The 55,461-nt window shown below is 70.4% G+C and carries 55 protein-coding genes and 3 pseudogenes (1 of these 58 only partly in view); 30 read left to right on the forward strand and 28 right to left on the reverse strand.

Features of this window, described 5'->3' with window-relative positions; genetic code table 11:
- Positions 1-530: 530 nt before the first annotated feature.
- From ADL29_RS27810 to ADL29_RS27815, 4 genes and pseudogenes are all read left to right on the forward strand, one after another.
- Positions 531-707 carry a hypothetical protein gene (locus ADL29_RS27810; RefSeq protein ID WP_053926334.1) on the forward strand — a complete coding sequence of 59 codons (177 nt, stop codon included), beginning with the start codon at positions 531-533 and terminating at the stop codon, positions 705-707.
- 252 nt (positions 708-959) lie between these two features.
- Positions 960-1,144, forward strand: a pseudogene (locus ADL29_RS41760) (transposase); the annotation flags it as partial.
- A 167-nt stretch (positions 1,145-1,311) separates the two neighbouring features.
- On the forward strand, positions 1,312-1,566 hold the full coding sequence (locus ADL29_RS41765; RefSeq protein ID WP_073893750.1) for a hypothetical protein: 255 nt from the start codon (positions 1,312-1,314) through the stop codon (positions 1,564-1,566).
- Positions 1,563-2,510, forward strand: coding sequence for an ATP-grasp domain-containing protein (locus ADL29_RS27815; protein ID WP_053926335.1), 948 nt, complete (start codon positions 1,563-1,565; stop codon positions 2,508-2,510). Before ADL29_RS41765 ends, ADL29_RS27815 begins: the two co-directional genes overlap by 4 nt.
- A gap of 8 nt (positions 2,511-2,518) precedes the next feature.
- Here the strand turns inward: ADL29_RS27815 and ADL29_RS42950 are convergent.
- Together ADL29_RS42950 and ADL29_RS27830 are read right to left on the reverse strand one after the other, a co-directional pair.
- Positions 2,519-3,223, reverse strand: a pseudogene (locus ADL29_RS42950) (IS5 family transposase).
- A gap of 390 nt (positions 3,224-3,613) precedes the next feature.
- On the reverse strand, positions 3,614-4,540 hold the full coding sequence (locus ADL29_RS27830) for a hypothetical protein (RefSeq protein WP_157878590.1): 927 nt from the start codon (positions 4,538-4,540) through the stop codon (positions 3,614-3,616).
- A gap of 346 nt (positions 4,541-4,886) precedes the next feature.
- Here ADL29_RS27830 and ADL29_RS27835 point away from each other — a divergent pair, with 346 nt between their 5' ends.
- From ADL29_RS27835 to ADL29_RS27860, 6 genes are all read left to right on the forward strand, one after another.
- A complete protein-coding gene (locus ADL29_RS27835) occupies positions 4,887-5,741 on the forward strand; it encodes an SGNH/GDSL hydrolase family protein (protein WP_053926338.1) in 855 nt (284 codons plus the stop codon).
- Between the two features lie 25 nt (positions 5,742-5,766).
- Positions 5,767-7,017, forward strand: coding sequence for an acyltransferase family protein (locus ADL29_RS27840; RefSeq protein ID WP_245689660.1), 1,251 nt, complete (start codon positions 5,767-5,769; stop codon positions 7,015-7,017).
- 46 nt (positions 7,018-7,063) lie between these two features.
- Positions 7,064-7,657 carry a GerMN domain-containing protein gene (locus tag ADL29_RS27845; RefSeq protein WP_245689661.1) on the forward strand — a complete coding sequence of 198 codons (594 nt, stop codon included), beginning with the start codon at positions 7,064-7,066 and terminating at the stop codon, positions 7,655-7,657.
- Positions 7,658-7,759: 102 nt separating this feature from the next.
- Positions 7,760-8,452 (forward strand): response regulator transcription factor, encoded by a 693-nt coding sequence (locus tag ADL29_RS27850; protein ID WP_053926339.1) that lies wholly within the window; start codon positions 7,760-7,762, stop codon positions 8,450-8,452.
- Positions 8,449-9,885, forward strand: a complete 1,437-nt coding sequence (locus ADL29_RS27855) for a sensor histidine kinase (RefSeq protein ID WP_053926340.1) — start codon at positions 8,449-8,451, stop codon at positions 9,883-9,885. The genes ADL29_RS27850 and ADL29_RS27855 overlap by 4 nt, the downstream gene beginning before the upstream one ends.
- Positions 9,882-10,394, forward strand: a complete 513-nt coding sequence (locus tag ADL29_RS27860) for a GerMN domain-containing protein (RefSeq protein ID WP_053926341.1) — start codon at positions 9,882-9,884, stop codon at positions 10,392-10,394. The genes ADL29_RS27855 and ADL29_RS27860 overlap by 4 nt, the downstream gene beginning before the upstream one ends.
- Positions 10,395-10,427: 33 nt before the next feature.
- Here the strand turns inward: ADL29_RS27860 and ADL29_RS27865 are convergent, their stop codons facing one another.
- The 7 genes and pseudogenes from ADL29_RS27865 to ADL29_RS27895 all read right to left on the reverse strand — a co-directional run bounded on the left by ADL29_RS27865 (position 10,428) and on the right by ADL29_RS27895 (position 15,875).
- Positions 10,428-10,682 carry a PLD nuclease N-terminal domain-containing protein gene (locus ADL29_RS27865; RefSeq protein WP_053926342.1) on the reverse strand — a complete coding sequence of 85 codons (255 nt, stop codon included), beginning with the start codon at positions 10,680-10,682 and terminating at the stop codon, positions 10,428-10,430.
- A gap of 119 nt (positions 10,683-10,801) precedes the next feature.
- On the reverse strand, positions 10,802-12,106 hold the full coding sequence (locus ADL29_RS46120) for a VanZ family protein (protein ID WP_053926343.1): 1,305 nt from the start codon (positions 12,104-12,106) through the stop codon (positions 10,802-10,804).
- Positions 12,103-12,678: an HAAS signaling domain-containing protein gene (locus tag ADL29_RS27875; protein WP_053926344.1), complete on the reverse strand. Its 576-nt coding sequence runs from the start codon at positions 12,676-12,678 to the stop codon at positions 12,103-12,105. The genes ADL29_RS46120 and ADL29_RS27875 overlap by 4 nt, the downstream gene beginning before the upstream one ends.
- Before the next feature lie 21 nt (positions 12,679-12,699).
- The gene (locus ADL29_RS27880) at positions 12,700-13,053 is read right to left on the reverse strand and encodes a PadR family transcriptional regulator (protein WP_053926345.1); all 354 of its coding nucleotides are present in this window, start codon (positions 13,051-13,053) and stop codon (positions 12,700-12,702) included.
- A 78-nt stretch (positions 13,054-13,131) separates the two neighbouring features.
- A complete protein-coding gene (locus ADL29_RS27885) occupies positions 13,132-14,223 on the reverse strand; it encodes a hypothetical protein (protein WP_245689662.1) in 1,092 nt (363 codons plus the stop codon).
- Positions 14,220-15,172 (reverse strand): annotated as a pseudogene (locus tag ADL29_RS27890) (ABC transporter ATP-binding protein). The gene ADL29_RS27885 and the pseudogene ADL29_RS27890 overlap by 4 nt, the downstream one beginning before the upstream one ends.
- Positions 15,173-15,521: 349 nt before the next feature.
- Complete coding sequence (locus ADL29_RS27895; protein ID WP_053926346.1) at positions 15,522-15,875, reverse strand: PadR family transcriptional regulator; 354 nt, start codon at positions 15,873-15,875, stop codon at positions 15,522-15,524.
- Positions 15,876-16,075: 200 nt separating this feature from the next.
- Here ADL29_RS27895 and ADL29_RS27900 point away from each other — a divergent pair, with 200 nt between their 5' ends.
- The 3 genes from ADL29_RS27900 to ADL29_RS27910 are packed head-to-tail and all read left to right on the forward strand — an operon-like array spanning position 16,076 to position 19,880.
- Positions 16,076-16,309 (forward strand): hypothetical protein, encoded by a 234-nt coding sequence (locus ADL29_RS27900; protein WP_053926347.1) that lies wholly within the window; start codon positions 16,076-16,078, stop codon positions 16,307-16,309.
- Positions 16,306-18,774 (forward strand): SpoIIE family protein phosphatase, encoded by a 2,469-nt coding sequence (locus ADL29_RS27905; RefSeq protein ID WP_053926348.1) that lies wholly within the window; start codon positions 16,306-16,308, stop codon positions 18,772-18,774. Before ADL29_RS27900 ends, ADL29_RS27905 begins: the two co-directional genes overlap by 4 nt.
- A 47-nt stretch (positions 18,775-18,821) precedes the next feature.
- Complete coding sequence (locus tag ADL29_RS27910; RefSeq protein WP_053926349.1) at positions 18,822-19,880, forward strand: aldo/keto reductase; 1,059 nt, start codon at positions 18,822-18,824, stop codon at positions 19,878-19,880.
- Positions 19,881-19,965: 85 nt separating this feature from the next.
- Here ADL29_RS27910 and ADL29_RS27915 read toward each other — a convergent pair whose 3' ends face one another.
- Complete coding sequence (locus ADL29_RS27915; protein ID WP_053926350.1) at positions 19,966-20,193, reverse strand: hypothetical protein; 228 nt, start codon at positions 20,191-20,193, stop codon at positions 19,966-19,968.
- A gap of 6 nt (positions 20,194-20,199) precedes the next feature.
- Entirely contained in the window at positions 20,200-20,394 is a 195-nt protein-coding gene (locus tag ADL29_RS27920; RefSeq protein ID WP_053926351.1) for a hypothetical protein, read from the reverse strand.
- Between the two features lie 443 nt (positions 20,395-20,837).
- Here ADL29_RS27920 and ADL29_RS27925 point away from each other — a divergent pair, with 443 nt between their 5' ends.
- The gene (locus ADL29_RS27925) at positions 20,838-21,419 is read left to right on the forward strand and encodes a site-specific integrase (RefSeq protein ID WP_245689663.1); all 582 of its coding nucleotides are present in this window, start codon (positions 20,838-20,840) and stop codon (positions 21,417-21,419) included.
- A gap of 162 nt (positions 21,420-21,581) precedes the next feature.
- Here the strand turns inward: ADL29_RS27925 and exaC are convergent, their stop codons facing one another.
- From exaC to ADL29_RS27950, 5 genes are all read right to left on the reverse strand, one after another.
- The gene (gene exaC / locus ADL29_RS27930) at positions 21,582-23,105 is read right to left on the reverse strand and encodes an acetaldehyde dehydrogenase ExaC (RefSeq protein ID WP_053926353.1); all 1,524 of its coding nucleotides are present in this window, start codon (positions 23,103-23,105) and stop codon (positions 21,582-21,584) included.
- Positions 23,106-23,204: 99 nt separating this feature from the next.
- Positions 23,205-23,522: a cupin domain-containing protein gene (locus ADL29_RS27935; RefSeq protein ID WP_053926354.1), complete on the reverse strand. Its 318-nt coding sequence runs from the start codon at positions 23,520-23,522 to the stop codon at positions 23,205-23,207.
- Between the two features lie 189 nt (positions 23,523-23,711).
- A complete protein-coding gene (locus ADL29_RS27940; RefSeq protein ID WP_053926355.1) occupies positions 23,712-24,992 on the reverse strand; it encodes a GAF domain-containing protein in 1,281 nt (426 codons plus the stop codon).
- A gap of 88 nt (positions 24,993-25,080) precedes the next feature.
- Entirely contained in the window at positions 25,081-26,073 is a 993-nt protein-coding gene (locus ADL29_RS27945) for a DUF6114 domain-containing protein (protein ID WP_211274401.1), read from the reverse strand.
- Positions 26,064-26,705, reverse strand: coding sequence for a DUF6230 family protein (locus tag ADL29_RS27950; RefSeq protein ID WP_053926356.1), 642 nt, complete (start codon positions 26,703-26,705; stop codon positions 26,064-26,066). Before ADL29_RS27950 ends, ADL29_RS27945 begins: the two co-directional genes overlap by 10 nt.
- 120 nt (positions 26,706-26,825) lie before the next feature.
- Here ADL29_RS27950 and ADL29_RS27955 point away from each other — a divergent pair, with 120 nt between their 5' ends.
- Positions 26,826-27,485 carry a TetR/AcrR family transcriptional regulator gene (locus ADL29_RS27955; RefSeq protein WP_046924454.1) on the forward strand — a complete coding sequence of 220 codons (660 nt, stop codon included), beginning with the start codon at positions 26,826-26,828 and terminating at the stop codon, positions 27,483-27,485.
- A gap of 82 nt (positions 27,486-27,567) precedes the next feature.
- Here ADL29_RS27955 and ADL29_RS27960 read toward each other — a convergent pair whose 3' ends face one another.
- Complete coding sequence (locus ADL29_RS27960) at positions 27,568-28,836, reverse strand: glycoside hydrolase family 18 protein (RefSeq protein ID WP_046924453.1); 1,269 nt, start codon at positions 28,834-28,836, stop codon at positions 27,568-27,570.
- A 368-nt stretch (positions 28,837-29,204) separates the two neighbouring features.
- Here ADL29_RS27960 and ADL29_RS27965 point away from each other — a divergent pair, with 368 nt between their 5' ends.
- From ADL29_RS27965 to ADL29_RS27975, 3 genes are all read left to right on the forward strand, one after another.
- Positions 29,205-30,377, forward strand: coding sequence for an acyl-CoA dehydrogenase family protein (locus tag ADL29_RS27965; RefSeq protein ID WP_053926357.1), 1,173 nt, complete (start codon positions 29,205-29,207; stop codon positions 30,375-30,377).
- Between the two features lie 144 nt (positions 30,378-30,521).
- A complete protein-coding gene (locus ADL29_RS27970; RefSeq protein ID WP_053926358.1) occupies positions 30,522-31,643 on the forward strand; it encodes an Rv3169 family protein in 1,122 nt (373 codons plus the stop codon).
- A complete protein-coding gene (locus ADL29_RS27975; RefSeq protein ID WP_053926359.1) occupies positions 31,640-32,791 on the forward strand; it encodes a phosphotransferase family protein in 1,152 nt (383 codons plus the stop codon). The genes ADL29_RS27970 and ADL29_RS27975 overlap by 4 nt, the downstream gene beginning before the upstream one ends.
- A gap of 22 nt (positions 32,792-32,813) precedes the next feature.
- Here the strand turns inward: ADL29_RS27975 and ADL29_RS27980 are convergent, their stop codons facing one another.
- On the reverse strand, positions 32,814-33,248 hold the full coding sequence (locus ADL29_RS27980; RefSeq protein WP_107095105.1) for a hypothetical protein: 435 nt from the start codon (positions 33,246-33,248) through the stop codon (positions 32,814-32,816).
- 213 nt (positions 33,249-33,461) lie between these two features.
- Between ADL29_RS27980 and ADL29_RS27985 the strand changes: the two genes are divergently transcribed.
- From ADL29_RS27985 to fxsA, 5 genes are all read left to right on the forward strand, one after another.
- Entirely contained in the window at positions 33,462-33,902 is a 441-nt protein-coding gene (locus ADL29_RS27985) for an Lrp/AsnC family transcriptional regulator (protein WP_046924450.1), read from the forward strand.
- Positions 33,903-33,963: 61 nt separating this feature from the next.
- Positions 33,964-35,610: an amidohydrolase gene (locus ADL29_RS27990; RefSeq protein ID WP_053926360.1), complete on the forward strand. Its 1,647-nt coding sequence runs from the start codon at positions 33,964-33,966 to the stop codon at positions 35,608-35,610.
- A 555-nt stretch (positions 35,611-36,165) separates the two neighbouring features.
- Positions 36,166-37,803: an apolipoprotein N-acyltransferase gene (gene lnt, locus ADL29_RS27995; RefSeq protein WP_053926361.1), complete on the forward strand. Its 1,638-nt coding sequence runs from the start codon at positions 36,166-36,168 to the stop codon at positions 37,801-37,803.
- Positions 37,800-38,558 carry a polyprenol monophosphomannose synthase gene (locus tag ADL29_RS28000; RefSeq protein ID WP_046924447.1) on the forward strand — a complete coding sequence of 253 codons (759 nt, stop codon included), beginning with the start codon at positions 37,800-37,802 and terminating at the stop codon, positions 38,556-38,558. The genes lnt and ADL29_RS28000 overlap by 4 nt, the downstream gene beginning before the upstream one ends.
- A gap of 34 nt (positions 38,559-38,592) precedes the next feature.
- Positions 38,593-39,186, forward strand: coding sequence for an FxsA family membrane protein (fxsA, locus tag ADL29_RS28005; RefSeq protein WP_053926362.1), 594 nt, complete (start codon positions 38,593-38,595; stop codon positions 39,184-39,186).
- Positions 39,187-39,299: 113 nt separating this feature from the next.
- On the opposite strand, the gene ADL29_RS28010 is transcribed toward fxsA, so the two are convergent.
- The 4 genes from ADL29_RS28010 to yczE all read right to left on the reverse strand — a co-directional run bounded on the left by ADL29_RS28010 (position 39,300) and on the right by yczE (position 42,848).
- On the reverse strand, positions 39,300-39,677 hold the full coding sequence (locus tag ADL29_RS28010) for an RNA polymerase-binding protein RbpA (RefSeq protein WP_026170122.1): 378 nt from the start codon (positions 39,675-39,677) through the stop codon (positions 39,300-39,302).
- A 251-nt stretch (positions 39,678-39,928) separates the two neighbouring features.
- On the reverse strand, positions 39,929-41,293 hold the full coding sequence (locus ADL29_RS28015; RefSeq protein WP_053926363.1) for an MFS transporter: 1,365 nt from the start codon (positions 41,291-41,293) through the stop codon (positions 39,929-39,931).
- A 56-nt stretch (positions 41,294-41,349) separates the two neighbouring features.
- A complete protein-coding gene (locus ADL29_RS28020) occupies positions 41,350-42,150 on the reverse strand; it encodes a glycerophosphodiester phosphodiesterase family protein (protein WP_046924444.1) in 801 nt (266 codons plus the stop codon).
- The gene (gene yczE / locus ADL29_RS28025; RefSeq protein WP_053926364.1) at positions 42,147-42,848 is read right to left on the reverse strand and encodes a membrane protein YczE; all 702 of its coding nucleotides are present in this window, start codon (positions 42,846-42,848) and stop codon (positions 42,147-42,149) included. Before yczE ends, ADL29_RS28020 begins: the two co-directional genes overlap by 4 nt.
- A 101-nt stretch (positions 42,849-42,949) precedes the next feature.
- Here yczE and ADL29_RS28030 point away from each other — a divergent pair, with 101 nt between their 5' ends.
- On the forward strand, positions 42,950-44,455 hold the full coding sequence (locus ADL29_RS28030) for an SCO1417 family PLP biosynthesis transcription factor (RefSeq protein WP_053926365.1): 1,506 nt from the start codon (positions 42,950-42,952) through the stop codon (positions 44,453-44,455).
- 30 nt (positions 44,456-44,485) lie between these two features.
- On the opposite strand, the gene ADL29_RS28035 is transcribed toward ADL29_RS28030, so the two are convergent.
- Both ADL29_RS28035 and ADL29_RS28040 read right to left on the reverse strand, forming a co-directional pair.
- Positions 44,486-46,138, reverse strand: coding sequence for a P-loop NTPase family protein (locus ADL29_RS28035; RefSeq protein ID WP_053926366.1), 1,653 nt, complete (start codon positions 46,136-46,138; stop codon positions 44,486-44,488).
- Between the two features lie 72 nt (positions 46,139-46,210).
- Entirely contained in the window at positions 46,211-46,405 is a 195-nt protein-coding gene (locus ADL29_RS28040; RefSeq protein WP_046930414.1) for a hypothetical protein, read from the reverse strand.
- Between the two features lie 213 nt (positions 46,406-46,618).
- On the opposite strand from ADL29_RS28040, the gene ADL29_RS28045 reads away from it, so the two are divergent.
- A complete protein-coding gene (locus ADL29_RS28045; protein WP_053926408.1) occupies positions 46,619-47,080 on the forward strand; it encodes a YchJ family protein in 462 nt (153 codons plus the stop codon).
- A gap of 35 nt (positions 47,081-47,115) precedes the next feature.
- Here the strand turns inward: ADL29_RS28045 and ADL29_RS28050 are convergent, their stop codons facing one another.
- Together ADL29_RS28050 and ku are read right to left on the reverse strand one after the other, a co-directional pair.
- Positions 47,116-47,499 (reverse strand): RNA-binding S4 domain-containing protein, encoded by a 384-nt coding sequence (locus tag ADL29_RS28050; RefSeq protein ID WP_053926367.1) that lies wholly within the window; start codon positions 47,497-47,499, stop codon positions 47,116-47,118.
- A gap of 39 nt (positions 47,500-47,538) precedes the next feature.
- Positions 47,539-48,639, reverse strand: coding sequence for a non-homologous end joining protein Ku (gene ku, locus ADL29_RS28055; protein ID WP_053926368.1), 1,101 nt, complete (start codon positions 48,637-48,639; stop codon positions 47,539-47,541).
- Between the two features lie 40 nt (positions 48,640-48,679).
- Between ku and ligD the strand changes: the two genes are divergently transcribed.
- The 4 genes from ligD to ADL29_RS28075 all read left to right on the forward strand — a co-directional run bounded on the left by ligD (position 48,680) and on the right by ADL29_RS28075 (position 53,016).
- Entirely contained in the window at positions 48,680-49,576 is an 897-nt protein-coding gene (gene ligD, locus ADL29_RS28060) for a non-homologous end-joining DNA ligase (RefSeq protein WP_053926369.1), read from the forward strand.
- Between the two features lie 32 nt (positions 49,577-49,608).
- Positions 49,609-51,285, forward strand: a complete 1,677-nt coding sequence (gene murJ, locus ADL29_RS28065; RefSeq protein WP_078971349.1) for a murein biosynthesis integral membrane protein MurJ — start codon at positions 49,609-49,611, stop codon at positions 51,283-51,285.
- Between the two features lie 420 nt (positions 51,286-51,705).
- Positions 51,706-52,566 carry an endonuclease I family protein gene (locus tag ADL29_RS28070; protein ID WP_053926371.1) on the forward strand — a complete coding sequence of 287 codons (861 nt, stop codon included), beginning with the start codon at positions 51,706-51,708 and terminating at the stop codon, positions 52,564-52,566.
- Positions 52,567-52,812: 246 nt separating this feature from the next.
- Entirely contained in the window at positions 52,813-53,016 is a 204-nt protein-coding gene (locus tag ADL29_RS28075) for a cold-shock protein (RefSeq protein ID WP_046924436.1), read from the forward strand.
- Between the two features lie 74 nt (positions 53,017-53,090).
- On the opposite strand, the gene ADL29_RS28080 is transcribed toward ADL29_RS28075, so the two are convergent.
- The gene (locus ADL29_RS28080) at positions 53,091-53,291 is read right to left on the reverse strand and encodes an antitoxin (protein WP_053926372.1); all 201 of its coding nucleotides are present in this window, start codon (positions 53,289-53,291) and stop codon (positions 53,091-53,093) included.
- A gap of 189 nt (positions 53,292-53,480) precedes the next feature.
- On the opposite strand from ADL29_RS28080, the gene ADL29_RS28085 reads away from it, so the two are divergent.
- Entirely contained in the window at positions 53,481-53,690 is a 210-nt protein-coding gene (locus ADL29_RS28085; RefSeq protein ID WP_046924434.1) for a hypothetical protein, read from the forward strand.
- Here the strand turns inward: ADL29_RS28085 and ADL29_RS28090 are convergent.
- Positions 53,687-55,461: the 3' portion of an alpha-mannosidase gene (locus ADL29_RS28090; protein WP_053926373.1), read on the reverse strand. Its footprint extends 1,312 nt past the window's final position; 1,775 of the gene's 3,087 nt are visible here — the last part of the coding sequence; its start codon lies beyond the right edge, outside the window — the gene reads right to left on this strand; the stop codon is at positions 53,687-53,689. The two genes, ADL29_RS28085 and ADL29_RS28090, sit on opposite strands and share 4 nt — an antisense overlap.

The raw sequence follows: 55,461 nt of genomic DNA on the forward strand, positions 1-55,461 counted from the left end.
CTCGATGGGAGACCCGTGACGACATCCACGAAGCCTTCCTCGCACTCGCATGCTCACTCATCTGCTGGCGCCGCCTGCAACCAGCATTGCGTTAGGAGCCCTTAAGAACCCTACGTGGGGGAGGGGATGGACGTGCGAGGGATCCGGAGAAGCGTGTGGCTTGTTTGGAGGGGCTGGCTGAGCTGGGGCTTTGTCAAGTCGATCCCGCGATGCAGATGCCCTCGGGCGAACGTCGCGGGAGGATCGGAGGAATCACCTGCGAGCTGCCGATCGGCAGGACTGCGCACGTGACCTTGCACCTCCAAAGGAGCCACCTCCGTCGCAGCTTCGTGGTCGACTGGCCATCGATTAGGTGTGGTTCGGAGATCCGGTCACGGGATTTGAGATCCCACACTTCACCTTTGTCCGTTGTCATCCAACCCAGTCGTTTTGCCACCGAGGTTAGGCCAACGCCGGTTGTGGGGCGGCGGATCACGACTGGGCCAGGGCCCTGGCCAAACGACCTTCGGCACGCCGGGATCTCGTTCTGGATGTACTCCGGTGTGGACCCGGCCGAATGCGCTCGCCGCGCAGGCCAGAGCATCGAGGTCCTCTTCCGCCACTACGCCAAGTTCCTGGACGGCGTCAGGGAGCAGGCCAACCGCCTCATCGAGCAGTCCATGCAGGAGTGGGACTGCGTCAGCCAGGGCGCGGCGCCTGCGGGGTGAGTCGGGATTTGGACCGGAAATAGACCGGAAGAGCTGGTCAGGAGCGGGATAGCGGTGGGAGGAACTGGTAGTTTCGGCGTAAAGCGGGCCCCGCTCCGAGCGGGCCGAGCGGAAGGCGCCTGACGGGCGAAAGACCAGGTCAGGCGCCTTTTTCGTGCCCTTTAGACGTCATCTCATTTGGCTGGCTCGGTAGGGTGTCGGTCGTGGTGGGGATCGTTGAGCGGCTGGTGCCGGACGAGTTGTGGGAGCTGCGGTCTGCCCCTGTCCGTCGGGACCTCGGGGGCGAACCTGCACGACAGCCAGGCTCTGATCCCCCTGGTCAAAGGCTTACCCCGATCCGGTCCCGCCGAGGACCCCGACGACGCAGGCCGGACAAGCTGCACGGCGACAAGGGCTACGACTACTCCCACCTGCGACGATGGTTACGCAAGGCCGGAAGGCATGGGGAAATGTAGCTCTGGGTGACGTGCGTGACGTTCCGCCGCGATAGCGGCTCCCTCATCACGTCGCCATCGCCGCGGCCCGGCTGCACCAACGGCGTATCGGTGGTTCAGTGGAATCAGGGGAACCTGTATCCACTACCGCAAGCCGAGGAGGTCGGGCCATGTCTGAATTCAGGCTGGGCGATCGAATTGATGAGAGCACGGAATTCGTCAACACTCCACCCCCTGTGGTCTTCAAGACCCAGCCGACCGGTTACGTTCGGCTGAAGAGTCCCGAGGAACTCCGGGCGTGGGAAGAGGCAGTGCGCCTGACCACGGGCCTTGAGATAGACGCCGACAGTCTCGCAGGCCACGTCTGCGAATCTGGCTGCGAAGTCAACCTCACAAGTCGCAGCGATAGGTGTGACTTGGCATGATTCTGGCCGTCTCCTACCGTGAGGACTTGCATGCGGTCGCGGTACAGCACGCGGTGCGCAGTCGAGGTCATGACTTTCACATCGTGGAGTGCGACACCATCGGTGGACGAGCGGCTCTCTCGTGGCATTCGCACGGAGCCGGAAAGAGCCATGCCCCGGGAAGGGCAACCCTGGTGACGTCCGAAGGCGCGACCGTGGATCCGGAGGAGGCGAGCCGTCTGTGGTGGCGGCGAGCCAGGGCTGATCAGGAGATCAGCGAGCGGGTGCGCAGTGACCACCAGCGCAGTCTGATCAACAACGACTGCCGCGGCGCGCTCGCCGGCGTCCTCGCCGCCGCCTTCCACGGGGATTGGATTTCATCCCCTGAAGCAACCCACCGGTCCTCGGACAAGGTGTATCAACTGGCGGCAGCGAGGCAGGCAGGGTTCCGGGTGCCGCAGACCCTGGTCTCGCAGTCACGTGAGGATGTCATCGCCTTTGTCAAGGAAGTCGGACGAGCCATTGTCAAACCCGTGGTCGGCGCCGTTGGACCTTCGCTCTACACAAGCTGGGTTGATGGACCGGAGTCGATCCCTGAAGGGTCGTTCGAAGTCTGCCCCGCCACCTACCAGGAGTACATCGAGGGCAATCGACACGTCAGGCTCAACTGTTTCGGCGACCACATGTACGGGGCGCTCATCGCGACAGAAGCACTTGACTGGCGCCCCGACCTCAATGTGCCCATTTCGGCTTGGCCCGTTCCCGAGTACGTGAGCAGGCAGGTCGAAGAAGTGCTGCGCCGCCTGGGGCTTCGCATGGGTGTGGTGGATCTGAAACTCACACCGGAGGGCGAGCCGGTATGGCTTGAAGTGAACCCACAGGGCCAGTTCCTGTTCCTGGAACCACTAACCGGCCAGCCACTGACCGAGCTCTTCGCCGATTTCCTGCTGTCCGCGGCGGCTTAGATGTCATCTCATTTGGCGAGTCTGCGGTAGCAGATGAGTGTGCAGGCGATGCCGGTGAAGGCGAGGAAGTGCTCGGCTTTGCGTTCGTAGCGTCGATGGAGGCGACGGCAGCCGGCGAGCCAGGACATGGTGCGTTCGATGGTCCAGCGGTGCCGGCCCAGCCGCTGGGAGGTCTCAATGCCCTTGCGGGCTATGCGGTGGGTGATGCCGCGCTTGCGTAACCATCGTCGCAGGTGGGAGTAGTCGTAGCCCTTGTCGCCCGACGGACAGGGGCAGACCGGTCCGCTCGGTGATCAAGTGGATCTTCGAGCCGTATTTGCCCCGGTCGACAGGATTCGGACCCGTCAGGTCCCCCTTTTCAGGGCCCGCATGTTCACCGAGTCGATCGCACAGCGGGACCAGTCCAACTCGCCACGGGCGCCGAGCTCGTCGAGGACCAGGCGGTGGAGCTTGGCCCACACCCTGGCTTTCGTCCACTCGGAGAAACGCCGGTGGGCCGTCGCGCCCGACGGCCCGAACGACGCTGACGGCAACTGCTGCCACGTGCAGCCTGACGTGGCCACGAACACGATCGCAGCCAACACCTCCCGGTCACCATGCCGGCGTCGGCCGCCGCCCTGAGGCCGCGACGGGGCCTCAGGTACCACCCGCTGGAACAGCTCCCACAACTCGTCCGGCACCAGCCGCTCAACGATCCCCACCACGACCGACACCCTACCGAGCCAGCCAAATGAGATGACGTCTTAGAAGAAGCCCAGCTTCTTCGCCGAATACGACACCAACAAGTTCTTCGTCTGCTGGTGGTACAGCCATTACTTGGTCGTTGACCTGCTGAAACGGCGGTCCCCTCGTGTGGTTGACGGTGTGCTGGTCCGCAAATGGTCCGGATCTTGGTCCTGGATGGACGCGTGTCACCGTGGGGCGCTGGCCTGTAGAGAGAACGTGACGCCACACCGGAGACACTGCACGGCACCGGGTTCAGGGCTGTCCTGCTACCGCCGTCACGGCTGCGCGAGACAGCTCCTGCCCGATGAACGCTGCCCCGGCGGCGTGCGGGCTGCACGCCGCCGGGGGCCCAGGTGGTGAGAGGGGACGGTGCGCTGCTAGTTCTGGCGCTTGACCCACGTAAGGGGAGCGGAGTCCGTCGGCGCCTGGATGAGCACGCGTGCGGGAATCGCGACGATCTTCTGCGCCTTGCCGTCGGTGTTGTCGATCTTTTGAAGGATGTATCCGGTGTACCACCCGCCGTTCGCGCGCCCTTCGAGCCATCCCGTTGTCTTGTCCGGGATGTCGACGTCCCTGCGCTCCTCGGCCATGCTCTCCCACTTGTTCGTCACCGAGGTCGACTGGTTGTACTCGAAGCTGGTCTCGGCGCCCCCCCCTTTGTTCTCTGGCGAGGCAGAGATGGTGACCTTGCCGCCCGCCTTCCAGCCACTGGTCGTGGTGTCTTCCTTGGCGACTTTGGCCTGGGTCACGTAGGTGAGTTTCGCCTTACCGATGGTCTTCGACGTGGTCCGCATCGTCGGGTACTTCGTGTCGAGCTTTCCCACAAAGCCACACGTCAGTGTGCGATTTGGCACGCTTTCCTTGCCGCACACGGTCTTCGCATCCAAGTTGCCCAGCCAGCCAGGATCCTTGTCCTCCTTGCTGCTCGTGCGTTCCTCCGTGCCGTAATCTTCGTAACCAGAGGTGGAGCCGAAGCCCGTCAGCCACTTCTGGGCATCCTTGACCGCCTGGGCGGGTGAATAGACCTTCTTCGCCTGTTCGAGTGTGATCTTCTGGGTGTCCTGACCGGTGACCGGGTAGCCCTGGATGGCTTCGTGCTCATAGAGGGGCGAGTTCTTGCTGAGTTGGTCGATGACCTCCTTCTCACTCTTGAGGTAGGTGTTGCCGTCCTCGGCCATGGCAGGCGTAGCCGCGCCGGCCAGCATCGGCGCGGCGATGAGGGCGACGGATGCCGCAAGTACGGCGGCACGCCTCCCCGTTCGGCGCGGTGCTTTGTGTGCGGGGGTGGTGACGGGTGTGGTCATGTTCGTCTTCGCTTTCTCTCAGGGGGAGTTGTGTGGGGGAGGCGGCGCCCCATCCGCCTTTCGGACGGGCGGGAGCCCGGCCACTGCAGACGCGGGGAGCCGATGACGGCAGGCTGAATCGCACCCCGCTTCGTTCCCCCGGATGTGCGCCGGCTGTCTGGAACGCCTCGGCAGTGGGTGCGGCCGTGGTGGAAAACTAGCCGCCGGGCGCCGTCGCCGTGTGACCGCCTGTGGCTCATCGTGTGACCGGTAGATGACCGCCCGGCCGGTGACGGCCGGTGGCTCATCCTGTGACCGCTGGATGACCGCCCGGCCGATCGGCTCGGTGCTCTGTTTGCCTGGGGGCATGGACAAGAACTTCACCTCACCTCACGCGCACCAGCCCCCTCACCGCCGGCGTCGCGGCCGGCGGGCCGCGCTTGCCGCCGTCCTCGCTGCCACGGCTGTGACCGGCGCCGTGCTGACCGGTTGCGGGGCGGGGGGCGGCGGGGACGGTGCCTCGAAGACGGACCCCGGCACGCCGGCGCAGCAGGGGCCACAGGGCAAGGGCAAGAGAGTCCTGTGGATGGGCGACTCCATAGCCGGTGCTGAGGCGCCGCCCCTGGCGGCGGCGTTGAAGGCGAGCGGCGTGGGGTTCAAGAACGCGGCGTCCGACGGCGGCGGCACGGTCGTCGAGGGGGACAAGATGGCCGGTGAGATCGCTGAGGGGACGTGGAAGGACCTCTCGAAGAACATCGGGTCCTTCCGTCCGGATGTGATCGCCTATCAGGTCACCACCTACGACTGGGGCACCGCCGACCAGCAGCGGGCCTCGTACGAGAAGCTCGCGAAGACCGCACAGAAGGCCGGTGCCGAGCTGGTGATCGTCTCGGCCCCGCCGTTCAAGATCGACGACTTCTACAAGAAGTACGAGAGCGCGATCGCGAGCGCGCCGAAGGCGGCCAAGCAGGTTGCCGACCGCAGTGGCGGCAAGGTCCGGTTCGTCGACGCCTCCGCGCTGTGGGGCACCGACCCCGAGGCCGGGAAGGCCCAGCGCGCGTCCGACGGCATCCACTCCTGCCAGCAGGGTTCGGCTGCCTTCGCCAAGTGGTTCACGGAACAGCTCGGCAAGACCTACGGCTTCACTCCGGCTGCCCCGAAGCAGTGGGCGACCGGCTCGTGGACCGGAGACGAGCGGTACGGCAAGCTCGGCTGCCGCTGAGCCGCTCTGTGCAGAAAGGCTCGCCGTGTCTTCGTCTCTGCCCCTGCCCGGAACGCGTTCCCACCGCCGGCCGCGCCGCGGGCCTGTTCCCGGCGGTCCCCCTGGCACCCACATCGCCCCGCTCGACGGGCTGCGCGGACTGGCTGTCCTCGCCGTCCTGCTCTTCCACGCCGGGCATCTGAGCGGCGGCTTTCTCGGTGTCGACCTCTTCTTCGTGCTGTCCGGCTTCTTGATCACCGGCCTGCTCCTGCGGGAGGCCGCGGACCGCGGCCGGATCGGCCTGACGGCGTTCTGGGGCCGGCGGGCGCGCCGCCTGCTGCCGGCGCTGACCGTTGTGGGCGTCGGCACCATCCTGCTCACCTGGGCGTTCGGGGCGGCGTCCGTCCTGCTCTTCGCGCTCGAGGACGCGCCATGGGTCGCGGCGCAGGCGGTGAACTGGCACTTCGTCGCCGAGCAGATCGGGTACTGGAACGCCTCCGGCTCCCGCGTCTTCGCACATCTGTGGAGCATCGCTGTCGAGTGGCAGTTCTACCTGGCCTGGCCACTGGTGGTGGCGCTCGCCGGGCGGGGCCGGGGCGGGCAGCGGCGGATCGCCGTGCTCGCCGGTGCGGGGGCGCTGGTCTCGCTCGTGCTGATGCTCCACTACGGCGATGCCGTGGACACGACGCGTGTGTACGAGGGCACCGATACCCGGGCGTTCTCCCTGCTGCTCGGTGCACTGGCGGCCACGGCGCCGGTCCGGCGTCTGATCGCCCGCGTACCGGGGCGCGTTGCGGACGTGGTGTGCGCTGTGCTGGCGTGCGGCATCGGCGCCGCCTGGGGTCTGACGGATGGTCAGAACGCGCCCGGCCTTTTCCGGGGCGGGCTGTTCGCGCACTCCTTGGCCGCCGCCGTACTGATCGCCCTGCTCGCCCATGCGCCGGACACCCGCGCCGGCCGGCTCGTCGGCAGCGCCGTCCCCCGCCGGCTCGGGGAACTGTCCTACAGCCTGTACCTGTGGCACTGGCCGATCTACCTGCTGCTGCCGCAGACGGTGTTCGGGTTCGGCGGGTGGTGGCGCACCGCCGTGGCCATCGGGGTGTCGCTGCCGGCCGCCTGGTTGACGAAGGTGTGCGTGGAGGACCCGGTGCGGTTCCGGGCGAGGTGGGCGACCGGGCGCCGGGGCCTGCCGGTGCTCGCCGCCGCCCTCGCCGTGGCGGCGGGCGTGTGGGCGGCCGTACCGCAACCGCAGCCCGGTGCGGGGACGGTGGACATCGGGCGGCTGACGGCGCCGTGAGACGGGGGTGCGGGGCGTCCGGCCGGCGTGCGGGGAGACTGGGCGCATGCCGATGAAGGGTGCACACGGGCCGGGAAGGGTGCGGTGGGGCGTGGTGCGCACGGCGCGACCCGTGGCCGTGCTGGTCGTCTCCTGGGCGCTCGCTTGCTGCGGTGTTCCTGATACCCGGCCGGAGGCGGCCGGGGCGCCGGCTGGGGGAGGGCGCACGGTCGGCGCCGCCGGCTGGGTGCGGGTGTACTTCGTCGCCCCTAACGGAGCCTGGCCCGTCGCCCGCGCCGCGTCGGCCGGAGCCGGGCCGCAGACGGCGCTGGACGAGCTGTTGGCCGGACCGACCCGCGGCGAGCGGGACCGAGGGCTCGTCACCGCGCTGCCGGCCGGGAGGCACAAGGTCCGGGCCGCGGCGGCGGGGCCCGGAACGGTGGACCTGTACCTGCCGTGGCTCGTGGCGGAGCTGGACGGCGTGGCGGTCAACCAGATGGTGTGCACGGCCGCCGTGGCACCGGGGATCCCGGGCGGAAGACGGCCTGCCGATGTTGTTGTGCGCGTGTACGAGTCGGGCGAGCCCGGGGAGCCATGGAGCGTCAGGTGCGACGAGACCGGAACGGCCATCCCGGTGGCGGCGCCGCCGACCGCCCGCTGACGCACCGCCTGCATGCGTATGTTCAGCCGTTACAACCCATTTACGGTGCTATACGGGGTGGGTGTATCGACGAGCGAGAAGAGCGAGAGGAAAGGCCGGTCCATGACACGCGTCCTGCTGATCGAGGACGATCCCGGCGTGCGCCGCGGCGTCACGCTGGGACTGCAGCACTACGGTCACGAGACGGAGGCGGTCGCCACGGGCGAGGACGGCCTGGCATCGCTCGTTCCGTTCGCGCCGGACATCGTGCTGCTCGATCTGATGCTGCCCGGAATGAGCGGCCTGGAGGTGTGCCGGCGCATCCGCGTGAGCAGCCAGGTGCCCATCGTGATCCTCTCCGCCCGCGGTGACGACATCGACGTCGTGATCGGCCTGGAGGCGGGCGCCGACGACTACATCGTCAAACCCGCGAGCAGCGAGGTCATCGAAGCACGGATGCGCGCGGTGATGCGCCGCCTGGCCCCCTCGCAGCCCCGCTCCGGCCAGGGCGACCAGCCCCTGGCCTACGGCGACCTGGAGATCGACGGGGCCGCGGTGCGGGTGTGCAAGCACGGTCGGGCACTCACCCTCGCCCCCTCCGAGCTGAAGCTCCTGCTCTTCCTGTCGGCCTCCCCAGGGCAGACCTACAGCCGCCAGCAGCTCCTCGAACAGGTCTGGGAACACAGCTACTACGGCGACGCGCGACTCGTCGACGCATGCGTGAAACGGCTGCGCTCCAAGATCGAGGACGACCAGCGCAATCCGCGCTACATCCAGACCGTGCGCGGCTTCGGCTACCGCTTCGGGCCGCTGTGAGACGCCTCCTCCCGCGGGGCCTGCGCACCCGCCTCGTCGTCGCCTTCCTCCTGGTGTCGGCCCTCAGCGCCCTCATCGCCGCCGCCCTCACCTTCCGCCAGGGACGGGCCGCCATCCTGGACCGCGTCCGGGACGGCGCCGTGCACGAACTGCGCGCCCAGATCGGCTCCCTGGCCCCCGACCTGCCGTACGCGCCCGCCGGGACGGACCTGCGCACCCTTGCGCTCCAGCTCGACCGGGCCGGCGGCTCCCGGGACGGCTGGCGCACCGCGGCCGCCTACCGCGGCGGCGCCCTCGTCTCCGCCGCGGGCCCCGCACCCGCCCTGCCCGCCCCCTTGCGCCACGCCGCCTCCTCTGCGCACACCGCCGTCGTCCAGCGTTTCCACCATGCCGGGGAACCCTGGCTGGCCGTCGCCCTGCCGGTCGCCCGCGAGAACCGCCCCTCCGAGCCCTCCGGACTGGTCGTCTACGCGTCCTTCTCGCTCATCGAAGAGGAACGGGACGTCGCCACCCTCCTCTCCGCCGCACGTGCCGGCGCACTGCCCGTCATACTGCTGTCCCTCGTCCCGGCGCTGCTCGCGGCCCGCCGCGTCCTGCGCCCGGTACGACAGCTGCGATCGGCCGCCGAGAAGATGACCGCCGGCGCCCTCGACACCAGGATCCGCGTCACCGGCGACGACGAACTCGCCGACCTCGGCCGTACGTTCAACACGATGGCCGCCACGCTCCAGGCCGATGCGGCCGCACTGCGTGCCATGGAGAGCCGAGCCCGCCGTTTCGCCGCGGACGTCTCCCACGAACTGCGCACCCCCCTCGCCGCGATGACCGCCGTCACCGGCGTCCTGAGCGAGGACGCCGGCTCGGGGCGGCTGGCCCCGGAGACCGCCGAGGCGCTGGAGCTGGTCGCCGACGAGACGAACAAGCTCGGCCGTATGGTCGAGGACCTGATGGAGATCTCCCGGTTCGACGCGGGTGCCGCCGCCCTGGACCTCGACGAGATCGACATCGGCGAACTCGTCCGCAAGACGCTCGGCCTGCGGCACTGGCAGGACCGGGTCGGCGTCGACGTGCCGCAGGGTTTGCGCGCCCGTCTCGATCCCCGGCGCATCGATGTCGTCCTCGCCAACCTCATCGGCAACGCCCTGCGTCACGGCGGCCCGTCCGTACCGGTGGACGTCCGGGCCCGGACCGAGGACGACCTGCTCATCGTCACCGTCACCGACGGCGGCCCCGGCATCCCGGAGGACACCCTGCCGCACGTCTTCGACCGCTTCACCAAAGGCGACGCGGCCCGCCCCCGCAGCGAGGGCAGCGGCCTGGGCCTCGCCATTGCCGCAGAGAACGCGCGCCTGCACGGCGGCACCCTCACCGCCGCCAACGCGCCCGGCGGGGGAGCGGTCTTCACCCTCACACTGCCCCAGGAGCCGACGTGAGACCGCGCGCGGCGTCCGCGCCGCTCCTCGCCCTGTGCCTGGCGTCCCTGACCGCCTGCGGCATCGACGACACGGGCCCCGCCGGAGCGGGAGCTCCCGCCTCCGGCCTGCCCCGGGCACACGGCCGCCCGGCCGCCGCCGTGCACGTCTACTTCTCGTCGCCCCGCGGCCTCGAACGCGTCTCCCGCCTCGACGATCGCCCCGACATTCTCCGGGCGGCCATGCGCCAGCTCGTGGCCGGCCCCGACCCGGCCGAACGGGCCCGCGGCCTGGTCAGCCTCATCCCACCCGGCACACCTGTACCCACGGCCGTCACACCGCGACCTGGCATGGCCGACGTGCGCCTGCCGCCCCGCTGGACAGCCAACCGCACCGCCCTCCACCAGCTCGTCTGCACAGTCGCCGACGCCGCCGCCACCACACACGGCACCGAGCCGCAGGACACCCGCGTCAGACTGCACCGCCCGGGAGGCGGAGAACCCACCACGGAAGGGTGCGCGCGCCCCTGACGTACGGCGCTCTGCGGCCGCACGCTCGGGGAATCAGGCGATGCCCGCCCGGCGCTGGGCGTCGCGGCGGCCGATGAAGAACCAGAGCAGGCTCCCGAGGAAGGGGGCCATCAAGGCGAAGACGAGCCAGACCAGCTTCATCCCGCCGGTGAGGTCGGACCGGACGATGCTGAGCAGACCGCCGAAGTACAACGCGAGAACGCAGAGGACCGCGGCAGCTCCTGCGCAGGCGATCACGATGTCGCCCGTAGGGGCGAGGGCCATCTGCTGTGCGAGCTGTGCGTGCATGGTGCTCTCCTCTTGCGGGTGGGGGCTCTCGGAGCTCGTCGGTGGGGCTGGACTGTGCTGGTCAACGGCGCTCACGGCGGGTGGCGCGGCACGGCGGGTGGTGCGTCAGGGAGCGGCGGCTACCCACCCTGACGGGAGCCGTCGGCCGCGGCCACCGTCGCCGGCGTCTGTGGATCGGCCTGCGCGGGTGCGTCCGGCCTGATGCGTGCTCGGGTGGGCGGCAGAGCGTGGTTGCGGATGCCAGAGCGGGTTTCGTGCGGGCCCAGGCCCTGGGGGTGGCGGCGGATGACCCGCCCGAAAAAGCCGATCAGGGCCAGGCAGAGGGCCGGGGGCAGCAGCAGGACGAGTCCGGTGACCGGGTCGGCCGCGAGGCGGTACGCCACCTCCTGCGCCTGGCTCGCGACCTCGTTCAGGATGGAGGGGTCGGTGGAGGCCGTGGCGCCGAAGAAGACCGCACTCGCGGCGAGGGAGAGGGCCGTACCCCCGCCGAGGCAGGTGAGCAGCAGGACAGGGCTCAGTATCAGGGCCCGCAGGGCGAGTCGGGCGGGGCTCGGTCGTCCGCCGTCCGGCGTGACCAGCCGCAGCCGCAGGATGTGCTTGCCGGGTGTGGTGCCCGTCAGCCATGGGAGGAGGACGAACCAGAGGGCGAAGGCGATCGGCGGCGCCAAGAGCGCCGTCTCCGCGCCGAGGACGGAATATCCGGCGACCGCGATGAACGGGGTCAGCAGCGCGACGCCCGTCACATCCAGCAGCAGCGCCATGAGACGGCGGCCGAAGGGGACCTTGCCGTCGGCGAGCGGGGCGAGGGCGCGGTCGTCCAGCGCGTCCAGGGCGGGCAGTGCGCGGGCCAGTGGTCCGGCGGCTGCCCAGCCGAGAGCGGCGCCCGCTGTGTTGACGATGAGGTCGTCGACGGCGAAGAGGCGGTAGGGGCACGCGTACAGGCCCCAGAGTCCGGTGTACTGGGTCAGTTCGAAGAACAGCGAACCGGCGAATCCGGCCACCGTGGCCGCGACGAGGCCGCGCCGGAAGTGGATCCGTACGAACACCCCGAGCGGCAGCAGCAGGATCAGGTTGAAGACGGTCTGCCAGAAGGCGGAGTTGTGCAGGATCAGCGCGTCGAGGGTGACGTGATGGTGTGCCTCCTTCCAGATGTCGGAGAAGGCGACGCCCGGTGTGAGCTGGGGTTTGGCGAAGGTCGGGTAGTTCGTGCAGACGTCCACCGAGGGCTTCGGCAGCGGCACTATGACCATGCAGAAGGCGGTGAGTGCGTAGTAGACGCCGCCGTAGAGCGACAGCAGGCGCCAGCGGGTCATGACGCCGTGCCGCCGGTAGAGGACGATCGCCGTCGGCACGAACATTACGAAGGCCAGCGCGGGGAAGAGCAGCGCGGCCGTACCGATCGGCAGCAGGTAGACGTCGGTCATGCCGGGCGCCTGACTGCGCGCGCCAGCAGGTAGACGCCGGCGGCGACCGGGAGCACCAGGGCGAGCAGGCCGACCGGGAGGAACAGCGCTCCGAAGCCGAGGTGCACATCGCCCATGACGGCCACGGACTCCGCCACCGCGAACAGCAGCGGCACGACGGCGGCCACCGTCCCGATCACCTTGTCCCGCCTGCTCCACTGCCGCGAGGTCCACAGCCACCAGATCGCGCCGGCCACGGGAATGCAGCCGAGCAGAGGGTAGGGGGTGAGCATCGACAGGGGGGCGGTCATCGCCAGCAGCACCAGCAGGGCCAGGGCGCGCGCCAGGCTTGGCCGCGGGGCAGCGGCCTCCTCACCCAGGGCGGTCGCCGCGATCGTGCGCGGGTCGCCGAGGCGGGCGAGCACGGCGCGGATCTCGTCGTCACCGGAGGCGGACTCCTCGACGAGGGCCACGGCTATGTGTTCCTCCAGGTCGGCCAGCAGCTCGTTGCGGCGTTCCGGGCTGAGTGCGGCCGTCTCCCGCGCCACGGCGGCCAGGTACTTCTTCGCCAGGGGGTGCTCGGTGATCGTCATGGTGGTCTCCCGTCAGTCGGTTCAGTCGGTGATGAAGTGGTCGACCGCTTCACGGAAGTGCGGCCAGATGGCGGTGAACTCCTTCAGCGCCGTATGTCCCGACGGCGTCAGCTCGTAATAGCGCCGCGGGGGCCCGCTGGGGGACTCCTGCCAGCGGGTCTCCACCAGTCCGTCACGACGCAGCCGCGACAGCAAGGGGTAGATCGTCCCTTGGCTCGTGACCATGACATTGACCGCGCCGAGCGTTTCGAGCAGCTCCACGCCGTAGCGCGGACCCTCCCGCAGGAGCGCAAGCACGCAGTACTCCAGCACCCCCTTGCGGAGCTGGCTCTCGGCCTTGCCCGCAGCGGGCTTGCCTGCGATGTCAGGTACCATGCATGGCACAGTACCCGGCTATCCCTGGAAGTCCAAAGTGATGCCGGTCGGGCCTGTGGTGCAACGTCCGGACCGCACTCAAGCCCCGCTTTGAGGGGCCCTGACCTCGATGGATGTGGCGCGGCTCATATCATCCGTCTCGCGATTCGAGACGAAGGTCAGGCCAGTCGTTTGCGTGCCCGGAGGAGGACGAACGCCGCGAGGGCGAGGGTGAGGGCAAACAGGATTGCGGCGCCGAGCCACTGCATGCCGCTCATCTGCGAGGCGGGAAGGTAGTCCACCGACCAGCCGACGACGTGTTCCTTGGCCAGGCAGGCGGCTTGGCCCCGCTCTGTCGTTTCGTTGCTGCAGGTGCCCCAGTCGATGAGTTTGCCGGCGCTGGTGAGGTAGGACTGGTCCAACTGGAAGGCTCCGGCCCGGCAGTTCGGGGGAGGCCGCCTCGCCCACACCCTGGTGGGTCGTCATGGTGACCACGCTCCCGAGGTCCATCCGGAGGTACGACCCCACCAACGGCACCGCGACGGCGAAGCCGAAGGTGACCGCCATGGCCGCCAGGACGCGGCGCAGGAGCATGCCGATCGCCACACCGCCAAGGATGGTGAACAGGGTGAGCGCCACGGGCACCGGGCCGGTGTTGTCGAAAAAGACCCCGGAGATCCAGCCCTGTGGGGGCATGTCGATCGCCTTCAGCGGTTCGTACCACCAGCTGAATGCGGCGGACGCCGCGACGGCGCAGACCGTCACCACGAGAGCGGTCATGCCCGGCTTCATGGCGAGCCGGCGGACACGGGTGACGGACTGCGAGGTGATCGGCTTGGCGGTGCCGTGCTCCAGGTCGCCGGCGAGCAGCGGCGCGCCCAGGAAGACGCCGAGCAGAACGGGGACGAAGCCGAGCGCTGAGCCGGCGCTGCTCAGCCGGTCGGCGTCGGGCCGGACGTCCCGTTCCCAGTTCTCCCCTGTCGGGTGCGGCCAGCCGATCGTGTGGAGGTGATCCATCATTCCGGCGCGCAGGAAGGCGATCAGGGCCACGCAGGCGACGGTGGCGGCGAGGACGGTCCAGAAGGCGGCCCAGTGCTGGCGCCGGACGAGCCAGGTCAGTCCGCGCAGCCGCGGACCGCGGGCGGACCGGGAGGCGGCGGCCGGGGCAGGGATGCCGGTGAGTGTGGTCATGCCGCTGTCTCCTTCGGGCCGGTGTGGCCGGCGACCTGGGCACTGGGGGTGATCAGGGGCGGCGCATCGGGCGAGCGGAGGTACGCGAGCGGGAGATCCTCCAGGTTCGGGGCACCGAACTGCCAGGAGCCCGTGATCGCTCCGTAGGGGCGGACCAGTGCGCTGATCTGCTGTCCGCTGGTGCGGGACTCGACAACGCCGTGCGGTGCGAGGTCCTCCGGGGTGCCTTCGCCGGTCCGGACGCCGGTGACCCAGGTGTGCGCGCCCAGCAGGGCATCCACCTCGCCGGCCAGACGCAGCCCGCCCGAGGCGACGACCAGCAGGTAGTCGCAGACGCCCGCCAGCTCGTCGAGCAGGTGGGAGGACAGCAGCACGGTCGTGCCGTGCTCGACGGCCCCGGCGAACAGCGTGTTCATCAGCTCATGACGTACCAACGGGTCGAGGTCCGACATGGGTTCGTCAAGGATGAGCAGGTCGGGGCGTTTGCCGAAGGCGAGAGCGAAGGCGACTCGGGTGCGCTGCCCGCCCGAGAGGGTGCCGACCTTCGCGTGCAGGGGCACATCGCCGCAGCGGACGATCTCCTCGGCGGCTCGCTGGTCCCAGCCGGGGTTCAACTCCCGCCCCAGGCGCAGGGTTTCGGCAACGGTGAAGAGGCGAAAGAGCGGCTTTTTCTGCGCGAGGAAGGCGGTACGCCGGTTGGCCTCCGCCGATTCCGGGGCCGCGCCGAAAACTCGTAGGCTGCCCGCGGTCGGTTCCAGAAGATTCGCGGCGATCCCCATCAAGGTGGTCTTGCCGGCGCCGTTGGGGCCGACGAGCCCGCAGATCCGGCCTGCGGGCAGCCGGAACGAGCAGTCGCGCAGGGCCCACCCCGCCGACACTTCTTCCCCAGGCCGTGCGCCTCCAGCGCAGCCTGGCCCACCGGCGCTCCAGGGCCCGTGCTGTCACTCATCAGTGCACTCCTCGTTCCTTGTTCGTTGCTGTGTCCAGGTCAGCGGGGGCTGCCGGGAGCGTTGTCGTACCGGACTTCCCGTTCCGCCATGACCGGCACGGCGACATGTTCCTGATCCAGGCCGGCCGCGTAGGCACGTTCCATTGAGCAATCGGCGAACGCCAACCAGCCCTATGCGGGGCTGCGGTACCGGTCCGGATGCCCTTCGCTCACCCGGACCGCTCGGTCCGCATGTCCCTCTGCGCATGAGCTGACCAGGGCCAAGGGAGCGGTGGGGCGTGCACGGGTCGGCCGGCTCTCAGCAGCTGGTGAGGGGAGGCGTCCATGTCAGATCCTTCCTGTCCGTGTGTCAGTCGACGATGAATTGGTCGACGGCACCTCGGAAGTGCGGCCAGATATCGGTGAAGTCCTTCAGTGCGGCCCGCCCCGTGGGCGTCAGCTCGTAGTAGCGGCGCGGCGGCCCGATGGGCGACTCCTGCCAGCGGGTCTCCACCAATCCGTCACGGCGCAGCCGTGACAGCAGGGGGTAGATCGTGCCCTGGCCGGCGGCCATGACACTCCCTGCCTCCAGCGCCTCCAGCAACTGCACGCCGTAGCGGGGGCCGTCGCGCAGCAGGGCCAGTACGCAGTGCTCCAGCGCCCCCTTGCGGAGCTGCCTCTCTGCTTTGCCGACTGAGAACTTGCCTGCAATGTCAGGTTCCATGCAATGCATGCTACATGGTAATGCAATGCATGTACTCGGAGGAGGGGTGTGGTCTGCCGCACCCCGGCCTGCCCGGGCCCGCCTGCCCCGGCGTGCGGGGTGCCGCGCCGCCCGCGTCGAGTCGCTCACCGTGATGACGCATATCGCCTGATAATGGACATGAGTGGTGCGCGATGGCTCCCTCACCAGCGAGGAGCGAGATGAACACCTCTAACGATCTTGTCGGTGGCGGGTCGTTGCCGTTGAGCGATGCGGCCGCTGTGGTCGACGAGGGCTGGGGACAGGGCGCGGCCGGTGGCCGCGCCCTGTTTGTCGTGGCCCAGCTCGCCGTGTGCCGAGGCTGCCGCTACGGCCGCCGCGGAACAACCATCTGGGGCGAACGGTCCCTCACCGCCACCACCGCACCTGCCGGGCTCCGGGAGGTGGAGACATGACCCCCCGGATCTTCGGTGATCTTGCCGCGCCACAGGACGAGGCTTATGCCGTCATCGGCGCACGGGGCGTGGTGACGAGTTGGAGCCCGGGTGCCGAGCGCCTGCTCGGCTACCCCGCCGACGCCATCCTGGGGCGGCGCGGGACGGGCCTGCTGCAGGACGAGACTGATGCTCCCCGACTCGAGGAGCGCTGCCGGGCCGGGGAGCCCTTCCTCGGGCAGACGGCCCTACGCCATCGGGACGGCAGCCGCGTCGAGGTCGCTCTGCATGCCCAACGCCTCGTGTCCGCCGACGGTGAGCCGCAGTGGCTGATTCGCGCGAACTCCGCTGATGCGGTGCGTCAGCAGAATCTCGGCCGTGCGCTCCTGAGGGGCCTGTTCACCGAATCACCCTTCCATATCGACGTCTTCGACGCCCGGCTGCACTACGTCGCGCAGAATGCGCGGCGCGTGAAAGGTTTCGCGTATCGGGATTTCGAGGGGCGCACCATGCGGGAAGTGGCTCCGGTCGGAGTGTTCGACATCGACGACTTCGAGGCCCGGCAGCGGAATGTCCTGGCCACCGGTGAGGCGCTGGTCGCAAACGAAGTGCATGCACGCGATCCCGGGGACCCGGACCGGTACCGGGCCTTTTCCGAGACGATCGTTCCGCTGCGCAGCGATTCGAAGGAGGTGATCGGCCTGGCCCACGCGGTATTCGAAATCACCGACCGAGTCCGCGCCCGGGAGCGATTGGCACTGGTCAATGACGCCGGCTCGAAGATCGGCAGCACACTTGAGGTCCTGCGCACCGCACAGGAGCTGACCGACGTGGCGATCCCGGTCTTTGCCGACCACGCCTACGTCGACCTGCTGGACCCCGTCTTCGGGGGCGAGGAACCCGTGGCCGGTCCCGTCGACGAGACGGTTCCGCTACGCCGCGTGGCGAGTTCATCGGTCCGTGACGGGCCGGTGGAGGAAGCGGTCGTCACGGGGGACATCGATCTGTTCACCTCCGGAGTGAGCTCCGTGTTCACCCGGGCGCTGGCCAGTGACGAGCCCCTGCTCCTGACCCGCAGCGAGGTGATCGCCGAACTGGCCGCGACCGATTCCCGCCTGGCCTCGCGTGCCGAAGAATTCGGCGTCCACTCGTGGCTGCTGGTGCCGATGTTCGCACGAGGCGCCGCGCTGGGCGTGGTGGTCTTCGAACGCTTCAGAGGTGAGCACGGCTTCGAGGCGGACGATGTGCTGCTCGCCGAGGACGTGGTGGCACGGGCCGCCGTATGCGTCGACAACGCCAGGCGGTACACCCGCGAGCGGACGACGGCGTTGGCGCTGCAACGCAGTCTGCTGCCGCAGCGGATGCCCGTGCTCAGTGCCGTCGAGGCCGCCTCGCGCTACCTGCCGGCGAGCGGCCGAACGGTGCTGGGAGGCGCCTGGTTCGACGCGATCTCGCTGTCGGGCGCACGCGTCGCGCTGGTGGTGGGAGACGTACCCGGAAACGACCTGCACTCGGCCGTGACGATGGGTCGGCTACGGACCGCAGTGCGCACACTCGCGGACCTCGACCTGTCGCCCGAGGAACTCCTCACCCACCTGGACGACCAGGTCAACCGATTCCACGACGAGCACGGAGAAGGCATTGCGGGCAGAGCGGTCGGGACCACGTGCGTGTACGCGGTCTTCGACCCCCTCACACGGCGCTGCACCGTGGCCCGCGCAGGGCATCCGGCACCCGCACGCGTACGCGCGGACGGGCAGGTCGAATTCCTCGATCTGCCCGACGGTCTCCCCCTCGGCCGTGGCGGAGCACCCTTCGAAAAAGGCGAAGCGACACTGGACGACGGAGATCTGCTCGTCCTGCACACCGATGGCTCACCCACCGGGCAGGGCCAGGGCGCCGAGACGAACCTCGCGTCGCTCCGCGAGGCGCTGTCCGGCGCGGGGCTCAACCCCGCTCAACGGCTCGATGACATCTGCGACACGATCATGGGCCACCTTTCCCCCGCCCGTCGGCAGGACGACGTGGCGCTGCTCGTAGCGCGGGTACGCGGCCTTGAGCCGGACCGACACGTCACCTGGGATCTGGCGGACGATCCCGCAGTCGTGAGCGAAGCACGTGCCCTGGCCATCGGGAAACTGCAGGAATGGGGCCTGGAAGACCTGGAATTCACCACAGAACTTCTGGTCAGCGAACTGGCCACCAATGCCATCCGCTATGGCAGCCCACCCATCCAGCTGCGGCTCATCCGAGACCGCAACCTCATCTGCGAGGTCTCCGACAGCAGCAGCACCTCTCCCCATATCCGCCGCGCCCTTGATACCGACGAAGGAGGACGCGGCCTCTACATGGTCTCTCAGTTCGCCCAGCTCTGGGGCACCCGCTATCACGCCCGCGGCAAGACCATCTGGGCCGAACAAGCCCTCCCCATGGCGCGCCTGCCATTACCGAACAGCTCTGACGGCAACGTGACAGGGCCGGCGTGAACTTGTTCCGCCTGTCCGACGCACGGAATGTGACACAGGAGGATGCGATGTCTCTCACCCTCGACACTTACCGGCTGCTGGGCCGCTCAGGTCTGCGGGTCTCGCCGCTGGCGCTGGGCACCATGACCTTCGGTGCCGACTGGGGGTGGGGTGCCGACACTGACGAGGCGCGCCAGCTGTTCGAGACCTACGTCGAGCGCGGCGGCAACTTCATCGACACTGCCAGCATGTACACCGACGGCAGCTCCGAGCGGCTGCTGGGCAAATTCACCAGCGACAACCGCGAAAGCCTGGTGCTGGCAACGAAATACGTGGCCCTGCGCCGACCGCGCGACCCGAACTCCGGTGGCAGTCACCGTAAGAGCATGTTCGCCTCGGTGGAATCGAGTCTGCGACAGCTGAATACGGATTACATAGATCTGCTGTACGTGCACGCGTGGGATTCCGTGACCCCGGTGGAGGAGATCCTGCGCGGCCTCGACGACCTGGTCCGCCAGGGCAAGGTGCTGTACGTGGCGATCTCGAACACGCCCGCCTGGCAGGTCTCGCGCATGCAGACCATCGCCGATCTGCGCGGGTGGTCGCCGCTGGTGGCACTGCAGATCGAATACAGCCTGATCGAACGGACCGTCGAGCGCGATCTGATTCCCATGGCGCGCGAAATGGGGCTGAGCGTGATCGCATGGTCACCGCTGGCCAGCGGGATGCTCACCGGCAAATACAGCCGCGCCGACCTGGCTGAGCAGCCCGCCGCCGCCTCGCCCGAAGGAACCCGCAAGAACTTCGCGCGCGCCCACGGCTATCTCACCGAGCGCGGTCTGGCGATCGCCGATGTGGTGAAAGAGATCGCGGCCCAACTGGGCAAGAAGCCGTCGCAGGTCGCCCTCGCCTGGATCTTGCAGAACCCCGACGTGACGGCACCGATCGTCGGCGCCCGGACCCCGGCGCAGCTGGAGGACAACCTCGGTGCCCTGGACGTCGCATTCGATGCCGCTCACCTCGCCCGCCTGGACGAGGCCAGCGCCATCGACCTCGGCTTCCCCCACGAGCTCCTGGCCCGCAACCGCAACACCATGTTCGGCGACCTGAAAGTCGAATCCCGCTGAGCCGCGAGTATGTGCGCAAGGGCACCGAGATCAGCGGCCCGACCCGAGCGGCGTTCGCCGTGGCGTCTGCAGGTGTGGCCGCCCGTCAGGCGGGTGGGTCGGCCAGGTCGGCGTATACGTCACGGTAGAACTCGCGGATCCAGCCCAGCTGGGCCGCGTCGTCGGACTCCTCGGTCCAGGTCGTCAGGAAGATGGCCTTCATGACCGCGTCGCGTTGGGCGACGGCGGTGGCCTCCGGCGGTACCGCGTTGACCTGGCCGCCGTACCCGGCGAGCATCAGCAGGCCGGTCGGGCTGGCGTCGGGGTCGGTCAAGTACCGCTAGATCGTGCCGAGTTGGGTGTCAGTGAAGCAGCGGCGCAGGTATCCGGCCTTGTTCTTGAACCGGCGGGTGATTGCGTCGCCGGTCTGACCGGTGCCCGGCCGGGTCGTCGGATGCAGCCACGGCAACGTGCGCCGAGTCTCGCTCGGCGTGGTGCCGGTGCCCGCTGTCACCGCGGTCACCACGTCGATCACTGGGTCGATGTGCGCCGTCGGGGATGTCGCCAGGGCCGGCCGTGTGCAGGCCGTACGGGGTGCCTCTCGTTGGGCGGGTTCTGGCGGTTTCACGGCCGAGGCGTGAGCCCGAGGAGAGTTCGAGCAGCGGCCTCCTTCTTGGACGTCGTCGGCAGTTTCCCGGAGTAGGCATGTGGCTCGCTCGTGCATCGGAACGGTGTGAAGCAGACCCTTTACGGGTGCAACTTGATCGTCTTCTGTGGCCATGGCCGCCGAGGCGGCCGAGTTGATCAGCGCTGACTTCCAGAAGGGCTTCATCAAGGTAGAGGTCATTTCCTTCGCCGGCCCGGTCGAGGTCGGCTCGGTACCCGGCTCAGGTTGTCCGACTGCTCGCGGCGGTTGGCCAGCAGTGCGGGCGCGGTCCTCACCTCGAGGCGTTCTTCGGCTGCATGTACTACGCGGCCATGCGGCCGGCGGAGGTCATCCACCTCCGGCTCGAACAGTGCCATCTGCCCAAGACCGGGTGGGGGATGCTCAACCTGTCGGGCGGAGTCGTCACCGCAGGAAAGGAATGGACGGACGACGGTGCGGTGCACGAGGTGCACTCGCTCAAGCGCCGTGCGGCTACCGCGACCCGGCCAGTGCCCATCCCGCCGCAGTTCGTACGCATCCTCCGTGCACACATCGAACGGTTCGGCGTGGCGCCGGACGGCCGACTGTTCCGGAACCAGGCCGGCAACTACGTGGACGCGTCTGCGTATGGCATTACGTGGGCGCGGGCACGGAAGTACGTGCTGACCCGCACGGAACTCGCCTCCGGGCTGGCCAAGCGGCCCTACGATCTCCGGCACGCCGGGATCTCGTTCTGGTTGTACTCCGGTGTGGACCCGGCCGAATGCGCTCGCCGCGCGGGCCAGAGCATCGAGGTCCTCTTCCGGCATTACGCCAAGTTCCTGGATGGCGTCAGGGAGCAGGCCAACCGGCTGATTGAGCAGTCCATGCAGGAGTGGGACCGCGTCAGCCAGGGCGCGGCGCCTGAGGGGTGAGTCGGGGTTTTGGTCCGTGACTGGTCCGGAAGAGCTGGTCAGGAGCGGGATAGCGGTGGGAGGAACTGGGAGTTACGACGTAAACCGGGCCCTGCTCTGAGCGGGCCGAGCGGAAGGCGCCTGACGGGCAAAAGCCCAGGTCAGGCGCCTTTTTTCGTGCCTCTAGAAGAAGCCGAGCTTCTTCGGCGAGTACGACACCAGAAGGTTCTTCGTCTGCTGATAGTGGTCCAGCATCATCTTGTGGTTCTCCCGGCCGATCCCGGACTGCTTGTAGCCGCCGAACGCCGCATGTGCGGGATAGGCGTGGTAGCAGTTGGTCCACACCCGCCCGGCCTGGATGGCGCGTCCCGCGCGGTAGGCGGTGGAGCCGTCCCGGGTCCAGACGCCCGCGCCCAGTCCGTACAGCGTGTCGTTGGCGATGCCGATCGCGTCGTCGAAGTCGGAGAACGGGGCGACGGCCAGCACCGGGCCGAAGATCTCCTCCTGGAAGATCCGCATGTCGTTGTTGCCCTCGAAGATCGTCGGGCGGACGTAGTAGCCGCTCTCCAGCTCCCCGCCCAGCTCGGCCCGGGAGCCGCCGGTGAGGACCCGGGCGCCCTCCTTCTGGCCGATGTCCAGATAGGCCAGGATCTTCTCCAGCTGGTCGTTGGAGGCCTGCGCGCCGATCATGGTGTCGGTGTCCAGCGGGTGCCCCTGGACGATCTTCTCCGTACGGGCCACGCCCGCGGCCAGGAAGTCCCGGTAGTGCCCGCGCTGGATGAGTGCCCGGGACGGGCAGGTGCACACCTCGCCCTGGTTGAGGGCGAACATGGTGAAGCCTTCCAGGGCCTTGTCCTGGAAGTCGTCCACCAGCGACGAGACGTCGTCGAAGAAGATGTTGGGGCTCTTGCCGCCGAGTTCGAGGGTGACCGGGCGCAGATGCTCCGAGGCGTACTGCATGATCAGGCGGCCGGTCGTGGTCTCGCCGGTGAACGCGACCTTGGCCACCCGCGGGCTGGAAGCCAGCGGCTTGCCGGCCTCCACTCCGAAGCCGTTGACGATGTTGACGACGCCCGGCGGCAGCAGATCCGCGATCAGGGACATGAAGAAGTGCACCGAGGCGGGGGTCTGTTCGGCCGGTTTGAGTACCACGGCGTTGCCGGCGGCCAGCGCGGGGGCGAGCTTCCAGGTCGCCATCAGGATGGGGAAGTTCCAGGGGATGATCTGCCCGACGACGCCGAGCGGCTCGTGGAAGTGGTAGGCGACGGTGTCCTCGTCGATCTCCGAGAGGGTTCCCTCCTGGGCGCGTACGGCGCCCGCGAAATAGCGGAAGTGGTCGATGGCCAGCGGGATGTCGGCGGCCAGGGCTTCGCGCACCGGCTTGCCGTTCTCCCAGCTCTCGGCGACCGCGAGCGCCTCCAGGTGCTGCTCCATCCGGTCGGCGATCTTGTTGAGGACGGCGGCCCGCTCGGCGGCGGGGGTACGGGCCCAGCCGGGCGCGGCCGCATGCGCCGCGTCCAGGGCGCGTTCCACGTCCTCCGCGGTGCCGCGCGCGACCTCGGTGAAGGGTTGGCCGTTGACCGGGGTCGGATTCTCGAAGTACCGGCCCAGCGCGGGCGCCACGAACTCGCCGCCGATCCAGTGGTCGTAGCGGGTCCGGTAACTCATGACGGCATCGACGGAACCCGGGCTGGCGTAACGGGCCATGGTGCGGCCTCCCCATCGCTCTCGACGTGGTGCCCGGCGCCTCCGGTGCGACGGGCGTTGCGCGCAGGGTAGAGAGGCGAAGGTTGCGCGAACGTTGCGTCACGGGCCGAGGGACTCCGCCTGCCGTTCCACGACCAGCAGGGTTCCGCGGCTTCCCGGGCGCACCGCGTGCGGGGTGTCCGCGGGGACCACGTAGAGCTCGCCCGGCCCGACCGGCACGCGGGTGCCGTCGACGTCGAGTTCGAGCCGGCCGTCGAGGACGAGCAGCGCCTCGGCGTCGTCGTGGCGCTCCTCCGCGACGGGCAGCTCGTTCATCCGCAGCACCTTCACCACGGCCGAGCCGACCCGGCCGAGCGGCAGCGAGCGCCACTCCTGGGGAAGGGCGGCGGTGGCGTCCGTCAGGTTGACCAGGCTCATGGCATGCTCCTCCGGACGGCCCGGCGGGAAACCGACGGCCGTCCTCAGTGGTTCGGGGGATGCCGAAGAGGCTAGGTGACCTGCGGGGACGGTGGGTCGACCGTTTGGCAAAGGATGCTGACGGACCGCCTAGGGGGCGTCGTCACATTGGGGTGTCATCGCATGGGGTGTCGTCACATTGGGGCGTCGTCACCTTCGCGCCTGGTGCCCCGCGGCCCCGTCCGTCAGCCCGTACTCCGCCCGCAGCCGGCCGGCCGCGGCGAGCGGGGCGGTGCGTGCCGGGGAGCGGTGCGGCAGGGCGTGCGCCAGGGCCTCCCAGATTTCCAGGTCGTGCTCGCCCCAGGGGGTCGCCGACCACTGGCGCAGCAGATCGGGTTCCCGGGCGCCGAGCAGGGCGCACCGCAGCCGGCCCTCGAGCGCCGTGCGCAGCCGCCGTACCCCGGGTGCCTCCGACAGCGGCAGCAGCGGACCGTGGTAGGTATCCAGCGCGGCCATGACCTCCCCGGCGGTCAACTCCGCCTCCACCGTGGCGAGATCGGTGTCGACGGGGCGGGTCAGACGGTACGGCCGCGAGCCGAGCAGCGGGCCGACGAGCCGCCGCAGCCGGGACAGCTCGGCCCGCAGCGTGACCGGGCTGATCTCGCGCTCGCCGTAGAGGAGTACCGCGAGGTGCTCACCCGTCAGGCCCTCCGGGTGACGGGTGAGCAGCACCATGATCTCGCTGTGCCGTGGGCCCAGCCGCAGCCGCCTGCCGTCCGTCACCAGCAGCGCCTCGTCCCGGCCCAGCGCGGACAGACACACCACCGGCTCCGGTGCCCCGCACGCGAGATGGGCCTCGGCGGCGCGGGCGGTGGCCTGCACCAGGGCGAGGCTGTGCGGACCGGCCAGATGATCGCCGCCGGTGATGTCCACGGCGCCCAGCAGCCGGCCGGTCCGGGGGTCGTGCAGCGGGGCCGCGGCACAGGTCCAGCGCTGCACCCGGCGGTTGTAGTGTTCCGCGGCGAAGATCTGCACGGGGTGACCGGCGGCGAGCGCGGTGCCGGGTGCGTTGGTGCCGGCGTGCCGTTCGTCCCAGCGTGCGCCGACGACGAAGTTCATCCGCTCCGCCTGGCGCCGTACCCCGGGGTGCCCCTCGACCCACAGCATCCGCCCCTGGGGATCGCAGACGGCCATCAGATGGGCGCCGTCCTGCGCGATGCTGCCCAGCAGCTCCCGGAAGACCGGCATGGCGCGGGCCAGCGGATGCCGGTCGCGGTAGGCGCACAGCGCGGATTCGTCCAGCTCGATGGGCGCCGCAGCGTCCGATGCCGCCCGCGCCCGCGCCGAGCGGCGCCAGGAGTCCGCCACCACCTGGCGTACGGGCGGTGCCACCGTCCCGCCGGCCAGGAACGCCTCATGGGCCCGTCGCACCCTGCGGGTGTGTGCCACCGGGTCGGCGCCCGACTCCAGCGCCAGCCAAGGGTTGACCACCTGTCACCTCTTCGCCTACGGATGTGTCCACGGATCGCGACCTCGCACGCCGATGGTGCTCGTACGGGACTCAGCCGTAAACCCCGCGTCAGGTGCGGGCGCCGCGACGGCCGCCGGCCTCCAGCCGCAGCCCGTCCGCGACGATCAGATCCGAGGTGACCTGGGCCTGCTCGGCCTCCACATCGGTCATGAAGACGAAGGGCGGCACGACCGGTGGTACCGGCAGGGTGTCGGGGGTGAAGGTCAGACAGACCACGCCTTCCAGGCAGCCGCTGAACTTGGTGAGGTAGAGGACCACCTCGCCGTCGAGCTTCAACGAGTCGGCGTTCAGGCGGAGTTGGGGGCCTTTGCTGTCGTGGGTGAGGAGGCGGTAGTCGGTGAGGGAGGCGGCCTTCATCTTCAGGACCATGACTTTCAGGGGGCCGCCGGCCGTCGGGATCTCGGTGACCCCGGCGAGGGTGAATCCCTGCGGTGCGAACAGGGTCGTCTGCACGGTCGGCGGGGCCGGGGGCGCGGGGATCCCGGCCGCGCCGGCCTTCTGCGCCGGGCCGCCGACAGCGGTGAACAGCGCGAGGGGCAGGCCGACGGCGAGGACCCTGCTGCCGGTGCCACGGCGGGCCGGTGCGGGGTCCGTGCCGTCCCCGGACCCGGCGGCGGTGCCGCCCTCCGCGGCATCCCGGACCGGAGTCCACCCGAACCCCATCGCACTGCCCGCGATCCCCAGGCCCATGCCCACCAGAAAGCCGCCGAGGTTGGTCGCGGCGAAGGAGAGCACGGAAAGGATCAGCGCGTTGATGCTCACATAGTGGTGCGCGGCCGGTGCGCACCACAGGAAGATCCCCGCGGCCATCAGCGCCAGCCCGATGCCGAGGGCGGCCAGCCCGCCGAGCCCCAGGCTCACCAGCACGGTCAGCGGCGACAGCGGGACCAGCAGCAGTTCGGCCCCGCCGAGCAGAAGCAGCAGACCGGCCCAGAACGGCCGGGTCCGCCGCCAGCTCCGCAGCGCCGCCCGCCGCTCGGGCCAGGGCAGCGTCCGTTCGAGCCGCGCGCCCCACCGGGCGCGGTGCGCGCTCAGAAACACCGGTCGCCGTCCAGGCTCACGCTCACCCGCAGCCCCTTGAGCCGGAAGTTGCCGCCGGTGGCCGACCAGGCATGCGACCTCACCCCGGCGACCTCGATGTTCCCGGCCTGCAGCCCGAACTTCCCCTTGGGGCCCCTGACCCCCGGTACGGCATCGAGCGAGGCGGCGTCCCGTCCGATCTGGGCCGTACCGAAACGGGCGTCGCCCACCAGGTCCTCACCGTCGATGACCAGGCTGTCGGCGGACACCGCACCGGCCTTGCCGCCCGCCGTCAGCTTGAACACCACGGTGCCGACCGGCGTTTCGACCTGCGCCGACTGGCAGATGTCGGTGAGTGTGGCCCGGCCGATGCCGAGCAGCGCGACGGGGTGGCCCCGGCCGTCGGCGTCGCGGTCGGTGTGCACGTACGAGGCGAGGCCGTTGCTGGTCAGCCTGCCCGACGCCACCTGGAAGTGGGTGCCGGAGACGGCGAACGACGCCGCCAGCGCGCCCTGGGCCATCACCGTCGCCAGCGCACCCACGGCGAGCACGGCGGGTAGCGCCACCACGGCGGTCTTCTTCCAGGAGGTGCGCCCCTCGGGCGGGATGCGCGCGGCGAGCGGTGCGGTCGGTGTGCGGGGCGTAGAGCTCATTGCGTCCTCCCCGGGGCAGCGGCCGACCGTCCGGGGGATCCGGAGAGGTTCATGACGGTCTGTCATACTGCCGGAAAAATCTAGGTAGTTGACGACTTCAGTGGGAGACTAGGGCCGATTTTGAATAAGAGTCAACAGCGCGGACAGGGCGGATCCCCGGGCGCCCGCGGCACCGTACGCTCCCAGGCGCGGCGTGCCGAACTCATCGCCACAGGAAGGAAGTTGTTCGCCGACACCTCGTACGACGCGCTGTCCATGGACGACATCGCCCGCGAGGCCGGAGTGGCCAAGGGCCTGATCTACTACTACTTCACCAACAAGCGCGGCTATTACCTCGCGATCATCGAGGACGCGGTGGCCCAGCTGGTCGAGCGCGCGGGAAACGCTCATGATTTCCCGCCAGTCGAGCGCGTCCGGCGCACCATCGACGGCTATCTGCGCTACGCCCAGCACCACCAGGCCGCCTATCGCGCCATCGTCACCGGCGGCGTCGGCTTCGACGCCGAGGTGCTGGCGATCCGCGACACGGTGCGCGCCCGGCTGCTCGGCACCATCGCGCAGGGTGCCTGGGGCCGGGACGACATTCCGCCGCTCGCCCGTACGGCCCTGACCGGCTGGCTCTCCAGCGTCGAGGGCGTCACCCTCGACTGGATCGCGGCCCAGGAGATACCCCGTGAGACGGTGGCCGCTCTCCTGGTGCGCGGCCTGGGCGACACGCTCCGGCTGATCGAGGAGTACGAGCCGGCCTGCCCGGCGCCGCCGTCCCGGCCGCCGGCCTGAGCTCCCGTCACCGCCCGCGGCAAGGGGAAGGGCGGGAGGCCCCACAGCCTCCCGCCCGGCTCCGTCACTGCCGCCGTCAGCGCTACTTGATCGCCTTGATCAGCTCACCGTTGGCGGTGTCACCGCTCAGCTCCCAGAAGAACGTGCCGCCCATGCCCTGCGCGTCCTTGAAGGCCATCTTCGCGCCGATGGTCTCCGGGGTGTCATAACTCCACCACTGGTCACCGCACTTGGCGTAGGCGGTGCCGCCCACCTTGCCGGTGGCCGGACAACGGTCCTTGAGCACCTTGTAGTCGTCGATGCCCGCCTCGTACTTGCCCGGTGCCGCGCCGGTCGCCGTGCCGCCCGGGGCGTCCTGGGTGACACCGGACCAGCCGCGGCCGTAGAAGCCGATGCCCAGCAGCAGCTTGTTCGCCGGAATGCCGAGGCCGATGAGCTTCTTGGTGGTGTCGGTGGTGTTGAACCCGGCCTTGGGGATGCCGTTGTACGACGCCAGCGGGGAGTGCGGCGCCGTCGGGCCCTTGGCGTCCCAGGCGCCGAAGTAGTCGTACGTCATGGGGTTGTACCAGTCGACGTACTGAGCCGCGCCCGCGTAGTCGGCGGCGTCGATCTTGCCGCCGTCGGAGGCGTCCGCGGTGATCGCGGCCGTCACCAGACCGTTCTGGCCGAACTTCTCCCGCAGCGCCTTCATGACCTTGGTGAAGGCGTCCTTGCCGCTGGTGTCACAGGACAGACCGCAGGCGTTGGGGTACTCCCAGTCGATGTCGATCCCGTCGAAGACATCCGCCCAGCGCTTGTCCTCGACCAGGTCGTGGCAGGACTGTGCGAAGGCCTCCGGATTCCTGGCCGCCTCGCCGAAGCCGCCCGACCAGGTCCAGCCGCCGAACGACCAGATCACCTTGAGGCCCGGGTGCAGCTTCTTGAGCTTGCGCAGCTGGTTGAAGTTGCCGCGCAGCGCCCCGTCGTCCCAGGTGTCGGCCTTGCCGTCGACGCTCTGGTCGGCGGTGTAGGCCTTGTCGTAGTCGGCGTAGGAGTCGCCGATCGCGCACTTGCCGCCCTGGACGTTGCCGAAGGCGTAGTTGATATGGGTCAGCTTGTTCGCCGACCCGGACGTCTCGATGTTCTTGACATGGTAATTGCGGTCGTAGACGCCCCAGTTGGTGAAGTATCCGACGACCTTGTCGCCGGCGGCCGAGGCCCGGGCGGTGCTGCCCGTGGGGTGGGCGGCGGTGTCCGTGGGGTGGGCGGAGGCCGGGCCGGCCAGCAGCGTGCCGGCCAGCGCCGCCGTACACAGGGCGGTGGCGGCGGCGATCAGCCGGCGCGGCGATCGCTTCCGGTGCGGTCTGAGCATGTCATCTCCTCGGAGGGGGGCGAGGTGGAGCCTGACCTGCGTTCGGATTGCGCCTGGAGGGACTTGGCATGAACGCGTAGAACGTTGGAGGAGAAGGTAGAAGGACTAGACCAGTAGGGTCAATGGTTCGGACCAATTTCGTGGCCGGGGGAGGGGCGGGAGACCGCTGGCCGGACCGGTCACATCTGTTGATGATCAACCCGTGACGCGGGGCGTCCGATCGGGCATACTCCTAGCGCCACAGCTGCAGGTCATGGCCATCCGAGACCCGGACGGTGATCATCGGCTGGGCACCCGGAAATCCGGCGGCGCCGCCCTCACCCCGTGCGCGCGTTGCCGCAGCGCCCGACAGGGAGGAGAGCGCCGCAATGACCGAGTACGGCCCCCGGCCGGTGGACCGCAAGCTGCCCACCGAGGAAGCCCGCGACCTGCTGACGCTCGTACGCGAACTCATCGAGCGCGAGATCAGGCCGGTCGCCGCGGAGGAGGAGGACGCCGGACGTTTCCCGCGCGACACCTTCACCCTGCTCTCCGAATCCGGACTGCTGTCTCTTCCGTACGCCGAGGAGTTCGGCGGCGGTGACCAGCCCTACGAGGTCTACCTCCAGGTCCTCGAGGAACTCGCGGCCGCGCGGCTCACCGTCGGCCTCGGCGTCAGCGTGCACACCCTCGCCTGCCATGCGCTCGCCGAATTCGGCACCAAGGAACAGCGCGCCGAACACCTCCCGGCCATGCTCGGGGGCGGGCTGCTCGGCGCGTACTGCCTCTCCGAACCGGCCTCCGGTTCCGACGCCGCGTCCCTGACCACTCGCGCCACGCGTGAGGGCGACCACTGGGTCATCAACGGCACCAAGGCGTGGATCACCCACGGCGGAGTGGCCGACTTCTACACCCTTCTGGCCCGTACCGGCGGCGACGGCCCCCGCGGCATCACGGCCTTCCTCGTCCCCGGCGACGCCGAGGGCCTCAGCGCCGCGGCGCCCGAGCGCAAGATGGGCATGAAGGGGTCCCCGACCGCCCAGCTGCACTTCGACGACGTCCGCATCCCCGACGCCCGCCGCATCGGCGACGAGGGCCAGGGCTTCGCCGTCGCCCTCTCGGCCCTCGACTCCGGCCGCCTCGGCATCGCGGCCTGCGCCATCGGCGTCGCCCAGGCGGCACTGGACGAGGCGCTCGCCTACGTCGCCTCACGGCAGCAATTCGGCCGCCCGATCGCCGACTTCCAGGGCCTGCGCTTCATGCTGGCCGACATGGCCACCCAGGTGGAGGCCGGCCGGGCGCTCTACCTCGCCGCCGCCCGCCTCCGGGACGCCGGGCAGCCGTTCTCCAAGGAGGCGGCCATGGCCAAACTCTTCTGCACGGACGCGGGAATGCGGGTGACCACGGACGCCGTCCAGCTCCTCGGCGGCTACGGCTACACCCTCGACTTCCCGGCCGAGCGCTATATGCGCGAGGCCAAGGTGCTCCAGATCGTGGAGGGCACCAACCAGATCCAGCGGATGGTCATCGCCCGGCACCTGGCGGGACCCGAGTCGCGCTGAGGCACCTCGAGGGGCGGGGCCGGGCGCCACACGGTGCCCGGCCCCGCTCCGTGGCGCCCGCACTTTCCGCCTGGGTATGGCAGCCGGCGCGTACCTGACGTACCGTCAACTCCCCTGCGAGGACCGCGCGCCCAGGAGGAGACCGTGTCCGACCGCCCGATCGCGCTCGACGAATACCCGATCCACCAGGCCCCGCTGTCCATGCGGCATGTCGCCACCGGTGACCGCAACGCCTACGACCGGTGCATCTTCCACGTCATGGACCACTCCGGCCGCGCCCTGCTCATCGCCGGCCTCGGCGTCTACCCCAACACCGGGGTCATCGACGCCTACGCCACCCTCCGCCTCGGCGACCGCCTGTATGCCGTACGGGCCTCCGATGCGCTCAGCGACGACCGGCTGGCGCTCACCGTCGGCCCGCTCGCCATCACCGTCGAGGAGCCGCTCGCCCGCCTGCGGCTGACCTGCGCTCCCGACCCCGGCGATCCCGACGGCCTGGCGTACGACCTGACCTGGACCGCGGCCTTTCCCGCCACCTGGGAGCCGCACCACACCCAGTACCGCGGCGACCGGCTGATGCTGGAGGGCCGCCGGTTCGTCCAGGCCGGCACCTGCACCGGAACCCTCCGCGCCGGCGGGGAGGAGCTCACCGTCACGACGGGGGAGTGGACCGGCACCCGCGACCGCAGCTGGGGCGTCCGCCCGATCCCCGGGGAGGACGCCGGGCGGGCCGGGGAGGAGATGCGGCCCGAGGGCTTCCACTGGGTCTGGTGCCCGGTCCGCTTCGACGACCGGTTCGTGATGGTCATCGTCCAGGAGGACGCCGACGGCCACCGCACCCTGAACGAAGCGCTGCTGGTCCGCGACGGCTCCCGCGATGTCCAGCTCGGCTGGCCGGGCACCGACATCACCTACCGCCCCGGCACCCGGCACCCCGAGCGCGCCGTCATCCACCTCACCGACCCGGCCCGCAAACCCCTCGAGCTCACCGCCGAGATCCTCACCTCCTCACCCCTCGCCGTCGGCGCCGGCTACCCTCCCGCCGACGACTGGCAGCACGGCACCTGGCGCGGCCGCGGCTGGACCGACCGCCGCAGCTACGACCTCTCCGACCCCGCCGCCCACCCCCTCGCCGCCTACGGCGTCACCGACCACGCCGCCCGCTTCACCCTCGACGGCCAGGTGGGCCACGGAATCTTCGAGCACGGCAGCTTCGGCCGCCACGACCCCAGCGGCTTCACGGGCTACGGATCGGTCGCGCCATGACTGCCGCTCCGCGCCCCCGCACCACCACCCGCGACCCCGAAGCCCTGGCCCGGCGCCTCACCGCCTGGCTCGGCACCCGGCTCCCCGGCGCCCGCGCCACCCACACCACCGTCCCCGCCTCCAACGGCATGTCCAGCGAAACCCTGCTCTTCGACATCGACCACCCCCACCACCCCGACCCGCCCTTCCGCTCCTGCGCGCTGCGCCTCGCCGCCGACCCCGCCGCGTACACGGTCTTCCCGCGCTACGACATGGCCCGGCAGTACCGCACCATGCGCCTGGTAGCCGACCGCACCGACCTCCCCGTGCCCCGCACCCTCTGGCTCGAAGAGGACCCCGCACACCTGGGCGCGCCCTTCTTCGTCATGGAGCGCGCCGCCGGCCGCGTCCCGCCGGACGTCATGCCCTATACGTACGAGGGGAATTGGCTGCACGACGGCACGGATGAAGAACGGGAACGCCTCGAAGCCGCGAGCGTTTCGGTGCTCGCCCGGCTGCACGACCAAGTCCCGGTGCAGGAAGCGGAATTCCTCGCGGATGACGGATCCGGGAACGGATCCGGGAACGGATCCGGGAACGGATCTGGGAACAGGTCCGGGAACGCATTGCAGCGTCATGTCGCAGCCCAACGCGCCTACTACGAATGGGTCGTTGACGGCCGTCCGCATTCCCCGGTCATTGAGCGCGGCTTTTCCTGGCTCGCCGAACACTGGCCGGCGGATCCCGGTGAAACGGTTCTGACCTGGGGTGATGCCCGGATCGGCAATATCGTCTACGACGATTCCTGGGAGCCTGCCGCCGTACTGGACTGGGAAATGGCCGCCCTCGGGCCCCGCGAACTCGACCTGGGCTGGATGGTGTATCTCCATCGCTTCTTCCAGGACCTCACGCAGAGCAGCGGGCAGCCCGGACTCCCTGATTTTCTGCGCCGCCACAATATCGAGGGGCGCTATACCCGGCTCACCGGGCACACACCCCGCGACATGGAATTCCACACCCTCTATGCGGCCCTGCGGCAGGCCATCGTGATGCTGCGGGTGGCGTACCGCCAGGTGCATTTCGGTGAGGTGCCGGTGCCGGCCGACGCCGATGCGCTGATCCTGCACCGGGACACCCTGGAAGCGATGCTCGCCGGCCGTTACTGGTGAGCGGCCGGCCGGGCGAGCGGACTCAGGCGCTGTGGCGCATCTCCGGCACCCGGGCCGGCCGGGTGCCGGGGCCGCCGATGTGCGAGAACGGCTGGCGGCGCCAGTCCAGGCTCTCCGGGAGCGTCAGCAGCACGGCCGCGTCCTGCTCCTGAGTCTCCGTCGCGCCGTCGGTCTCCGGCGCCTCGGCCACCGGCCGGCCGGATCCCTGGCACACCGTCAGGCCGAACGGATTCCACGGCGAGGGGCACAGGGCGTGCTCCGGCAGCGTGTCCTCGTCCGCCAGCAGCGCGATCGGCTGCCCGCAGTCCGGGCAGGTCACGCGGTAGATGTCAAAGGTCTCGAAGGCCTCGTCCGGGCCGTCCGTACCGTCGTCCCCAAAGAAACCGGGACTGTCGCCCTCCTGTGCGCCGACGGTCGACGCGGCGGATTCCTGCTTGAGGCGTCGCATGATGTCCATCCCCCTCGGGTGGGCCAGGCCACTCGGACCGCTGACTTCCTTGACGGGCGGTCCCGGCCACCACCAGCAATTCCCTTCATGCCGCGTGCATAATCACCGCGGCCCGGCGGACACGGGTTCACCGGTGTGGCATTGCTCACACGGGACCCGCGCGGGGTGTCCACGATCCGGCGCGCGCTGCGCATTCGCGGCCGCGCACAGTAGGTTGGGCGGGTGGAGGAGTTGGACCGACAAATCGTGGATCTGCTCGTCAAGGACGGGCGGATGAGCTACACCGACCTGGGCAAGGCCACCGGCCTGTCCACCTCGGCCGTGCACCAGCGCGTGCGCCGGCTCGAGCAGCGCGGTGTCATCCGGGGCTATGCCGCCATCGTGGACCCCGAAGCCGTGGGCCTGCCGCTCACCGCCTTCATCTCGGTCAAACCCTTCGACCCCAGTGCGCCGGACGACATCTCCGACCGCCTCGCGGAGGTCCCCGAGCTGGAGGCCTGCCACAGCGTCGCGGGCGACGAGAACTACATCCTCAAGGTCCGCGTCGCCACCCCGCTGGAGCTGGAGCATCTGCTCACCCGGATCCGTTCGCTCGCCGGGGTCTCGACCCGTACGACGGTCGTGCTGTCCACTCCGTACGAGGCCCGGCCGCCGCGCATCTGACCTGGCGATATCCGGCCCCCCGCGTGCGGTGCGCCCGCGCGCAGGGGCCAGACTGTCCGGTATGAGCGAGCGCATCCCCGACCCGGCCCCGCCCCGTACCGTCCTGCTGCGCGGCGGTGAGGTGCACAGCCCCGCGGACCCCTTCGCCACCGCCATGGTGGTCGAGGGCGACCGCATCGCCTGGGTGGGGGAGGAGGGCGCCGCCGACTCCTTCGCCGACGGTGTCGACGAGGTCGTGCACCTAGAGGGCGCGCTGGTCACCCCCGCCTTCACGGACGCACACGTGCACACCACCGCCACCGGGCTCGCGCTGACCGGCCTCGATCTGGCCGGTGCGGCCACACTGTCGGATGCGCTGGCCCGCATCCGCGCGTATGCGGCCGCGCGCCCGGCGGACCGGGTCCTGCTCGGCCACGGCTGGGACTCCGGCGACTGGCCCGAGGGGCGCCCGCCCTCCCGTACGGAACTGGACGCGGCAACCGGCGGCCGTCCCCTCTATCTGACCCGTGTCGACGTGCACTCCGCGGTCGTGACCACGGCCCTGCTGGACCTGGTCCCCAGGGTTCGTGAGCTGCCCGGATTCCATGCCGACGCCCCGCTGACCGAAGACGCCCACCACGCCGTACGGGCCGCCGCCCACGCCACCGTCACGCCTTCCCAGCGGGCCGACGCCCAGGCGGCGGCGCTCGCCCGCGCCGCCTCGCTCGGGATCGGCAGCATCCATGAGTGCGCGGGGCCGAAGATCTCGAGCGAGGACGACTTCACCGCGCTGCTGGCCCTGGCGGCCGACAGCGGTGTCGCCGGCCCGCGGGTGGTCGGCTACTGGGCCGAACTGATCGCATCCGCAAAGGAGGCCGAGCGGATCCGGGAGCTGGGCGCGATCGGCGCGGCCGGCGATCTGTTCGTCGACGGCTCCCTCGGCTCGCACACCGCCCACCTGCACGCCCCGTACGCCGACGCCGCCCACACCGGCACCGCGCACCTCGACGCCGAGGCCGTCGCCGCCCATGTCGCCGCCTGCACCGAGGCCGGGCTCCAGGCCGGTTTCCATGCGATCGGCGACGCGGCGCTGACCACCGTCGTCGACGGCGTACGGGCCGCCGCCGAGCGCGTCGGCCTGGACCGGATCCGCGCCGCCCGGCACCGCGTCGAGCACGCCGAAATGCTCACCGCCACCACCCTCGCCGGCTTCGCCGAGCTCGCCCTGACCGCCTCCGTACAGCCCGCCTTCGACGCGGCATGGGGCGGCGGCGAGGGCATGTACGCGGCCCGCCTCGGCGCCGACCGCGCCCGCACCCTCAACCCGTACGCCGCCCTGCTCAAGGCCGGTGTCCCGCTCGCCCTCGGCTCCGACAGCCCGGTCACCCCGCTCGACCCCTGGGGCACCCTGCGCGCCGCCGTCTTCCACCGCACCCGCGCCCACCGCATCTCCGCCCGTGCCGCGTTCACCGCCCACACCCGCGGCGGCTGGCGGGCCATCGGCCGGGACGACGCGGGAGTCCTGGTGCCCGGCGCGCCCGCCGACTACGCGGTCTGGCGCACCGGCGAACTGATCGTCCAGGCCCTCGACGAGCGGGTGGAACGCTGGTCCACCGACCCGCGCTCCGGCACCCCCGGTCTGCCCGATCTGACCCCCGGCGGCGACCTCCCGGAGTGCCTGGCCACGGTCGTCGGCGGCCGCACCGTCTTCGCGCGGCCGATCGAGTGACATCGGGCGGGAAGGTGTCGCCACAGGTGCGCTTGCAGCCCCTTGCCCCACCTGGGCCCGCCCGCCGGTGACCTGGGGCGACGCGAAACCGACGCAGGCGGAGCACCTGTTGACAGCAGGCGGTCGGCGGCCGGTAGGTTCGGCCGGGTCCACCACAGGACGTCCGATCGGGAGACCTCCGCGCAGTCGTCGAACGCAGCTGGGCCATGGGGCGGGGCGCCACACCGGCGCACCGCCACTGGGAGCCAGGTCCAGCGCCAGCGGGACGGCGTGACGGAGGGTTTCAGTCGGTCGGCAGGTGCGACCCGGGTGGGGCCCGGAGCTCAGTAGACAACGGCTTTCGGTCGACCCGCAGCCAGCGGGTCCCAGGTCGGCCCGAAGGGCACCGGGCCCCGATCCGCACCTCTCCGCACAACCCCGCGCTTGTGCGCTGCGCCTCGGTCTTGCGCACCTGGCACCCGGTACGGCGCCTTCCCGATGTACGGTCAGCTCACTCCCCCGAGCTCCCCAGGAGCAGGGAGGGACCCCCACCCGACCTGCAGGAAGGCCGCGACCGTGTCATCGGTCTCCGAGACCACCGAACCAGCCGTCAGCGGCGACCCGTCCGACGGCCCGGTGCCGCCCGCCGAGAAGGGCGTGACCGACGTGCCACACCGCCCCGGCCGGCTCCGGCGGCTCGCCGCACTCGCCCGTCGCGAGGCGGCGCGCACCGCCCTCGCGGTCGTCTCCGGCGTTGCGCTCGCGCTCGCCTTCCCGCCGTACGGCCTGTGGCCGCTTTCCCTGGTGGGCGTGGCCGCGTTCGCGCTGCTCACCCGCGGCCGGACGGTACGGCAGGGAGCCTGGACCGGCTTCGCCTTCGGGCTGCCGTTCTTCGTGATCCTGCTCAAGTGGCTGCATGTGGTCGGCTGGGACGCTGTGATCGGGCTGTCCGTCGCCGAGGCGCTGTTCCTGATGCTGCTGGGCGCGGCGCTGGCGGGCACCTCGCGGCTGCCGGCCTGGCCGCTGTGGGCCGCCTGTCTGTGGGTCGCCGAGGAATGGGCCCGCGACCGGCTGCCGTTCGGCGGTTTCCCCTGGGGGCGGCTGGCGTTCGCCAACACCGGCTCGCCGTTCACCCCGCTCGCCGCGCTCGGCGGCGCCCCGCTGGTGACCTTCGCCGTCGCGCTGTGGGGCCTGCGCGACGGCGGCCGGGCGCGCAAGGCGGTGACGGTCATGGAGTGCTTCGGCCTCGCCGCCGCGGTGACGGTCGCGGGCGCGGCCGTCCCCGTCCCGACGAAGGCCGACGACACCGTCGACATCGCCGTCGTCCAGGGCAACGTCCAGCAGCCCGGTATGGACTTCCTGGGGCGCCCCATGAAGATCCTCGACAACCACGCGACGGCCACCGAGAAGCTCGCCGCCGACATCAAGGCGGGCAAGACCAGGAAGCCCGACCTGGTCATCTGGCCGGAGAACTCCTCCGACCTCGACCCCTTCCAGTACCCCCAGGCCTACGACCGGATCGACGAGGCCGTGAAGGCGGTCGGTGTGCCGGTACTCGTCGGCGCCCTCGTCGACCACCCCACCAAGAAGGGCTATGTCTTCAACGAGGGCATCGTCTGGGACCCGAAGAAGGGGCCGGGCGCCTCGTACACCAAGCAGCACCCGGTGCCGTTCGGCGAGTACGTCCCCTTCCGGGAGCAGCTCAGCAAGATCATTACGCGGTTCAAGCGGGTGCCCCGCAACTTCTACCCGGGCGACCACACCGGCGTACTGAAGCTCGGCCCCGCCAGGCTCGGCGACGTCATCTGCTTCGAGGTCGCCTATGACGAGATCGTGCACGACACCGTCGACGCGGGCGCCCGCGCCCTGGTCATCCAGACCAACAACGCCACCTACGGCCGCACCGGCCAGCCCGAGCAGCAGCTGGCCATGTCCAAGCTGCGCGCCGTCGAACACGGCCGGGCCATCGTCACCGCCGCCACCAGCGGGATCAGCGCGGTCGTCGCCCCGGACGGCGCGGTCACGCACCAAATTCCCGAATTCACCCACGGCGTCGTCTCGGCGCGGATCCCGCTGCGCGACGAAACGACGCTCGCCGACCGCGTCGGTGCGGCACCCGAGTGGGTGCTCGCTATCGTGGGCTTTCTGTCCTGCGCCGCGGGGGTTGTCATCGGTCGGCGCGGGCGTACGGAGACCGAAAAGGGGAAGCAGTGACAGACGGCGGTCAGCGGCAGTACGGTCCGCTCGGCACCACGTTGGTGATCATCCCGACGTACAACGAGGCGGAGAACATCAAGCCGATCGTCTCGCGGGTGCGGTCCGCCGTCCCCGAGGCCCATGTCCTGGTGGCGGACGACAACTCTCCCGACGGCACCGGCAAGCTTGCCGATGAACTCGCCGCCGAGGACGAGCAGGTCCATGTCCTGCACCGCAAGGGCAAGGAGGGGCTCGGTGCCGCGTACCTCGCGGGCTTCCAGTGGGGCATGGACAACGGCTACGGCGTACTGGTCGAGATGGACGCCGACGGCTCACACCGCCCCGAGGAGCTGCCCCGGCTGCTGACCGCCCTCAAGGGCGCCGATCTCGTCCTCGGCTCGCGCTGGGTGCCCGGCGGGCGGGTGGTGAACTGGCCCAAGCGGCGCGAGTTCCTCTCCCGCGGCGCCAGTGCCTACTCGCGCGCCCTGCTGGACGTCCCGATCCGCGATGTGACCGGCGGCTACCGGGCCTTCCGTGTGGAGACGCTCCAGGGGCTCGGGCTGGAGGAGGTGGCTTCGGCCGGCTACTGCTTCCAGGTCGATCTCGCCCGTCGTGCGGTACGGGCCGGGTTCCACGTCGTCGAGGTGCCGATCACCTTCGTCGACCGCGAACACGGGGACAGCAAGATGAGCCGCGACATCATGGTCGAGGCGCTGTGGCGGATCACGGCCTGGGGCATCGATACCAGGGTGAGCAAGATGCGACGCCGCTGACCTCGTGGCAGGTCGTGCCAGGCACACTTGAGGCATGACGTTCGGAGCCATGCCACCGCCCAGTACCCGCCCGCCCCAGCGACGTTCCCGCGCCCGCCGGTTCGTCCCGCTGGGCATCGCCGCCTGGGTGGTGCTGGAGGTCTGGCTGCTGATCGTCGTCGGCGACGCCACGAACGGACTGACGGTCTTCCTGCTGCTGCTCGCGGGGGTGGTGGCCGGTTCGCTGGTGATCAAGCGGGCGGGCCGCCGGGCCTGGCGCAGCCTGACCGAGAGCCTCCAGTCCGGCGGTCCCGCGGCGCAGTCCGGGAAGTCCGGGTCCGCGGGCAACGGCAACACCATGCCGATGCTGGGCGGACTGCTGCTGATGGTGCCGGGGCTGGTGTCCGATGTGGCGGGTCTGCTCTGCCTCTTCCCGCCGACCGGGAAGCTGATCCAGCGCCGCACGGAGAAGCTGCTGAACCGGCGGGCGGGCCAGGGCCAGGGCCCGGGGTCGTTCGGCGAGGCGTTCCAGCAGGCCCGCATCCACCGGCCCGGCGGCAAGGTTGTCCAGGGCGAGGTCATCCGCGACGACGCGGCCGGGGACGGACCCCCGGCGCCGCCGCGCCAGGACCCGCCGCTGACCCGCTGAGAGCGGGGCGCACCGGACGCAGGGCGCAAACGAGCAAGGGCCGGGGCCACCGCGCGATGCGGTGGCCCCGGCCCTTGTGCTGCTTACTGTCTGCGCAGGCCGCCCGGCAGGTGTCAGGCGGACTTGCGGTTGCTGTCGCGCGGATGCACGGCAATGTTCATGGTGCCGGAGCGCAGGACCGCCAGCCGCTCGGCCAGCACTTCCTCCAGCTCCTCGCGGGTGCGCCGCTCCATGAGCATGTCCCAGTGCGTACGCGCGGGCTTACCCTTCTTCTCTTCGGGGCCGTCGCCATCCACCAGAAGAGAGGGTGCACCACAAACCTTGCACTCCCACTCCGGCGGAATCTCGGCCTCAACCGAGAACGGCATCTCAAATCGATGGCCGTTCTGGCATGCGTACTCCACCGCCTGGCGCGGGGCCAGGTCGATGCCGCGGTCGGTCTCGTAGCTGGTCACCACGAGTCGCGTACCGCGGAGAGCTCGCTCACTCATGAATCGTGCCTCCCGGGCTTTGTCGCCCACAGGACAGGTGTCGCTGTCGTCGTCATCCGGTCAACGTCCGGTCGGCGGTGAAGATTCCCGTAATCTGCGTCGCCCGTCGTGCCGCCCCTTTTTGTACCCACCAGCGCCCGGTTTGTCACATCTGGCAGCAGATGTCACCCAACGCTTTCCTGAAATGAGCGCGCAGTAACGGTCCGCCTGGTGAGCCAAAGGCGTACACTACCGGCCCGCGCCCCCCGAACCTAAATCCGGTCCGGGATGCGGTTACCCGCCGCCGCGATCGCCCGCCGCACCGGCACCCTCGCCAGCAGCACAAAACCGACCGCGAAGAACGCCACCAGGGACACGATCGCATCCCGGTAGCTCCCGGTCAGCTGGTAGGCCAGCCCGAACACCAGCGGCCCCAGCCAGCTCACACCCCGGTCGCTCATCTCGTACGCGGAAAAGTACTCCGCCTCCTTGCCGCCCGGTATGAGATGGGAGAACAGCGACCGGGAGAGCGCCTGGCTGCCGCCCAGGACCAGACCGATCCCCGAGGCCAGCGCGAAGAACCACACCGGCGCCTTCGCCGGCACGAAGAAGGCGGCCGCGAGCGTCAGCGCCCAGGCCGCCAGCGAGCCCAGGATCGTGCGCTGGGCGCCGTACCGCCGTGCCAGCCGGCCCATCAGCATCGCGCCGGCCGCGGCCAGGATCTGCACCAGCAGCACCGCGATGATCAGCGTCGTCTGGTCCAGCCCCAGCTCCTCCGAGCCGTAGACGGACGCCTGGCTGATAACCGTCTGCACCCCGTCGTTGTAGACGAGATAGGCGAGGAGGTAGGCGAGGGTCAGGGGGTGGCGGCGCATATCGCGCAGGGTCTCCACCAGCTGCCGCCGGCCCTGGCCCGGCGAGGCGTCCCCGTCGCCGGGGGCCGCGGCTGCCGTCCGCCGGTCCCGCAGCCGGAGCAGCGGGATCAGGGAGAAGCCGCCCCACCACAGCCCCGCCGTCGCCAGGCAGATCCGTACCGCGGTGCCTTCGGAGACGCCGACGGAGTCGTGCCCGGCGTAGAGCGCCAGATCGGCGATCAGGACCAGCGCACCCGCCGCATAGCCGAACGCCCAGCCGCGGGAGGAGACCGCGTCCCGTTCGTCGGGCTCGGCTATCTGCGGAAGGAAGGAGTTGTAGAGCATCATCGACACGACGAAGCAGACGTTCGCGACGATCAGCAGCGCCCCGCCCAGCAGATAGCGGTCGCCGTGCAGGAAGAACATCCCGGTCGTCGCCGCGGCCCCGGTGTACGCACAGCCGCCCAGCAGCGGCTTCTTGCGGCCGGTCCGGTCGACCAGCGCCCCGGCGAGCGGCATCGCCAGCACCGACAGCAGCAGGGACGCGGAGACCGAGTACGCGAAGAAGGAGCCCGCGCGCACCGGAATGCCCAGGGGATGGACGAATCCGTGCGGATCCGCCGCGGCCTTCGCCACCGAGGTGAGATACGGCCCCAGGAACACCGTCAGGATGCTCGTCGAATAGACGCTGTTTGCCCAGTCGTACCAGTACCAGCCGCGTTGCTCGCGGCGTCTGGCCGCCGTCTCCTCGTCGACGCCCCCGGTCACGGCTTGTGCGCTCACCGCACCCCACCCCCGTCTTTCCGTCCCCGTCGGCGCGGCGGACCCGCGCCGGGCGGTCAGACCCAGGAGCCTCGCTCGGTCAGCACCGTGCGCAGTGTGTCTATGTGATCGGTCATGATGCCATCGACACCGAGATCCAACAGCGCCGTCATCCGTTTCGCGTCATTGATCGTCCAGACATGGACCTGCAGGCCGAGCGCATGCGCGGCGCGCAGGAACAGCGGATCGACGACGGGGATGCCGTACTGCCGCTCGGGGACCTGGACACACACCGCGTTGCGCCGCACCGCCGCGCCCAGCAGCCGGTCCAGCGGCACCGCACCCCGCCCGTACGACCGCAGGCGCAGCCCGGCCACGCCGCGGGTGCCCAGCGAGGTCGCCAGCCGCGGGCCGGCCAGCCGCTGCGCCCGCGCCACCCGGGCCTCGGAGAACGAGCCGACGCACACCCGGTCCCAGGCGTGGGTGCGGCGCAGCAGGTCCAGCAGCGGCGCCAGGGCGGCCTCCGCCTTGAGGTCGACGTTCCAGCGGGCCTCGGGGAACTCCTCCAGCAGCTCCTCGAACAGCGGCAGCGGCTCACGGCCGCCGACCCGGGCCTGGTTCACCGCCCGCCAGGGGAGCGCGCCGATCGCGCCGCGCGAGTCGGTGACCCGGTCCAGCGTCGGATCGTGGAAGGCGACGAGCCGGCCGTCCGAGGTGGCGTGGACATCGGTCTCCAGATAGCGGTAGCCGAGACCGACGGCGCGCCGGAAGGCGGCGGCGGTGTTCTCCAGGCCCTCCGCCGCACCGCCCCGGTGGGCGAAGGGGAGCGGTGCCGGATGGTCGAGATAGGCGTGGCGGAGGCGTATCGCTGAGGTCACTCCGGCAGTATGGCGCGCTCAGGTGAAGCGACGGTGCCGCGGGCCACCACCGGCGACGGAGGCTCCGGCAGGCCCTTGATCGCGAAGTACCGGAGGAAGAACTGCGCCATCGGCCCGATGGCCAGGGCGTAGACCACGGTGCCGGCCCCGATCGAGCCGCCGAGCGCGAAGCCCACCGCCAGGACGGTCACCTCGATGCAGGTCCGCACCAGCCGTACCGGGCGCCCGGTACGCAGATGCAGCCCGGTCATCAGTCCGTCGCGCGGGCCCGGGCCGAAGCGGGCGGAGATGTACAGGCCGGTCGCGGCGCCGTTGAGGACGACGGCGAAGGCCAGCAGCGGAATACGGACGGCGAGCGCGTGCACCTGGGGCACCAGCGCCAGCGTCGCGTCCATCACCGCCCCGAGGATCACCACATTCGACACCGTCCCCAGGCCCGGACGCTGCCGCAGTGGAATCCACAGCAGCAGGATCAGGGCGCCGGAGACGATGGTGACGGTGCCGATCGTCAGCCCCGTATGCCGGGATATGCCCTGGTTCAGCACGCTCCAGGGTTCCAGTCCGAGCTCCGCGCGCAGCATCAGCCCCATGCTCACGCCGTACAGCACCAGCCCCGCATAGAGCTGGACCAGCCGGCGCGGCAGCAGCGCCCTGGGCGTGGCGGATTCCCTGGAGCCGGAATCCCGGGTGATGGACATGACTCTTCCCCCTCCTGGCAGAATTGGACTGACGCATGACACGATGTGGCCGGTACTAGCCAGGTAAGTAGAGCCAATCCGGCGAAGGTGGACTGATTTCAATGGCTCAGTGGACTTCAGCGGTAGGTGCGCCCCAACTGGCCCGGCTCCTTCAGTCGCAGGACCCGCGGGACGCCGAACTCACCGCCGCCGGGCGCCGGTTGCCCGCCTACCGCAGCCTTGCCGACGGTGTGCGCCTGCTCGTCCTGGAAGGGCGGGTGCCGGTCGCCGCCCGGCTGCCCGCCGAGCGGGAACTGGCCGCCGCGTTCGGGGTCAGCCGCACCACCGTCGCCGCCGCCTACGAAGCGCTGCGCGCCGAGGGCTTCCTGGAGTCCCGCCGCGGCTCCGGCAGTTGGACCGCCGTCCCGGCAGGCAACCCCCTGCCCACCCGCGGCCTGGAGCCCCTCCCGCCGGAGGCCGCCGGCTCCATGATCGACCTCGGCTGCGCCGCCCTCCCGGCCCCCGAGCCCTGGCTGACCCGCGCCGTCCAGAGCGCCATGACCGACCTCCCGCTCTACGCCCACACCCACGGCGACTACCCCGCCGGCCTCCCCGTCCTGCGCCAGGCCCTCGCCGACCGCTACACCGCCCGCGGCATCCCCACCATGCCCGAGCAGATCATGGTCACCACGGGCGCGATGGGCGCCGTCGCCGCCATCTGCCGCCTGTGTACGAGCCCCGGCGAGCGGGTGGCTGTCGACTCGCCCTCCTACGCCAACATCCTCCAGCTGATGCGGGACGCCGGCGCCCGGCTCGTCCCCGTCGCACTGGGGGAGCGGCTCACGGGCTGGGACATCCCCGTCTGGCGGCAGGTCATGCGGGACGCCGCGCCCCGGATGGCGTATGTCGTCGCCGACTTCCACAACCCCACCGGGACCCTGGCCACCGACGACCAGCGCCGCCGCATGGTCGACGCCGCGCGGTCGGCCGGCACCCTGCTCGTCGTCGACGAGACCATGGCCGAGCTCCACCTGGACGACGACCCCGAACCGCCGCGCCCGGTCTGCGCCTTCGACCCCGCGGGCAGCGCCGTGATCACCGTCGGCTCGGCCAGCAAGGCTTTCTGGGCCGGGATGCGGATCGGCTGGGTGCGCGCCGCGCCGGACATCATCCGCAGCCTGGTCGCCGCCCGCACCTACTCCGACCTCGGCTCGCCCGTCCTCGAACAGCTCGCCATCGCCTCGCTGCTGAAGGGGGAGGGCTGGGACGCCGCCGTCGAGATCCGCCGGCAGGAGGCCCGCGAGAACCGTGAGGCCATCGTCGCCGCAATCCGCCGGCACCTGCCCGACTGGGAGTTCAGCGTCCCGCGCGGCGGCCTCACCCTCTGGGTCCGTACGGGCGGCCTGTCCGGCTCCCGGATCGCCGAGGCGGGGGAGCGGCTGGGGGTCCGGGTGCCCTCCGGGCCGCGGTTCGGCGTCGACGGCGCCTTCGAGGGCTACGTACGGCTGCCGTTCACCGTCAACGGAGCAGTTGCCGAGGAGGCCGCCCTACGACTTGCGGGCGCCGCGCGGCTGGTGGCCACCGGCGCCACCGTCGAGGCCGAGACACGGCACGCCTTCGTCGCCTGACGGAACGGACCCCGGTCGCCTGACACGACGTCAGGACAGCGGGCCCTCCACGTGCGCGGCCTCCGAACCGTTGACCGCGACGGACTCCCCGCCCTGCGCGGTGGCCGCCTGCGCGCCGAGCGGGGCGGCCTCGTCCGCGGCGGGCGCGGCCTTGGCGAAGGACGTCGACGCGGCCAGCGGGACGGTCCGCTCCGGCAGCAGCGCCATCACGGCCAGCCGGTCCGCCTCGCAGGTCTCCTCGTCGAACGGGTCGGGTGTGGCCGGCACCTGGAGCCGCAGCACCGGACCGGTCCCCAGCCGGGCATAGCCGCGGCCGGGCGGTACATCGGCCGTCGGCGTGGTGTGCGGCGGCGCCCCGAGCACCGACCGCACCTCGTCGGCCGTCGCCGGGCCGAGCACCACCCGCGCCCGGGTGTGGGCCCGTACGGCATCGGCCAGCAGCTCGGCGGTCTCGCACCGCTCGGCCACGACGACCGTGACATTGGCCGCCCCGCCGTGCCGCAGCGGCATCTGCAGGAGCAGCTGGGGATCGTCGCGGCCCTCCGCGGCCGCGAGATGGGCCAGCGTGGTGGGGCGGTCCACGATGATCCACAGTGGCCGCCGGGTGTCCTCCGGCGCGGAACGGCCCGCCTGCCGCGCCCGGTTCGCCGAGATCAGCCGGCGCTCGGTCTCGTGCGCGGCCCACTCCAGCGTCGCCAGCGCCCCCGCGAGTCCGCTCTCCACCCCCAGCACCCCGGACCGGCCGGCCAGACAGGCGAACTCGCCGGTGCCGGTGCCGTCGATGACCAGCACATCGCCCTCGGCCAGCGCCTGCAGCGCGATCGACCGCAGCAGCGTCGTACCGCCCGTCCCGGGCTGCCCCAGCACCAGCAGATGCGGCTCGGTCGACCGCTGCCCGGTGCGCCACAGGACCGGCGGCGCATCCTGGGTCTCCTCGCCCTGAAGGACCGGCAGGGTCCGGTGGACGGAATCCGGGTCGGTGAACCCGAGCACCGTCTCGCCCGGCGAGGTCACGAAACGCTGCGCCGCGATATCCGTGGGCAGCGCACCGAGGACGCTCAGCACCAGCTGGTTGGCCGCCTCGTCCCAGGCGAAGTGATACTCCCGGCCGCGGCCGGACTTGGCGTGCAGCACCTGCTCGATACGGTCCCGGGACTGGTCCTCGCCATCGGTGAAATACGCCGGGTACTTCAGCTGCAGGCGCTCCAGCCGCCCGCTCTCGTCGAAGCCGTACTCGGTGAAGGCCTGCTCCCAGTCACCGCCGTGGGAATACAGCGGGCTGGGATCCCCGTCGGCGGAGAAATACGGCACCAGCGCCTCGTACAGCCCCTGCAACCGCTCCTTCTGGGCCTCGCCCGGCCCGGACTTCGCAGCATTGCGGTCCCGCCCCGCCCAGGCCGCCGCCCCCATCATCGAGATGGCCGCGAGCAGCGGGCCGTACGGCACCACCGCCACGGCCAGCGCACACGCGGCAACGGAGAAGAACAGCGGGCCACGGCGATCCTTGGGTGTCGCATCCCAGCGCTGTCTGCCGGCGGCGGCGAGCCGACCCAGTCCACGACTGATGGTGATCAGCGGGTGGAACACATCGGAGGCGCTGTCGGCGGCGGTGCGCGCGATCTCTCTGCTGCGCGCGAGGGAAGCGCTGTCGGTCAGGATGCGGGGCAAGGGGCGCCGGGCCACATCTGTCTCCTGTTGGTCGTGCGGCGGTCGTGACGGGCTCGCCGTGGGCGGCGAGCCCGGTGGGGTGAGGCGCTAGATCTTGAGCCCTCCCAGGAGGCTCGCGAGGCTCGCGCCGCCCGCTCTGATACTGGGCGCGATGGCGGAGCCCGCGAGATAGAACCCGAAGAGCGCACAGACCAGCGCGTGGGACAACTTGAGGCCGTCTTTGCGGAAGAAGAGGAAGACGATGACACCGAGCAGGATGACGCCGGAAATGGACAGAATCATGGGGGTTCTCTCCTGGGTGGTGGGGACGATCACCGTGAGTTCTTCCAGCCTCACAGCCAGTATCAAGCCATCGAAAGCTGCGAACGGGTGATTTGTCGTTGAAACCGCCCGGACGGGCCCCGTCCGTAGAGCGCGTCGCCTGGAACTGTGCTTCGCGTGTCGCACCCGGATCCTGCCACCGGCGTGACCACGGCCTCCGGCACAATCAGTGAGGTGTCGAAGAAGAAGCCCAGGAAAACGTCCCCGACGAAGCGGCCGGAGACGGAACCGCGCCGCCCCGTCGCCGTGACCCCGACCTCGCCCTGCCCCTGCGGGCGCGATGCGACCTACCGCGACTGCTGCGGCGCCTGCCATCAAGGGCGCGCCGCCGCCCCCACCGCGGAGCGGCTGATGCGCTCGCGCTACAGCGCCTTCGTCGTGGGAGACGCCGGATATCTGCTGGCCACCTGGCACCCCTCGACCCGGCCCGCCGGCCTGGAATTCGTCTCCGGGCAGCGGTGGACCGGCCTGGAGATCCTCGGCACCACCGGCGGCACGGCCTTCCACGCCGAGGGAACGGTGGAGTTCCGCGCGCACTACACGCTGCAGGGGCAGGCCGAGAGCCAGTACGAGAACAGCCGCTTCGTCCGCGAGGACGGGGCGTGGGTCTACGTGGACGCCCTGCCGCCCGCGTAACCCCTGAGCCGGAACCCCGTACGCCCGGCCCCTGCCTACCGTCCGCGCAGCATCAGCTGCTCGATCTCGCGCCGGTCGCGCTTGGTGGGACGTCCCGCACCGCGGTCACGCACCGGGGCGACGGCGACCTCCTCGCGCGGCGGGGGCGGCGGGGAGTTGTCGACGAAGCACTGTGCCGCGACGGGCGCGCCCACCCGCTTGCGGACCAGCTTCGAGACGACCACGATCCGCTCCCGGCCGGCGTACCGCAGCCGCACCTCGTCGCCGCTGCGCACGGCGTGCGCCGGCTTCACCCGGTCGCCGTTGACGCGGACGTGCCCGGCACGGCAGGCCGCGGTGGCCTGCGAGCGCGACTTGATGAGCCGGACCGACCAGATCCAGCTGTCGATACGGGTGGTGGTCCCCTCGTCTGAAGCCATGACACGACTCTAGGCCGCGAGGGGGCGGGTGTGCCGGTATTAAGCGGACGCCTTCTTGGCCGCCCGCTTGGCCGGGGGCTTCTTGGCGGTGGCTGCGGCGGCGGATCCGGCGGTGGCCTTGGCGGCGGTCTTGCGCGCGCCCTTCGTGCCGGTGGACTTGGTGCCGGTGGACTCGGTGTCCGAGGCCCTGGCGTCCGACGTCTGCGCCGTCGTCGTCTTCTTCGCGGGGGACTTCTTGGCGGCGGGCCTCTTTGCCGCCGCCTTCTTCCCGGCCGGCGCCGGCCCAGCCGCTTTCGCGGCCTTCTTCCCGGCCGTCCGCCCCCGTATCGGCGTCACGGAAGCGGCCCCTCCGGGCTCCGCTCCGCCGCCCTGCCGGGCCGCCTCGACGCTCTTCTCCAGCGCCGCCATCAGATCGACGACCTGGCCGCCAGGGGGGCCGGCGGGAGCCACCGGCGTCCCGCCCTCCAGCTTCTGGGCCACCAGCTCCTCCACGGCCTCGCGGTACTCGTCATGCAGCTCGGCGGGGTCCAGCTCGCCCAGGGAATCCATCAGCATCTCGGCGAGCCGGAACTCGTTCTCGCGGAGCTTGACGTCGGCCCGGGGGCCGACACCGGCCGCGGGGCGGATCTGGTCGGGCCACAGCAGCGAATGCATCACGATCGCCCCGTCGTGCGCCCGCAGCATCGCCAGCGACTCCCGCCCCCGGATCGCCACCTTGCCGATCGCGACCTTCCGCTGATGCTCCAGTGCCTCCCTCAGCACCGCGTACGGCCTGGCGGCGGACGAGCCGTTCGGGCCCAGGTAGTAGGCCTTGTCCAGCTGGAGGGGATCGATCTCGTCGGCGTCGACGAACGCCAGGATCGCCATCGTCTTGGCGGCCGGCATCGGCAGCCGGGCCAGATCCTCGTCGGTGATCTGCACGATCGTCTCGTCGTCCGGCGCCTGGTACCCCTTGCCGACCTCCTCGTTCGGCACCTCCTCGCCGTCCAGCTCACAGATCTTGCGGTACCGGATCTGCGCGCCGTCCTTTTCGTGAATGCGCACAAACGAAACCGACGAGGTGCGGTCGGTCGCGCTGTATGTCTTCACCGGGATGGTGACCAGGCCGAACGATATGGACCCGTTCCAGATGGATCGCATATGTCATCCTCTGTCCCGCGATTCATGGGATTCTCATCGTATGTCGCCGATCACCGTCGTGGAGGGGCGGCGCCTCTCGCTGACCAACCTGGACAAGGTCATCTATCCCGAGACCGGTACGACCAAGGGCGAGGTGGTGCACTACTGCACCATCACCGCGGACCCGCTGCTCGCGCATCTCCACGACCGGCCGCTCTCGTTTCTGCGCTATCCCGACGGGCCCGACGGCCAGCGCTTCTTCACCAAGAACGTGCCGCCCGGCACCCCCTCCTGGGTGCAGACCTGCGAGGTGCCCCATACGACCTCCGGGCCCACCCGCCAGGTCTTGGTGCAGGACCTCTCCTCGCTGGTCTGGGCCGCGAACCTGGTCGTCGAACTGCACGCACCCCAATGGACCAGCGGGGCACCGGGCCGCGCCGACCGCCTCGTCCTCGACCTCGACCCCGGTGTCCCGGCCACCGTCGTCGAATGCTGCACCGCGGCCGAGTGGCTGCGCGAGCGGCTCGCGGCGGACGGCCTGGGCGCCTGGGCCAAGACCAGCGGTTCCAAGGGCCTGCACCTCGTCGTGCCCATCGAGCCGACCCCCTCGGAACGGACCACGGCCTACGCCAGGAGCCTCGCCGTCGAGGCCCAGCGGGCCCTCCCGGACCTCGTCGTCCACAAGATGACCAAGGCGCTGCGCCCAGGCAAGGTCTTCATCGACTTCTCCCAGAACGCCGCCGCCAAGACCACCGCCGTCGCCTACACCCTGCGTGCCCGCGCCACCCCCACCGTCTCCACCCCGGTCACCTGGGACGAAATCGCGGCCTGCACCGACCCCGCCCAACTCACGTTCCGCTTCGAGGCCATCGCGCCCCGCCTCGCCCGCCACGGCGATCTGCTCGCCCCGCTCCTGGACCCCGGCCGCGCCCGGCCGCTACCCCAACGGCCCCGGTAAGAGCGCGCAGGCCCGCACCGTAGATTGATCACATGGTGGAGGGGACAACACACAGCACAACAGCGTCGGCCGAGCAGGGAGCGGACACCGCGCCCGGAGGGGGCGGCAGGGGAGGCGGGCTGGCGCGTTCGTCGCTCCTGATGGCCGCCGGGACGATGGTCTCGCGGGCGACCGGGCTGATCCGGACGACGCTCCAGGCGAGCGCGCTGGGCACCGGGCTGCTGGCGAGCTCGTACGGCATCGCCAACACCGTGCCGATGAGCATCTACACCCTGCTGGTCGGCGGTGCCCTGAACGCCGTGCTGGTGCCCCAGCTCGTCCGCGCCCGGGCCGAGCACGCGGACGGCGGCCGGGCCTTCGAGCAGCGGCTGGTCACCCTCGTCCTGACCGTGCTCGCGGTGGGCACGGCGCTCGCGGTGTGGGCCGCCCCGGGGATCGTCGCGGTCTTCGTCCCCGACACGCCGAAGTCGCACGCCGCCTTCGAGCTCACTGTCGTCTTCGCCCGCTTCCTCCTCCCGCAGGTCTTCTTCTACGGCCTCTTCTTCATCCTGGGTCAAGTCCTCAACGCCAGAAGCAAGTTCGGTGCGATGATGTGGACGCCGGTGCTCAACAACATCGTGCTGATCGCCATGTTCGGCCTCTACATGGGACTGCTGGCCGGCCCCGACCGCGTGCAGGACATCACCCCCGCCCAGATCAACCTCCTGGGCATCGCGACCACCGGCGGCATCGCCCTCCAGGGCCTGGCCCTGATCCCGTTCGTCCGGGCCGCGGGCTTCCGCTTCCGGCCGCGTTTCGACTGGCGCGGCCACGGACTGCGCAAGAGCATCGTCGCCGCCCGCTGGACCCTGCTGTTCGTGCTCGTCAACGTTGTCGCCATGGCAGTCGTTTCACGCTTCGCGAGCGCGGCGGACCAGCAACTCCCCGATGCCGGCGTCGGATACGCGGCCTACTCCTACGTCCAGAACATCTGGAACCTGCCGCAGTCCATCGTCACGGTCTCGCTGGTGACGGCCCTGCTGCCGCGGATGAGCCGAGCGGTCACCGAGGGCCGCCTGGACGACCTGCGCGACGACCTCTCCCGCGCGCTGCGGGTCAGCGGCTTCCTCATCGTCCCGGCCGCCTTCTTCTTCGTCGCCCTCGGCCCGCAGACGGCCCAACTCCTGTTCGGCCACGGCGCCGTGGACGCCACAACGGTCGCCCCCGCGGGCCATATGCTCCAGGCCCTCGGCCTCGGCCTGATCCCGTTCTCCGGGCAGTATCTGCTGCTGCGCGGCTTCTACGCCTTCGAGGACACCCGTACGCCGTTCTGGATGGCCGTCGTCGTCAGCGCCGTCAACATCGCGCTGGCCGCCGTCTGTCACCTTTTCCTGCCCACCCGCTGGGCGGTCACCGGCATGGCCGCCGCCTACGCCCTCGCGTACGGCGTCGGCATGCTCGCCACCGCCCTGCTCCTGCGCCGCCGGCTCGCCGGACGCCTCGACGGCCGCCGCCTGTGCCGCGCCTACGGAAAGCTGACCGTGACCGCCGCCGTAGCCGGTGCGCTCGGCTGGCTGGTGGCGCGCGCCTGCTCCGGCGTAGCGGTCCCGGCGGGCTGGACCCCGGTGACGGCCCTGGCCGCGGGCGGCGGCACCATGGCCCTGGTCTATCTGGGGCTGGCCCGTCTGCTGAACATCGCGGAGGCGCGGAGCCTGCCCGGCCTGCGATGAGCGGCCGTTGGGCCGTGTTGCCGCCGGTGGACCCTTCCCGGCGGCGAATCCTTCCCGACGGTGAATCCTCTCCGACAGTGAATCCGTCCTGACGGTAAGTGATTTCCGGCGGTGAGTTATTTCTGACGATGGGTGATTTCTGATGATGGATCACTTCTGATCGGCGATCGCTGCCGACGGCGCATCACTCCTGTCGGGTGATGGGTAATTCACCGGCTTGCCGCCTTTACGACCGATAAGCCTGGTCAACCCAGTTGCCCGTTTGTCGCCAGGCGAACACATAACTCTCTCCCCGTGTTCACACTGTGGTGAATGCCGCGATGGAAAGCTGTTTTTGACCGTATACAGACAACGGTCGGCGCCGGCCGTGCCCCACATTTTCACGGACCGGTGCCACATTTCGGGGAGAGGACACCATCCGTGGACACCACCCGCTTGACCCGTCGCGCCCGCATCGCGCTGACCGTGGCCGCCGGATCCGCGCTGGCGGCGGTCGCCGTGCAGATTCCGTCCACCGCCACGGCCGGTACGGCAGCACATGGGGCGACGGCACACGGGACGTCGGCACACGGCAGCTCCGTCACGGCGTACGACGACACGTACTACAAGGACGCGCTGGGCAAGACCGGCCCGGAGCTCAAGAACGCGCTGCACGGGATCATCAGCAGCACCCAGACCGGGAAGCTGTCCTATGACCAGGTCTGGGACGCGCTCAAGGACACCGACGAGGACCCGGCCAACAAAGCGAACGTCATTCTTCTCTATTCCGGCCGATCCCAGAGCAAGAACTCCAGCGGCGGAAATCCCGACGACTGGAACCGCGAGCACGTCTGGGCGAAGTCGCACGGTGATTTCGGTACGGCCACCGGCCCGGGCACCGATATTCACCACCTCCGCCCGGCGGATGTGTCCGTCAACAGCACCCGCGGAAACAAGGACTTCGACAACGGCGGTACGGAGGTCGGGGAGGCGCCGGGCAATTACACCGACGACGATTCCTTCGAGCCCCGCGACGCAGACAAGGGCGATGTCGCGCGGATGATCCTCTACATGGCCGTGCGGTACGACGGCGGGGACGGCTTCCCCGACCTGGAGCCCAACGACAAGGTCGACAACGGCTCCGCGCCGAACATCGGCCGGCTGTCCGTACTGAAGCAGTGGAGCAAGCAGGACCCGCCGTCCGCCTTCGAACAGCACCGCAACCAGGTGATATTCGACAAGTACCAGCACAACCGGAACCCGTTCATCGACCACCCCGAGTGGGTCGACGAGATCTGGTAGCAGGCCCCGCCGGGCCCGGTGCGGCTGCCGGGCCCGGCCCGCCGCGGGGGCTGCCATTCCGCGCGGATGGGCGTTGCTCGGTGTAGCGTCCTGATCAGCTGTCGTGGTTCCGAAGTGCCGGGCGCCCGTGTCGCATTCACGGGCGTTCTTGCTGTGCAGTGCGTCTCCGGGCCAGGGCGATCACCTCCGGGTTCCGCAGGGCGCGGAAACCGATTCAGGCCCGTTTTTGACGAAGGAGACAGGAAAATGGCCAGCGGCACCGTGAAGTGGTTCAACGCCGAAAAGGGCTTCGGCTTCATCGCGCAGGACGGCGGCGGCGCCGACGTATTCGCGCACTATTCGAACATTGATGCCCAGGGCTTTCGTGAGCTCCAGGAGGGCCAGAAGGTGACCTTCGAGGTCACCCAGGGCAACAAGGGCCCGCAGGCGGAAATGATCCGCCCGGCCTGATTGCCCGGCGGTTCACCGCCCACCGTTGTGGCGCCCGTTCCGTGCCGGTAGCGGGCGCCATGGCATACGGGCGGTCAGGACTGCGGCGGCCCCTCCTGGCCCCGGCCCCGGTCGCTGCCGAGCTGGTCCTTGAGCTTCTCCTGAGCCGTGTCGACCTGGCCCGAGTACGTGCCCCGGGTCTTCTCGTCGAGAAGATCCCCGGCCTGGTCGATACCCTTTTCGGCCTGCTCCTCATGGCCCTTCAGCAGCTGCTTGAGCTTGTCCATGACGGACATGGAACACCCTCCTCACCACGCCCCCGCCACTCCAGCATCGCCCCCTGCCAACCCGCCCGCATCCGCGTGCCGGAGCCGGCCGAGCTCACCGCTCTCACCCGTACGGGTGAGTCCCGCCGGGAATTCGGTACAACAGCCCATCGGCCCCCTCGACAGGCGCCGCGCCGCGCCCCGGCCGAGAATGCAGCGGTGAGCGATGAACAGCGCACTGCCGATGACACCGCACCGCGTCGCATACCGCCCCATGAGCAACGGCGCCTGGCCAGACGAGCGCTGGCCTGCCGCGCGCGGGACGCGGACGACCTGTCCCTGCTGATGGACATGCTCGGCCTGGACCCGGCCGGCGATCCCTGCCATGAGGCGGCCGAGCGGCCGGAGGCGGGGAGCGAGCGCGGCTAGCAGCCGTCCGCGGACTCCCGCCCCAGCCGCAGGGTGACGATCTGGAACGGCCGCAGCGCCATCCGGACCGTGTTCCCCTCGCGCTCCAGCGCCGGGCCGTCGTCCGTCGGCCGCTCGAGCAGGTCCGTGGTGAGCGCGCCGGTCAGCCGGAAGGACGTGGTGACGGCGGTCCTGGCGCGTCCCCCGTGAGCCTCGTGGAGCCGGACGATCACATCGCCGCTCGCATCGTCGGCGAGTTTGACGGCCGTGACGACCGTGGCGTCGTTGTCGACCGTGATCAGCGGCGATACGGCGCGGGAGCCGCTGATCCGCCGTTCGGGGAGGTTGATGCGATGGCCTTCGCGGACGGCGTCGGCGAGGGTGGCGCCCGGCACCAGGGCGTAGCGGAAGTGGTGGCGGCCCTGGTCGGTCTCCGGGTCGGGGAAGCGCGGGGCACGCAGAAGGGAGAGCCGTACGGTGGTGGTCGTGCCGTGATCGCCGTCGTCCCGGACGGTCCGGGTGACGTCATGGCCGTAGAGGCAGTCGTTGACCAGCGCGACACCCCAGCCCGGCTCCTCGGCATGGACGAAACGGTGCGCACAGGCCTCGAACTTGGCGGCCTCCCAGCTGGTGTTGGTGTGCGTGGGCCGGTACAGATGCCCGAACTGGGTCTCCGCGGCGTAGCGGTCGGTGTGCAGATCCAGGGGAAAGGCCGCCTTGAGGAACTTCTCCGTCTCGTGCCAGTCGACGTCGGTGACGATGTCCAGGCGCCGCTGACCGCGTGCCAGGGTCAGCTCCTGCTCGACGCGGGAAGCGCCGAAGGAGCGCAGGACGCGGACCGTCGCGGCGTCCGGTGCGACCGTCCCCAGCGTCACCTCGTCCGCCTCGGTCAGGTCGGTGACGACATTGCGGTAGAAGCAGTCCACGTCCCAGGCGTCCCACATGTTCGGGAAGTCGGGGTGCACCTGAAGAAGGTTCGCGGTGCCGCCGGGTGCCACGGTCTCGCGTCCGGCGGCGAGATCGTAGGCGGAGACGACCAGGCCGCGGGCGTCGATCTCGATGCGCAGCAGGCCGTTGTGGAGGGTGAATCCGCCGTCGGGGCGCGGCTCGGCGCGCACGTCGGATCCCTCCGGCACCGCGCTGCCGATGGCCCCGGCGGCGATTCCGGCGCGGGCGTGCGGCGCGGAGTTCACCGCCAGGGGGTCACTCCCGCCGCCGGCCAGCGAAGCCAGCGCTGCCGCGATGATCCCCTCGAGCTCGGCGGCGACCGCGGCGTAAGTCCGCTCCGCCTCGCGGTGCACCCAGGCGATGGACGAGCCCGGCAGGATGTCGTGGAACTGGTGCAGCAGAACGGTCTTCCAGAGGCGGTCCAACTCGGCGTACGGGTAGGGGAGCTGGGTGGTCACAGCGGCCGTTGCCGACCAGAGTTCGGCCTCGCGCAGCAGCTGTTCGCTGCGGCGGTTGCCGCGTTTCGTCCGTGCCTGGCTGGTGAGCGTCGCGCGGTGCAGCTCCAGATACAGCTCGCCCACCCACACCGGCGCCTGGGGATACTCGGCCTCCGCCTTGGCGAAGAACTCGGCGGGCTTCTCCCACTCCACCACCGCCGAACCGTCCAGATCGCGCAGCCGACGGGCCTTGGCGATCATCTCGCGGGTGGTGCCGCCCCCACCGTCACCCCAGCCGGTCGGCGCGAGTGACCGCCGGGCCGCGCCCTTCTCCTTGAAGTTCCGCGCCGCATGGGCGATTTCGGCGCCGGCCATCTGGCAGTTGTAGGTGTCCACCGGCGGGAAGT

This window comes from Streptomyces chattanoogensis (assembly GCF_001294335.1).
Lineage (GTDB): Bacteria > Actinomycetota > Actinomycetes > Streptomycetales > Streptomycetaceae > Streptomyces > Streptomyces chattanoogensis.

Excerpts from the sequence above, each read along its gene's own strand:
- ADL29_RS27950 (WP_053926356.1), bottom strand. The coding sequence starts at position 26,705 with ATGAGCTCTACGCCCCGCACACCGACCGCACCGCTCGCCGCGCGCATC.
- ADL29_RS27810 (WP_053926334.1), top strand. The coding sequence starts at position 531 with ATGTACTCCGGTGTGGACCCGGCCGAATGCGCTCGCCGCGCAGGCCAG.
- ADL29_RS41765 (WP_073893750.1), top strand. The coding sequence starts at position 1,312 with ATGTCTGAATTCAGGCTGGGCGATCGAATTGATGAGAGCACGGAATTC.
- ADL29_RS28050 (WP_053926367.1), bottom strand. The coding sequence starts at position 47,499 with ATGGCTTCAGACGAGGGGACCACCACCCGTATCGACAGCTGGATCTGG.
- ADL29_RS27875 (WP_053926344.1), bottom strand. The coding sequence starts at position 12,678 with ATGACGATCACCGAGCACCCCCTGGCGAAGAAGTACCTGGCCGCCGTG.
- yczE (WP_053926364.1), bottom strand. The coding sequence starts at position 42,848 with ATGTCCATCACCCGGGATTCCGGCTCCAGGGAATCCGCCACGCCCAGG.
- ADL29_RS27900 (WP_053926347.1), top strand. The coding sequence starts at position 16,076 with ATGAACACCTCTAACGATCTTGTCGGTGGCGGGTCGTTGCCGTTGAGC.
- ADL29_RS27835 (WP_053926338.1), top strand. The coding sequence starts at position 4,887 with ATGGACAAGAACTTCACCTCACCTCACGCGCACCAGCCCCCTCACCGC.
- exaC (WP_053926353.1), bottom strand. The coding sequence starts at position 23,105 with ATGGCCCGTTACGCCAGCCCGGGTTCCGTCGATGCCGTCATGAGTTAC.
- ADL29_RS27925 (WP_245689663.1), top strand. The coding sequence starts at position 20,838 with ATGCGGCCGGCGGAGGTCATCCACCTCCGGCTCGAACAGTGCCATCTG.
- ADL29_RS28080 (WP_053926372.1), bottom strand. The coding sequence starts at position 53,291 with ATGTCCGTCATGGACAAGCTCAAGCAGCTGCTGAAGGGCCATGAGGAG.
- ADL29_RS27965 (WP_053926357.1), top strand. The coding sequence starts at position 29,205 with ATGACCGAGTACGGCCCCCGGCCGGTGGACCGCAAGCTGCCCACCGAG.
- fxsA (WP_053926362.1), top strand. The coding sequence starts at position 38,593 with ATGACGTTCGGAGCCATGCCACCGCCCAGTACCCGCCCGCCCCAGCGA.
- ADL29_RS27880 (WP_053926345.1), bottom strand. The coding sequence starts at position 13,053 with ATGGTACCTGACATCGCAGGCAAGCCCGCTGCGGGCAAGGCCGAGAGC.
- ADL29_RS27905 (WP_053926348.1), top strand. The coding sequence starts at position 16,306 with ATGACCCCCCGGATCTTCGGTGATCTTGCCGCGCCACAGGACGAGGCT.
- ADL29_RS28040 (WP_046930414.1), bottom strand. The coding sequence starts at position 46,405 with ATGATTCTGTCCATTTCCGGCGTCATCCTGCTCGGTGTCATCGTCTTC.
- ADL29_RS27830 (WP_157878590.1), bottom strand. The coding sequence starts at position 4,540 with ATGACCACACCCGTCACCACCCCCGCACACAAAGCACCGCGCCGAACG.
- ADL29_RS27815 (WP_053926335.1), top strand. The coding sequence starts at position 1,563 with ATGATTCTGGCCGTCTCCTACCGTGAGGACTTGCATGCGGTCGCGGTA.
- ADL29_RS46120 (WP_053926343.1), bottom strand. The coding sequence starts at position 12,106 with ATGACCGACGTCTACCTGCTGCCGATCGGTACGGCCGCGCTGCTCTTC.
- ku (WP_053926368.1), bottom strand. The coding sequence starts at position 48,639 with ATGCGATCCATCTGGAACGGGTCCATATCGTTCGGCCTGGTCACCATC.
- ADL29_RS27895 (WP_053926346.1), bottom strand. The coding sequence starts at position 15,875 with ATGGAACCTGACATTGCAGGCAAGTTCTCAGTCGGCAAAGCAGAGAGG.
- ADL29_RS28030 (WP_053926365.1), top strand. The coding sequence starts at position 42,950 with ATGGCTCAGTGGACTTCAGCGGTAGGTGCGCCCCAACTGGCCCGGCTC.
- ADL29_RS28075 (WP_046924436.1), top strand. The coding sequence starts at position 52,813 with ATGGCCAGCGGCACCGTGAAGTGGTTCAACGCCGAAAAGGGCTTCGGC.
- ADL29_RS27910 (WP_053926349.1), top strand. The coding sequence starts at position 18,822 with ATGTCTCTCACCCTCGACACTTACCGGCTGCTGGGCCGCTCAGGTCTG.
- ADL29_RS27990 (WP_053926360.1), top strand. The coding sequence starts at position 33,964 with ATGAGCGAGCGCATCCCCGACCCGGCCCCGCCCCGTACCGTCCTGCTG.
- ADL29_RS27975 (WP_053926359.1), top strand. The coding sequence starts at position 31,640 with ATGACTGCCGCTCCGCGCCCCCGCACCACCACCCGCGACCCCGAAGCC.
- ADL29_RS27850 (WP_053926339.1), top strand. The coding sequence starts at position 7,760 with ATGACACGCGTCCTGCTGATCGAGGACGATCCCGGCGTGCGCCGCGGC.
- ADL29_RS27865 (WP_053926342.1), bottom strand. The coding sequence starts at position 10,682 with ATGCACGCACAGCTCGCACAGCAGATGGCCCTCGCCCCTACGGGCGAC.
- ADL29_RS28010 (WP_026170122.1), bottom strand. The coding sequence starts at position 39,677 with ATGAGTGAGCGAGCTCTCCGCGGTACGCGACTCGTGGTGACCAGCTAC.
- ADL29_RS27960 (WP_046924453.1), bottom strand. The coding sequence starts at position 28,836 with ATGCTCAGACCGCACCGGAAGCGATCGCCGCGCCGGCTGATCGCCGCC.
- ADL29_RS27980 (WP_107095105.1), bottom strand. The coding sequence starts at position 33,248 with ATGGACATCATGCGACGCCTCAAGCAGGAATCCGCCGCGTCGACCGTC.
- murJ (WP_078971349.1), top strand. The coding sequence starts at position 49,609 with ATGGTGGAGGGGACAACACACAGCACAACAGCGTCGGCCGAGCAGGGA.
- ADL29_RS27935 (WP_053926354.1), bottom strand. The coding sequence starts at position 23,522 with ATGAGCCTGGTCAACCTGACGGACGCCACCGCCGCCCTTCCCCAGGAG.
- ADL29_RS27885 (WP_245689662.1), bottom strand. The coding sequence starts at position 14,223 with ATGACCACACTCACCGGCATCCCTGCCCCGGCCGCCGCCTCCCGGTCC.
- ligD (WP_053926369.1), top strand. The coding sequence starts at position 48,680 with ATGTCGCCGATCACCGTCGTGGAGGGGCGGCGCCTCTCGCTGACCAAC.
- ADL29_RS27845 (WP_245689661.1), top strand. The coding sequence starts at position 7,064 with ATGCCGATGAAGGGTGCACACGGGCCGGGAAGGGTGCGGTGGGGCGTG.